Source organism: Streptomyces sp. NPDC006610 (assembly GCF_040611575.1).
Taxonomy (GTDB): Bacteria; Actinomycetota; Actinomycetes; order Streptomycetales; family Streptomycetaceae; genus Streptomyces.
In genome coordinates this window covers 110,694-164,963 of the sequence record NZ_JBEXOP010000016.1, presented here as the reverse complement: position 1 = coordinate 164,963, position 54,270 = coordinate 110,694, and the positions used below count along the sequence as shown (strand labels likewise).

The following is a 54,270-nucleotide window of genomic DNA, read 5'->3' as shown; positions in this document are numbered from 1 at the left end:
AAACGCCCGGTTACATTCCGAACCCGGAAGCTAAGCCTTACAGCGCCGATGGTACTGCAGGGGGGACCCTGTGGGAGAGTAGGACGCCGCCGAACTCCTTTTGGAGCTCCGGCTCTTGGGCAGACAGCCCAAGAGCCGGAGCTTTTTTGCGTTGAGGTAAGGTCAGGGGGCATCGTTGGCTCGTTTCCGACAGGAGGCCCCCGGTTGGAGGTCCAGGAGACCCGCGTCCAGACGGACCGGGTGCTCACCATCCCGAACATCCTCAGCATGGCTCGACTCGTCGGCGTGCCCCTCTTCCTGTGGCTGATCCTGCGGCCCGAGTTCGGAGGCCCGAAGAGCGACGGCTGGGCGCTGTTGGTGCTGGCCTTCAGCGGGATCAGCGACTACCTGGACGGAAAACTCGCGCGGCGCTGGAACCAGATCAGCAGCCTCGGCCGGCTGCTGGACCCGGCCGCGGACCGGCTCTACATTCTCTCGACGCTGGTCGGACTCACCTGGCGGGAGATTCTCCCGCTCTGGCTCACCGCCGTCCTGCTGGCGCGCGAGCTGGTCCTGCTGGTGATGGTGGGCATCCTCAGACGCCATGGCTATCCCCCGCCGCAGGTGAACTTCCTGGGGAAGGCGGCCACCTTCAACCTGATGTATGCCTTCCCGTTGCTCCTGCTCAGTGACGGAACAGGATGGATCGCGTCACTCGCTGCTATTTTCGGATGGGCGTTCGCCGGATGGGGTACAACCCTGTATTGGTGGGCAGGAGTCCTCTACGTGGTGCAGGTCCGCCGTATCGTTCGCGCGGGCGCCACGGCCGACTGAACTCGCCGCAGAGACGCAGCGCCTGAGCCTGCGATGGCCCGCCGGCGAAAAGTGCGGGACAATTCGGACGGGTGAAGTCGGCTAGACCGTCGTCTGTTAGAGGAGGACGCTTCCGACATGAAGGCCGTCGTGATGGCCGGCGGCGAAGGCACACGCCTTCGCCCCATGACCTCAAGCATGCCCAAGCCGCTCCTGCCGGTCGCCAACCGGCCGATCATGGAGCACGTTCTGCGGCTGCTCAAAAGGCATGGGCTCAACGAAACCGTCGTGACTGTGCAGTTCCTTGCCTCACTGGTCAAGAACTACTTCGGTGACGGGGAAGAGCTCGGAATGGAGCTCACCTATGCCAACGAGGAGAAGCCACTCGGTACCGCCGGAAGCGTCAAGAACGCCGAAGAGGCGTTGAAGGACGACACTTTCCTTGTCATCTCCGGCGATGCCCTGACCGACTTCGACCTCACCGAGCTGATCAACTTCCACAAGGAAAAGGGCGCGCTGGTCACCGTCTGCCTGACGCGCGTGCCCAACCCTCTGGAGTTCGGCATCACCATCGTCGACGAAGAGGGCAAGGTCGAGCGGTTCCTGGAGAAGCCCACCTGGGGGCAGGTGTTCTCGGACACCGTGAACACCGGCATCTACGTGATGGAGCCCGAGGTCTTCAACTACGTCGAGGCCGACGTGCCCGTCGACTGGTCCGGTGATGTCTTCCCCCAGCTCATGAAGGAGGGCAAGCCGGTCTACGGCTATGTCGCCGAGGGCTACTGGGAGGACGTCGGCACGCACGAGAGCTACGTCAAGGCGCAGGCCGACGTTCTCGAGGGCAAGGTCGACGTGGAGATCGACGGATTCGAGATCTCCCCGGGAGTCTGGGTGGCCGAGGGGGCCGAGGTGCACCCCGATGCCGTACTGCGCGGGCCGCTGTACATCGGCGACTACGCCAAGGTCGAGGCCGGCGCGGAGATCCGCGAGCACACCGTCGTAGGCTCCAACGTCGTCGTCAAGACCGGCGCCTTCCTGCACAAGGCCGTGGTGCACGACAACGTCTACGTCGGGCAGCACAGCAACCTGCGAGGCTGCGTCGTCGGCAAGAACACCGACATCATGCGCGCGGCCCGCATCGAGGACGGCGCGGTCATCGGCGACGAGTGCCTGATCGGTGAAGAATCGATCGTGCAGGGCAATGTGCGCGTCTACCCGTTCAAGACCATCGAGGCCGGCGCGTTCGTCAACACCTCGGTGATCTGGGAGTCGCGCGGCCAGGCGCATCTGTTCGGAGCCCGTGGCGTCTCCGGCATCCTGAACGTCGAGATCACGCCCGAGCTCGCGGTGCGGCTCGCCGGCGCCTACGCGACGACCCTGAAGAAGGGGTCCACCGTCACCACAGCCCGCGACCACTCCCGTGGTGCGCGTGCGCTCAAGCGGGCCGTGATCTCCGCCCTTCAGGCCAGCGCCATCGAAGTGCGGGACCTGGAGAACGTACCGCTGCCGGTGGCGCGGCAGCAGACGGCTCGGGGCAGCGCCGGCGGCATCATGATCCGCACCTCGCCCGGAGTGCCGGACTCCGTGGACATCATGTTCTTCGACTCCCAGGGCGCCGATCTGTCGCAGGCCAGCCAGCGGAAGCTGGACCGGGTCTTCGCGCGGCAGGAGTACCGGCGTGCCTTCCCGGGCGAGATCGGGGACCTGCACTTCCCGGCGAGCGTCTTCGACTCCTACACCGGGTCGTTGCTGCGCAACGTCGACACGACCGGGATCGCCGAGTCCGGGCTGAAGGTCGTCGTGGACGCGTCCAACGGCAGCGCGGGTCTGGTGCTGCCCAGCCTGCTCGGGAAGCTGGGCGTCGACTCGCTGACGATCAACCCCGGGCTGGACGAGTCGAGACCGACGGAGACGGCGGACGCCCGGCGGTCGGGGTTGGTGCGGCTGGGAGAGATCGTGGCGTCCGCGCGGGCGGCGTTCGGGGTGCGGTTCGACCCCGTCGGCGAGCGGCTGTCGCTGGTGGACGAGAAGGGCCGGATCGTCGAGGACGACCGGGCACTGCTCGTCATGCTCGACCTGGTCGCCGCCGAGCGGCGCAGCGGACGGGTGGCGCTGCCGGTGACGACGACCCGCATCGCCGAGCAGGTCGCCGCGTACCACGGAACGCAGGTCGAGTGGACCACCACCTCGCCGGACGACCTGACCAGGGTCGGCCGGGACGAGACGACCATCTTCGGCGGCGACGGCAAGGGCGGATTCATCGTCCCCGAGTTCAGCAGCGTCTTCGACGGCACGGCGGCCTTCGTACGGCTGATCGGGCTGGTGGCGCGGACGCAGCTCACCCTCAGCCAGATCGACGCGCGGATCCCGCGGGCGCACGTGCTCAAGCGGGATCTGGCGACCCCCTGGGCCGTCAAGGGACTCGTCATGCGCCGGGTGGTCGAGGCGGCCGGAGACCGACAGGTGGACACCACGGACGGGGTGCGCGTGGTGGAGGCCGACGGGCGCTGGGTGATGGTGCTGCCCGACCCTGCCGAAGCCGTCACCCATCTGTGGGCCGAGGGCCCGGACGACGCCTCCGCACAGGCGCTGCTCGACGAGTGGGCGGCGGTCGTGGACAGCGCGGGGCGGTAGGCCCCGGTAGGAGACAAGGCGCCCCACGCGCGCGTGCCGGACAAGTGTCCCCAAGGGGGGCCTGTCCGGCACGCCGGTGGGGCCATTCGGAGGTAGCGGTCACCTCGTGCGACGATGTGCGGCATGCCGCAGCAGCCCCCCGTTCGGAGCACTCCCAGGTCTGCCGCGCGTCCGGACGCGTCCATGTCACTGCTCACCAACGTCATGGACCACAGCCTCGACGACGGGTACGCGCAGGCCGCGGCCCGGAAGCAGGCCGCCGGCGTCGGCGGCGTGCCGAAGACGCTGAGGGCCCGGCTCGGGCTGGCCGCCGGCCTGGTCCTCGCGGCTCTCGTGGTGACCCTGGGCGCGGCGCAGGCCCGCGTGGACGCGCCGGTCGTGGCCAAGGAGCGGGAGGAGCTCATCGACCGCATCGGACGGGAGACCGACGCCGCGGACGAGCTGGAGCAGGACGTCGACGCGCTGCGCGCCGATGTGAACGCCCGCCAGCGTGAGGCCCTGCGGGACAGCGGCGGCGGCGCCCAGGCGGACCTGGTCGGCCTGCTGGCCGGGGCGACCGAGGTGCACGGCCCCGGGGTGCGGCTGGTGGTGAACGACGCCAAGGAGGCCACCGGCGGCGGAGACGACGACCCGCGCGGGACCACCGGTTTCTCCGACACGGGGCGAGTGCGCGACCGGGATCTGCAGCGGGTGGTCAACGGGCTGTGGGAGTCCGGCGCCGAGGCCGTCGCGATCAACGGGCAGCGGCTTACGGCGCTGTCGGCGATCAGGGCCGCCGGCGACGCCATACTGGTCGACAACAGGCCGCTGGTGCCGCCGTACACGGTTCTCGCGGTGGGGGACGGCGAGCGGCTGAGCGCCGCGTTCCAGAACAGTGCGGACGGGCTGTACCTGCATGCGCTGCAGGAGAACTTCGGGATCAGGACCGGCATCTCCGCGGAGGACGACCTCCGGCTGCCCGCCGCGCCCAGGATGATCGTCCGCACAGCACAGCCGATATCGGAAACAGCACAGCAGAGAAGTGAGAAGGGCACATCGTGATCGCCGTACTGGGCCTCGTCGTGGGTGTCGTGGCCGGCCTGCTGGTCCGGCCCGAGGTGCCGGCGGCCGTAGAGCCTTATCTGCCGATCGCCGTCGTCGCGGCGCTGGACGCGGTCTTCGGCGGGCTGCGGGCGATGCTCGACGGGATCTTCGACGACAAGGTGTTCGTGGTGTCGTTCCTGTCGAACGTGGTCGTCGCCGCGCTGATCGTGTTCCTCGGCGACAAGCTGGGCGTCGGCGCGCAGCTGTCCACCGGCGTCGTGGTGGTCCTCGGCATCCGCATCTTCTCCAACGCCGCGGCCATCCGGCGCCACGTCTTCCGGGCGTGAGGCCGATGAGCAACCAGGAAGAGACCAACGGCAAGCGTCCGCCGCTGCGCGAGGAACTGCCTCCCGAGGTGCCCGCCGCGGCCCCGGCCGAGGACGGCACCGGGCCGACCCCCGGACCGGCGCCGACGGGACGGCAGCGGCTGATCGACGGGTTGTGGCCGCCGCGGGTGACACGCGCCCAGCTGATCGTCGCCCTGCTCCTGTTCGGCCTCGGCTTCGGCCTGGCCGTGCAGGTGGCCTCGAACAGCGAGGGCGACAGCGTCCTCAGCGGGGCGCGGCAGGAGGATCTCGTTCGCATCCTCGATGAACTCGACGACCGCACACAGCGTCTTGAGGACGAGAAGCAGGGTCTCGAACAGCAGCGGGAGGAGCTGGAGAACAGCTCCAACCAGGCGGAGGAGGCCCGGAGGCAGACGCAGGAGAAGGAACGGCAGCTGGGCATCCTCGCGGGCACGGTGGCGGCCCAGGGGCCGGGCATCACGATGACGATCACCGACACGAAGGGGACGGTCGAGGCGGACATGCTGCTCGACGCGATCCAGGAGCTGCGCGCCGCCGGCGCGGAGGCGATCCAGGTGAACGGCGTGCGCGTGGTCGCCGGCACCTACCTCGCGGACGCGCGCGGGAGCGTGACCGTCGACGGGAACAAGATCAACACCCCGTATCGTTTCAAGGTCATCGGCAAGCCGCAGGATCTGGAACCGGCGCTCAACATCCCGGGAGGCGTGGTGCAGACGCTCGAGAAGGAGCAGGCCACCGTTAGTGTGGAGCGGTCGGACAAGATCGTCGTGGACGCCTTGCGAGCGGTGAAGCGACCTGACTACGCTCGGTCGTCCTCCCAGTGAACCGGGGGTGCATGGCGGACGTCCGGCGAGGGCATGAGGTTGCGGGGGGTCGACGCACCGATCGGGTGGTGCGTGGTGGAAACTGTCTGGTGGATACGGACGTTGTGAGGATGTCCGGGTCGGCCAGTGTGTGCAATCAGGGTTCGTCCTGCCCCACGGGCGGGTCTGTTTCGGTCAAGGGGAATCGCCCGTGAAGTTGTTTGCGAAGTTGTTCGGCAAGAGCACGCGAGAGGGCAGCGGCAACGCCACCGCCCGTCATCGTGCGCAGCCCGACGCGGAAGGCCAGCGCCCGCTGTTCCGGGACCAGGTGGCCGGTCCGGGCGGTGACGGCCCCGGCGCGTCGTCCGTTGACCCTGCCCAGGCCGGCGGCATAGGTTTCGGCCAACCGTCGAGTACGGGTGGAGGGTTTTCCATGCCGGCGCTGGTGTGTACGAGGTGCGGTAACCGGAACCCGGAGACGAGCCGCTTCTGCTCCAACTGCGGTGCGCCGCTGCGTGCCGGAGCTGCCGCCGAGCGCCCCTCCGAGACGACTTCCACGATCTCCATCAGCGGTCTCGAGGCCTACGACGCCGAGGCCACCGGCCAGACGCCGATGCCGACGCTCTCCGCCGAGGCGCAGGCCGCGGTGGACGCGCTGCCGCTGGGCTCCGCGCTGCTGGTGGTGCGCCGCGGCCCGAACTCGGGCAGTCGTTTCCTGCTGGACAGCGACCTGACCACGGCGGGCCGTCACCCGCAGAGCGACATCTTCCTGGACGACGTCACGGTCTCGCGGCGGCACGTGGAGTTCCGGCGCGGTCCGGACGGTTCGTTCACGGTGGCCGACGTGGGCAGTCTGAACGGTACCTACGTCAACCGCGAGCGGATCGACCAGGTCGCCCTGTCGAACGGTGACGAGGTGCAGATCGGCAAGTACCGGCTGGTGTTCTACGCGAGCCGACAGGGCATCTGACCCTCCCCGGACGCTTGTCCGGGGGGAACAGGGAAGGTCCATGCGTCACTCACCGAGCGGCGGCGCCGGGCACGGCGCCGCCGCCGCGGACAGCGGGCTGATGAGTATCGGCACGGTGTTGAACGTGCTGCGCGAGGAGTTCCCGGAAGTCACCATCTCGAAGATCCGCTTCCTTGAATCGGAGGGGCTGATCGAGCCGCAGCGGACCCCGTCCGGGTATCGCAAGTTCAGCGCCGGCGACGTCGAGCGGCTCGGGCATGTGCTGAGGATGCAGCGGGACCACTATCTGCCGCTCAAGGTGATCCGCGAGCAGCTCGAGGCGCTGGAGCGCGGTGAGGACGTACGGCTGCCCGTGGTGGGGCGGCAGCGGGACGCCGACGGTGCGCCGGAGGCTTTCGACGGGCCGACGGCGGCGCGCATCGGGCGGGCCGAGCTGCTGGCCGCCGCCGGGATCGACGAGCGGGAACTGGCCGAGTGGGAGTCGTACGGGCTGATCGCCCCGCTGGCCGAGGGCGTGTACGACGCGGAGGCGGCGACCGTGGCGGCGCTCGTCGCCGAGCTGGGCCGGTTCGGGATCGAGCCGCGGCACCTGCGGGTGATGAAGGCCGCCGCCGACCGCGAGGCGGGGCTGGTGGACCAGGTCGTGGCCCCGCTCCGGCGGCACCGCAACCCGCAGACGAGGGCGCACGCGGAAGCGCGGGCCAAGGAGCTGGCGGGCCTGACGGTGAAGCTGCACGCGGCGCTGGTGCAGACGGCACTGGGCGTACGGCTGCCCTGACCGGAGCCGGATTCCGGGGGCGCCGGACGGGGCGCCACCGGTCGCGAGGGGCTCTTGACCCGGCCCGACTACCCAAACGTCCCGGGCACGGCCTAGGGTTGCTGTGTGAACGAGCTCGATGTCGTAGGTGTCCGGGTGGAAATGCCCTCCAACCAACCGATCGTGCTCCTGCGCGAAGTGGCAGGTGACCGTTACCTCCCCATCTGGATCGGTCCGGGGGAGGCGACGGCGATCGCCTTCGCCCAGCAGGGCATGGCCCCCGCGCGACCGCTGACCCACGACCTGTTCAAGGACGTGCTGGAGGCCGTCGGCCAGGAGCTCACCGAAGTGCGCATCACGGACCTGCGTGAAGGCGTCTTCTACGCGGAGCTGGTCTTCGCCAGCGGCGTGGAGGTGAGCGCCCGCCCCTCCGATGCCATAGCGCTCGCCCTGCGCACCGGCACGCCGATCTACGGCAGTGACGGGGTGCTGGACGACGCGGGGATCGCGATTCCGGACGAGCAGGAGGACGAGGTGGAGAAGTTCCGCGAGTTCCTCGACCAGATCTCGCCCGAGGACTTCGGCACCAGCAACCAGTGAGACGGTCCGCCGGGCGGCTTCCGCCCGGCAATTGCCGGGGGCGAGTGAGAGCGTCCTGCGGCCCCCCGTCTGCGCATTCGGCTAGCCTTTCCCCGCGGTGGGGTGCGGGAAACCACTCCTAGGGTGATTATCACTCGGCGTGCCGAGTGTGGCGATCGTTGACGCACCCTTGGTGACTGCCTACCGTCGAGAAGGCAGGTCAAGGACGGAGGTCGGCGTGAGAAGCAGCGGCGACGGTACGGCTGGGGGTGCCCCCGGACGCGGTCTGGGGGAGAGCGGACCGTACCCGCTTCACGGCAGGACGGCCGATCACGCTGTGCAGCGACCGACGGCCGTTCCCGGCGGCGGAGGGGCGGCGCCCATGGCGTCCGAACAGATCGGCTACCGCGGGCCCACGGCCTGCGCGGCCGCCGGCATCACCTATCGGCAGCTCGACTACTGGGCCCGCACCGGCCTGGTCGAGCCGAGTGTGCGGCCCGCCCACGGGTCCGGCACGCAGCGTCTGTACAGCTTCCGGGACGTTGTCGTCCTGAAGATCGTCAAGCGGTTCCTGGACACCGGGGTGTCGCTGCAGAACATCCGCACGGCCGTGCAGCACCTCAGAGAACGCGGTTTCCGCGACCTGGAGCGGATGACGCTGATGAGCGACGGCGCCACCGTCTACGAGTGCACCTCCCCGGACGAGGTCCACGCGCTGCTCCAGGGCGGTCAGGGCATCTTCGGGATCGCGGTCGGGGTCGTGTGGCGGGACGTGGAGAACGCGCTGTCCCAGCTGCACGGCGAGCGCGTCGACACCGGCGAGACCCTCGTCGGCGCCAACCCCGCCGACGAGCTGGCGCGGCGGCGGAGCAACCGCGCCGTCTGAGGGCCCCGATTGTCAGTGGCGTGGGGCAGCATCGAAGATGTGAGAGCCGCGCCGACGATCCTGCACCTCGACATGGACGCCTTCTTCGCCTCGGTGGAGCAGGCGTCCAAGCCGAGCCTGCGCGGGAAGGCCGTCATCGTGGGCGGACTCGGTCCCCGCGGTGTGGTGGCGACGGCGTCGTACGAGGCCCGGGTCTTCGGGGTGCACTCGGCGATGCCGATGGCACAGGCCCGCCGGCTGGCGCCCAACGCCGCCTATCTGGTGCCCCGCTTCGCGGTGTACCGGTCGATCAGCGATCAGGTGATGGCGCTGCTGCGGGAGCTGTCGCCGCTGGTGGAGCCGCTCAGCCTGGACGAGGCGTTCGTGGACCTGGAGGCCGGGGGAGCCGCCCGGGACGCGGGGTCGGCGTGGGTCGCGGGCGAGAAGCTGCGGGCGGACATCCGCGCCGTCACCGGACTGACCGGTTCGGTCGGGCTCGCCGCCTCCAAGATGCTCGCGAAGATCGCCTCGGAGCGCGCCAAACCCGACGGGCTGGAGCTGATCGAGCCGGGCACCGAGCGGGCGCTGCTCGGACCGATGCCGGTGCGGACGCTCCCCGGAGTGGGCCCCGCGACGGGGGACCATCTGCGGAGGGCCGGGATCACCACGGTCGGGGAACTGGCCGAGGCCGGCGAGGACGAACTCGTCCGGCTGGTCGGCAAGGCACACGGGCACGCGCTGTACGCCATGGCGCTGGCGCGCGACGAGCGGCCCGTGGTGGCCGAGCGGGAGACGAAGTCGGTGTCCGTGGAGGACACCTACGACGTGGACATCCACGACCGGCTCCGGGTGGGGCTGGAGGTGCAGCGGCTGGCGGACCGGTGCGTGCGGCGGCTGCGGGGCGCGGGGCTGTCGGGGCGGACGATCGTGCTCAAGGTGCGCCGGTACGACTTCTCCACGCTGACCCGGTCCGAGACGCTGCGTGGCCCCACGGACGATCCGGCGGTGGTGCGGGAGGCTGCGGCGCGGCTGCTGGACTCGGTGGACACGACGGGCGGCGTGCGGCTGCTGGGCGTGGGGGTCAGCGGCCTCGCCGACTACACGCAGGAGGACCTGTTCGCGCAGGCCGCGGGGCCCCTGGCGGACGTGCCGGACGAGGACGCGGTGCCGGAACCGGAACAGGGCGTCGCCGAGCCGGCCGAGCGGCGCTGGCCCGCCGGGCACGACGTGCGGCACGCCGAGCACGGGCACGGCTGGGTGCAGGGCAGTGGACTGGGCCGGGTGACCGTGCGGTTCGAGACGCCCGGCTCGGAGCCGGGGCGGGTGCGGACCTTCCGTACTGACGACCCCGCGCTGGAGCCGGCGGATCCGCTGCCGCTCGTGCCGCGAAGACCCGAGGCAGGTCAGGAGTCGTCGGAGCCGGCGAGTCTGCCGAAGTCGTGGTCCGGGAGCGGGGGAGGGGCGGCCACGTCGAGTCCGTAGTGGTGGTAGAGCCGCAGCTCCTGTTCCGGGGACAGGTGCCGGCCGACGCCGAGGTCGGGAGCCCTCCTGATCAGGGCGCGGTCGTAGGGGACGTGCAGGCTGCCGTCGATCAGTTCGCTGGGCTCCAGCGGGACGAACGCGTCGCGGCTGAACAGGCCGGTGCGTATGGCCGCCCACTCCGGTTCGCCGGTGGCGTCGTCGAGGTACACCTCGTCGATCGTGCCGATCCTGGCGCCGGTGCGGTCGAACGCCTTGCGGCCGATCAGGTTGCGCGGATCGATGTCGGTCTGCACGGTCCCTCCTCATGGTCGCAACTCGTTCGTCAGCACTACGAAAGAGCACATTGGGGAAGGCGGCCACTCGAGGGACCCCGCGCCGGGCTCGCTGGTAGTCTGGCAAGTGGCTGGCGACCCCGTGCGGGAGAGTCCTCCGACCACCGTCGGAGGCGCCGAAGGAGCAAATCCTCCCCGGAATCTCTCAGGCCCCCGTACCGCACGGACGAGGTCACTCTGGAAAGCAGGACAGGCGCCGCCGGCGTCCGTCCTCACCGACGGTGAAAGCCGGACGTCCTCGGGCGGCCCGGTGAAGCTCTCAGGTCGAGATGACAGAGGGGGAGGCCGTCGGGGTACCCGTGCCGGGGTGCCCCCCGAAGGTCGCGTCAGACCAGGAGGCCTCCGCAGATGACCGCCCACCGCACCCCGCTCGCCGAGCTCGAACAGGGCATCCCCTTCGAACAGCGCCACATCGGGCCCGACCAGGAGGCCAGGGCGAAGATGCTCGCCCAGGTCGGCTACGGCTCCCTGGACGAACTGACCGCCGCCGCCGTCCCGGACGTGATCAAGAACGCCGACCGGCTGGAACTGCCGGACGCCCGCACCGAGGCCGAGGTGCTCGCCGAGCTGCGTGCGCTCGCCGACCGCAACCAGGTCCTGGGCTCCATGATCGGCCTCGGCTACTACGGCACCTTCACCCCGCCGGTGATCCTGCGCAACGTCATGGAGAACCCCGCCTGGTACACGGCGTACACGCCCTACCAGCCCGAGATCTCCCAGGGGCGGCTCGAGGCGCTGCTGAACTTCCAGACGATGGTCGCCGACCTCACCGGTCTGCCCACCTCCGGCGCCTCGCTGCTCGACGAGGGCACGGCCGCTGCCGAGGCCGTCGCGCTGTCCCGGCGCATGGGGCGGAACAAGAAGGGCCTCTACCTCGTCGACGCGGACGTGCTGCCGCAGACCGTCGCGGTGATCCGGACCCGCTGCGAGCCGGTCGGCGTCGAAGTCGTCGTCGCCGACCTGAGCCAGGGCATCCCCGCCGAGATCGCCGAGCGGGAGATCAACGGCGTCCTCCTCCAGTACCCGGGCGCCTCCGGGGCCGTACGCGACCTCAAGCCCGTCATCGACCAGGCGCACGACCTGGGCGCGCTGGTCACCGTCGCCGCCGACCTGCTGGCGCTGACGCTGCTGAAGTCGCCGGGCGAACTGGGCGCGGACATCGCGGTCGGCACCACGCAGCGCTTCGGCGTGCCCATGGGCTTCGGCGGGCCGCACGCCGGCTACATGGCGGTGCGCGAGCAGTTCGCCCGCAGCCTGCCCGGCCGTCTGGTCGGCGTGTCCGTCGACGCCGACGGCAACCGCGCCTACCGCCTCGCGCTGCAGACGCGTGAGCAGCACATCCGCCGCGAGAAGGCCACCAGCAACATCTGCACCGCCCAGGTGCTGCTCGCCGTGATGGCGGGCATGTACGCCGTCTACCACGGCCCCGAGGGTCTGAAGGGCATCGCCCGGCGCACCCACCGGTACGCCGCCGTCCTGGCGGCCGGGCTCAACGGCGGCGGCGTCGAGGTCGTGCACGGCGCCTACTTCGACACCCTGACCGCCCGAGTCCCCGGCCGTGCCGCCGAGGTCGTAGCCGCCGCGCGCGAGCAGGGCGTCAACCTTCACCTCGCCGACGCCGACCACGTCTCCGTCTCCTGCGACGAGACCACCACCCGGGCCCACCTGAGCGCCGTGTGGAACGCCTTCGGCGTCGAGGGCGACGTCGAGGCGCTGGACGCGGCCACCGAGGACGCGCTGCCGCAGGCGCTGCTGCGCACCGACGCCTACCTGACCCACCCGGTGTTCCAGCAGCACCGCTCCGAGACCGCCATGCTGCGCTACCTGCGCAGGCTCGCCGACCGCGACTACGCGCTCGACCGGGGCATGATCCCGCTGGGCTCCTGCACCATGAAGCTCAACGCCACCACCGAGATGGAGCCGGTCACCTGGCCCGAGTTCGGTCAGTTGCACCCGTTCGCGCCGGCCGAGCAGGCGCAGGGCTACCTCACGCTCATCCGCGAGCTGGAGGAACGTCTCGCCGAGGTCACCGGCTACGACAAGGTGTCGCTGCAGCCCAACGCCGGGTCGCAGGGCGAGCTGGCCGGGCTGCTGGCCGTGCGCGGCTACCACCGCGCCAACGGCGACGAGCAGCGCACCGTCTGCCTGATCCCGTCCTCCGCGCACGGCACCAACGCCGCCAGCGCCGTCATGGCCGGGATGAAGGTCGTCGTCGTCAAGACCGCCGACGACGGCGAGATCGACGTCGAGGACCTGCGGGCCAAGATCGAGCAGCATCGCGACCAGCTGGCGGTGCTCATGATCACCTACCCCTCCACGCACGGCGTGTTCGAGGAGCACGTCGCCGACATCTGCGCCCGGGTGCACGAAGCCGGCGGCCAGGTCTACGTCGACGGCGCCAACCTCAACGCCCTGGTCGGCCTGGCCAAGCCCGGCCACTTCGGCGGCGACGTCTCGCACCTGAACCTGCACAAGACGTTCTGCATCCCGCACGGCGGCGGCGGTCCGGGCGTCGGCCCGGTAGCGGTGCGCGAGCACCTGGCGCCGTACCTGCCGAACCACCCGCTGCAGCCCGAGGCCGGCCCCGCGACCGGCGTCGGCCCGATCTCCGCCGCTCCGTGGGGTTCCGCGGGCATCCTGCCCATCTCCTGGGCGTACGTCCGCCTGATGGGCGGCGAGGGCCTGAAGCGGGCCACGCAGGTGGCCGTCCTCAGCGCCAACTACATCGCCAAGCGTCTTGAGCCGCACTACCCCGTGCTCTACACCGGCCCCGGCGGGCTGGTCGCGCACGAGTGCATCATCGACCTGCGCCCGCTGACGAAGGCGACCGGCGTGAGCGTCGACGACGTCGCCAAGCGGCTGATCGACTACGGCTTCCACGCGCCGACGATGTCGTTCCCGGTGGCCGGCACGCTCATGATCGAGCCCACCGAGTCCGAGGACCTCACCGAGCTGGACCGGTTCTGCGACGCGATGATCGCCATTCGCGCGGAGATCGAGAAGGTCGGCTCGGGCGCGTGGCCGGCCGACGACAACCCGCTGCGCAACGCCCCGCACACCGCGGCGGCGCTGGGCGGGGCGTGGGAGCACGCCTACAGCCGCGAGGAGGCGGTCTTCCCCGGCGGCGTCGTCGCCGCCGACAAGTACTGGCCGCCGGTGCGCCGGATCGACCAGGCCTTCGGCGACCGGAACCTCGTCTGCTCCTGCCCGCCGCTGGACGCCTACGAGGACTGAGAAGGCTGTCGACCGCGGCCGTGGTTCAGGCCGGGTAGGCGTGGGTCTGGGTGGCCTTGACGGCCGCCCAGACCATGGCGCCGGGATGCAGGTCCAGCTCGGCCGCGGCGACCGCGGTGAGGTCGGCGGTGAGCGTGAGCTCGCCGGTCAGGGCCGCGCGGATCTGGTCGCCGTGGGTTTCCAGGCCGCTGACCTCGCAGCGCCACAGGTTGCGGGCGCTGGAGCCGGCGGGCCGGTCGCGGTGGAGGGTGACGGCGGCCGGCGGGAAGGCCACGAAGGCGGGGCCGCGCAGGTCCTCGGTGGTGGTGACGGCGGGGCCGTCCGGGTCGAGGCGGACGGTGTGGCCGTCGGCGGTGCCCCGGTAGAGGTTCAGGCCGACGAGCTGGGCCACGTAGTCGGTGCGCGGCCTGCGGGCGATCGCGGCGGGCGTGCCCTCCTGGACAACGCGGCCGTGCTCGACCACGACCAGCCGGTCGGCCAGCACCATGGCGTCCAGCGGATCATGGGTGACCAGCACGGCGACCGCCTCGAAGCCGACCAGGTGACGGCGGAGCTGGGCGCGCACCTCCAGGCGGGTGCGGGCGTCGAGGGCGGCCAGGGGTTCGTCCAGCAGCAGCAGCCGTGGGCCGGTGGCGAGGGCGCGGGCGAGGGCGACGCGCTGCGCCTGGCCCCCGGACAGCCGGCGGGGCTTGGAGGCGGCGTGCTCGGCGATGCCCATCCGCTCCAGCCAGGCGGCGGCCTGGGCGCGGGCCTCGGCCTTGCCCGCGCCGTGGCAGCGCGGCCCGAAGGCCACGTTGTCGAGGGCGCTCAGATGCGGGAACAGCAGGTAGTCCTGGAAGACGACGCCCACCGGCCGCGACTCGGGCGGTACGCGGTCCAGGTCGGCGCCGTCGAGCCGCAGGTGACCGCCGGTGAGCGGGGTGAGACCGGCCAGCGCCCGCAGCGCGGTGGTCTTGCCGGCGCCGTTGGGGCCGAGGAGGGCGACGACGTCGCCGGGCGCCGCGGTCAGGGCCACGTCCAGGCGGAAGGAGCCGCGGTCGACGACCAGGCGGGCGTCCAGGCCCCGGGTGTGCCGCGGTGTCGTACCTGCGTCGGTCATGGCGTCGTCATCCAGCGGTCGCGCAGGCCAGCCAGGACCGCGATCGAGACGGCCAGCAGGACCAGGCTGAGGGCGATCGCTGCGGCGGGGTCGCTCTGCAGCGCCAGATAGACGGCGAGCGGCATGGTCTGGGTGCGCCCCGGGAAGTTGCCGGCGAAGGTGATCGTCGCCCCGAACTCGCCCAGCGCACGCGCCCACGCCAGCACGGCGCCCGCGGCGACGCCCGGCGCGATCAGCGGCAGGGTGACCCGGCGGAACGCGGTGAAGCGGGAGGCGCCCAGAGTCATGGCCGCCTCCTCGAAGCGCGGGTCGGCGGCCCGCAGGGTGCCCTCGACGCTGATGACGAGGAACGGCATCGCCACGAACGTCTCCGCCAGCACCACGCCCGCCGTGGTGAACGGCAGGGTGATCCCGAACCAGGAGTCCAGCCACTGCCCGACGACGCCGTTGCGGCCGAGGGCGAGCAGCAGGGCCACACCGCCCACCACCGGCGGCAGCACCAGCGGCAGCGTCACCAGGGCCCGCACGAAGCCGCGGCCGGGAAACTCCGTGCGGGCCAGCAGCCACGCCAGCGGAACCCCGACGACCAGGCTCAGGGCGGTCGCCGCGGTCGCGCACAGCAGGGACAGCCGCAGCGCCTCCCACACCCCGGGGCTGGTGAGCTGCTGCGGCAGACCGGACCAGGGCGTCCGCACGAGCAGCGCGATCAGCGGCAGGACCAGGAAGGCCAGGCCGAGCAGGGCCGGCAGGAGCAGGGCGAGCGGCACTCGGCGCGTCATGGGGCGAGGAATCCGGCCCGCGTCAGCACCTGACGCCCTTCCTCGGACCTGACCAGGTCGATGAACGCCTCGGCGGCCCGGGCGTTGGGGGCGTCCTTGAGGAGGGCGATCGGATAGTCGTTGACCGCCTTCGACGACTCGGGGAACTCCACGCCCTCCACCTTGTCACCGGCGGCCCGCACGTCCGTCCGGTACACGAGCGCGGCGTCGGCCTCCTTCAGTTCGACCTTGGTCAGCGCGCTCTTGACGTCCTGCTCGTAGGACACCGGCGTCAGCCGCACACCGCCGGCGTCCAGCGCGGTCCGCGCGGCGGCGCCGCAGGGGACGCTGCGATCGCACAGGACGACCTTGAGGCCCGGTTCGGCGAGGTCGTCGAGGGAGGCGATGCCGTCCGGATTGCCCGGCAGGGTGGCGATCTCCAGCCGGTTGCGGACGAAGGTGACCGGTTCGCCCGATGCGCCGCCGGAGTCCGTGACGATCTTCATGGTCTTGGGGCTGGCGGAGGCGAAGACGTCGGCCGGGGCGCCGCCGGTGATGCTCGCGGCGAGGCTGTCGCTGCCGCCGAAGCTGAAGCCGACCTCCGTGCCGGGGTACCGCTTCTCGAAGCGCTCGCCGAGGGCCTCGAAGCTCTCCTCCAGGGAGGCGGCCGCGAAGACGGTGACCCTGCCGGAGACCTTCCCGGAGGCGCCGTCGGAGCCGGTGCCGGACGTGCTGTCGGAGGAGTCGGAGCAGGCGGTGACGGCGGAGAGCGCGGTGACGGCCACCAGCACGGCGGCTGCGGTGCGGATCATCACGGGTGACTCCCTCGGTCTCCGGGCGGGAAGAGGGCACGCGCTCTCTTCATACGGGGATCATACAGACGCAGATGCCAGGCTGAAGCGCATATTGGTTGGCACGCGCTGGGGGAGACGGTGTGGTCGCAGCGCATGTGCGATCGCAAGGCCGGGTGACCGCCGGTGCAGGGGCCCGGAGCGGTGCCGGTGCGGGTGTCGATCTCAGGCGTCAGGCACGGTCGATATGAACGTTTGTCGACTTCACCCGGGCCGTCGCCTCCATCCCCACCTCCAGGCCCAGCTCCTCGACGGCCTCGCGCGTCAGCAGGGACACCAGACGGTGCGGGCCGGCCTGGATCTCCACCTGGGCGGCGACGTCGCCGAGCTTGATGGCGGTGACGATGCCGGGGAAGGCGTTGCGGGCGGAGGTGTACGACGTCTCCTCGTCGCCACCGCCGGCCTTGGCGAGTTCGACGGAGAACGCGGCGAGGTCCCGTCCGTCGATGAGGCGGCGTCCGGTGTCGTCGCGGTGGGTCGCCATCCTGCCCGCGTCCGCCCAGCGGCGCGCGGTGTCGGGGCTCACGCCGAGCAGCCGTGCGGCCCGGCCGATCGTGTAGGAGTGCATGGGGGTCACGATAAAGGCGGCGCGGACATGCGAAGGGGCCGGTGCGCGGATGCTGCTCCGCGGTCCGGCCCCGGTGCGTCGTTCGTGAGCTCCTCAGGCGGCGGTCACGATGTGGCGGCCGTCCAGTGTGCGGTGCGGGGCGATGACCCGGCCGTCCGGCAGGAGCTCACCGGTGTCCTCGAAGAGGAGGACGCCGTTGCACAGCAGGCTCCAGCCCTGCTCCGGGTGGTGCGCCACGAGGCGGGCGGATTCCCGGTCGGCGGAGTCTGCGGTCGGGCACGGCGGCTGGTGCTGGCACATGGAAGGGATCTTTCGCTCTGTCGTGCTGTCGTGTGGGATCGTCGGCGTGTCCGACGAGTCGGACCTGTCTGTCTCGCGGCGTGAAGCGTCGTTCATGGCCGCCCCCCGTTGTGATAAGTCGGTCGGTCCCAGTGTTGCCCCACGGGCGTCGTTCCGCAGGCATTTGGCTGCACCGCTCTTCACTGGTTCAGGACGCGTCACCCGCGCGGGCGGTTCATCTCAACGGCACCGTCACTTCGGGTGGTTCCGGATGGCCCGTGCGGACCAGGTTCTGGTCCGCACGGGCCGTACCCCGCCTCAGGACGGCTCCGGTGACGGGGTACGGGCGGGCGCGGTGCCGGTGACCGGCGCGGGGTGCGGGAGGGCTCAGGCCGGGGCCGGGGAGCCGAGCAGGGGCGGTGCCGGGGCCACGCGATGGGTGAGCACCGGCAGCAGATCGGCGACCCGGTGCGGCCGGTGGGCCGCGATGCCGGGCGGCGCGGGCGCCAGCGGCACCAGCAGGTCGGTCGCCGCGGGGTCGCCGTCGGCTCCGTCCGAGTCGGTGTCGCCGTGCAGCCAGAGGGTGAGCATGTAAAGGCCCGGCACGGACAGCAGTCGCGGCTGGTACGGCTGCGTGAGCGTCTCCGCCTGGCGCAGGGCGCGTTCGGTGGAGGTGACGTAGGGGCCCTCGAAGAAGTGCGAGAACGCCCACCCGTCCGGGGTCAGCATGGTCTCCGCGGCGGCGATCGCGTGGCCGTCGCAGTGGACGAGGAAGCGCCAGCCGGCGAGCCGGGTGACGGGGGCGCCTTGGGGGGTGATCCGCTCGAGTACGTGGACCGGGAGCGGGAGTTCGGGCGTGGTGGGCCCCTGGGCGCTGCGCAGGGCGGGCGTTCGGGCCTCGTGGACCGCGGTGGGGGAACCGAGGGCCGTGAGGACGGAACGGACTGCGGGCGCGGGGGCCGGGGGAACGTGCAGCGGCATGGTGGGTCGCCTCTCATTCGACAGGCAAGGCGGCGCGAGGGGGGGGCGGGGCGGACAGCACTGTCAGCACACGGGGGCAGTGAGGCGGGGGCCGGGGCCTGTGGAACGAGAGGTATGGGGTGCCGGCTGCCGTACGCCATCTCGACGGCAGGTTTCCCCCGACGGCGGGCGCCAACCTTCTGCCTTGAGCGGAGTTTATACGGCAAATGTTCAGACGGTGTTTCGGCTAGTCGATTCGGGGCACTCGCGCAAGGGTTCATTCGGCCTGCCGGAAGCAGGCGATACGCGGGAAATCCTCCCGATTCCGGGAGGCTCGGCCCGGCGCTGACCTCGGGCATCGCTCCGGCCGCGGTCGGCCAATTCTCGTCGGCGTTTTTCACGAGGTCGCCGGTACCGGAACCGCATACTGCGCCTTGCCAGGGGAATGTGCCTCCGGTCACGGTCGTTCCGAGTGACCACACTAGCGGTTGCGGGCCTTCGCCGGGGACGTTATGGATCGCTTGGCCTGGGCATCATCCATCCTGACCCGGACACCGGCGGCCGATCTTCGGCCCGCCCACCGAGGAGGGAACTTCGATGGGGGAGAAGGTCGTGGCAGGCGCGTTCGACCTGTCCGATCGCCAGCGCTACCGCGCCAAGCTCCAGCAGTGCCTGGAGGGGCTGCGGCGCTTGCTGGACGAGGAGCGGTTCGAGCGCCCCAGGAACCTCATGGGACTGGAGATCGAACTGAATCTCGCCGGTCGGGACGGCTCGCCGCGAATGCTCAATGCGCAGGTGCTGGAAAAGATCGCAAGCCGCGATTTCCAAACAGAACTCGCCATGTTCAACCTGGAAGTCAACATCGCTCCGCACCGGCTCGGCGGGCGGGTATTCGACCGGCTCGCCGAGGAACTCCGTACGTCACTGGCATATGCCCACCGGAAAGCGGGCGAGGTCGACGCGGGAATCGTGATGATCGGCATTCTGCCGACCCTCGACCGCGACGACCTGGTCTCCTCCAACCTTTCCGACGTCGACCGTTACACGCTTCTCAACGACCAGATCGTGGCCGCTCGCGGCGAGGACTTCACGCTCGACATCGACGGTGTCGAGCATCTCAGGTGCACGTCGCGGTCGATAGCGCCGGAAGCCGCCTGTACGTCCGTGCAATTGCACCTGCAAGTGACACCGGGGCGCTTCGCGGACGTGTGGAACGCGGCCGAGGCGGCCAGCGCCGCGCAAATAGCCGTGGGCGCCAACTCACCCTTCCTCTTCGGCCGCGAGCTGTGGCGCGAGTCCCGGCCGCCGCTGTTCCAGCAGTCCACGGACACCCGCCCGCCGGAGCTTCAGGCGCAGGGCGTGCGCCCGCGCACCTGGTTCGGGGAGCGCTGGATCTCGTCGGCGTACGACCTCTTCGAGGAGAACCTGCGCTACTTCCCCGCCCTGCTGCCCATCTGCGACGACGAGGACCCGCTGGCGGTCCTCGACGCCGGCGACGTGCCCAAACTCGCCGAGCTGGTCCTGCACAACGGCACCGTCTACCGCTGGAACCGGCCGGTCTACGGGCTGGTGGACGGGGTTCCGCACCTGCGCGTGGAGAACCGCGTCCTGCCCGCCGGCCCCACGGTCGTGGACGTGCTCGCCAACGCGGCCTTCTACTACGGCCTCGTCCGCGCGCTCGCCGAGGAATCGCGGCCGGTGTGGACCAAGCTGCCGTTCGAGGCGGCCGCCGCCAACTTCGACGCCGCGTGCCGGCACGGCATCGACGCCCGCTTCACCTGGCCCCGGCGCGGACGGTACGGGGGCACGGGCGAGGTGGACGCGGTGACCCTCGTGCGCGACGAACTGCTGCCGCTCGCCGAGGCCGGGCTGGACGCGTGGGGAGTCGAGCGGGCCGACCGGGATCTGTATCTGGGGATCATCGAGGAGCGCTGCCGGCGACGGGTGAACGGGGCGTCGTGGCAGACGGCGACGTTCCACAAGGCGTTGGAGGGCGGTCTGTCGCGGGACGCCGCGCTGGCCGCGACGACCCGGCGCTATGCCGAGCTGATGCATCTCGGGGACCCGGTGCACACCTGGCCGGTGGGCATGCCGGAGGCCGCGCGGGCGGCGTGAGGCGGATCGGCCGCGCGGAGGGCGGGTCTCCGCGCGGTCGGCGGTGCGGGCGGGCCGGGGGCGGCCCAGGGGATCGGCGGTCGTCTGCGAGGCTGTCGTGTGCGATCTTCGTACTCTCTTCGGTACGGGGCCACACGACGGGAGGCAGGGGTGCGGGCAGAGGCGGGCGCGGAGGGCGGGACCGGGACGACGCCGGAGCGGCCGTCGCGGCGGATGCTGCGGGACGAGACGCTGGTCGTACTCGCGCTGTCACTCGGCGCCAGCGGCGTCTCGGCGCTGATCAGCTTCGTCGGGTCGGTCACCAGGCCCGGTGGCCTCAAGGACCAGGCCGCCACCCTCAACTCCTCGGCCGCGCCCGGCAGACCCTGGCTCGACCTCGCCTGGCAGCTCTTCGGCATCGCCAGTTCGCTGGTGCCCGTCGTCCTCGTCGCCCACCTGCTGCTGCGCGAGGGGCGCAGCCTGCGCACGCTCGGCTTCGACCGCACGCGCCCCTGGCCCGACCTCGGCCGCGGAGCCGTGATCGCCGCGGTGATCGGCAGCACCGGCATCGCCTTCTACCTGGCCGCCCGCGGCCTCGGTTTCAACCTCACCGTCGTCCCCGAAGACCTGCCCGACGTGTGGTGGAAGTACCCGGTGCTGATCCTGTCGGCCCTGCAGAACTCGGTCGTCGAAGAGGTCGTCGTCGTCGGCTATCTGCTGCGCCGCCTCGACCAGCTGGGCTGGAGCCCCCTCCGGTCGATGGCCGCCAGTTCGGTGCTGCGCGGCTCGTACCACCTGTACCAGGGCATCGGCGGCTTCATCGGCAACATGGTCATGGGGGTGGTCTTCGTCCACCTCTACCGGCGCTGGGGGCGCGTCGGGCCGCTGGTGGTCGCCCACTCGCTGCTCGACATCGGCGCGTTCGTCGGGTACGCGCTGCTGGCCGGGAAGGTGTCCTGGCTGCCCACGGCGTGACGCGGGTCCGCGGACACCGCGTCAGGGCCGCGCGAGCAGTTCGCCCTCGATGACGGTGACCGCGCGGCCGCTCAGCAGGGTGCGGGCGCCGCGCAGTCGCGTGCGGACCAGGCCGGAGCGCGGGGACGCCTGCAGACCGGTCAGCTCGGGTGTGCCGATGCGCTCGGACCAGTACGGGGCCAGGGCGGTGTGGGCGCTGCCGGTGACGGGGTCCTCGTCGATGCCGACGTTCGGGAAGAAGCAGCGGGAGACGTAGTCGTACCCCCGGGCCCGGTCCTCGGCACGGGCGGTGGCGATGACGCCGCGCGCCGAGTGGGCGCCGAGGGCACGGTGGTCGGGGCGCAGCGCGTGGACCGTCTTCTCGTCGGCCAGCTCGATCAGCAGGTCGCCCACGTTCGGGCCGGTGTCGAGGGCGGCGAGCGGCTGTGCGCCGAGGGCCTCGGCGACGCCGTCGGGGATGTCGACCGCAGTGAGCGGGGCGGTCGGGAAGTCCAGGGTGATCATGCCGTCGGCGTCGGGCGTGGCGGTCAGGACGCCGCTGCGCGTGGCGAAGCGGACGGGACCGGTGTGGGCGCCGGTGGTGTGCAGGACGTGGGCCGTGGCGAGCGTGGCGTGCCCGCACAGCGCGACCTCGGTGGCGGGCGTGAACCAGCGCAGCGCCCAGTCCGCCTCGTCGCCCTCGGGGAGCGGGTGGGCGAAGGCCGTCTCGGCGTGGTTGACCTCCATGGCCACGCGCTGGAGCCAGCCGTCGTCCGGGAAGGCGTCGAGGAGCAGGACCCCGGCCGGGTTGCCGGCGAAGGGGCGGTCGGTGAAGGCGTCGACGATTCGAATCCGCATGGCCAGGACGCTAGAGGGTGCGCGAAGGGGCGGGCCAAGGCCAATCGGGGAGTGGTGGACCGGTTTTCCGGCGCGTCGGAGGCGTACGCCCGGCGGGGCCGACCCGGCGGGCTCGCCCGGCTTTGCCCTCGTTCTTCCCGTCCGGCCCTTTCCCGGCCGTGGCCCGGGTCGTGGATCCGGAGGGGCGGCGACGTTCGGGCACTCTTGCCGGACGACAGGTTCCGATATATCGTTGAGGCATCGCGTTAGATCAGTGAATGAATGGAGTGATGGCGATGCGCACCCACGGATACGAGCGCGGCCATGGACACGGTGGCGCCGGTCGGACGGGGCGGGGCGGCTTCGACGGGCGGCGGGCCGCCTTCGGGCCCTTCGGGCCGGGCGAGCGCGGGTTCGGGCCCGGTTTCGGTCCGGGTTTCGGGCCCGGACCCTGGGGCGGGCGAGGGCGCGGCGGGCCACGGGGGCGGGCGCGGCGCGGTGACGTGCGGGCGTCGATCCTCGCCCTGCTGACGGACCGGCCGATGCACGGCTACGAGATGATCCAGGAGATCGCCGAGCGCAGCGGCGGCGCATGGAAGCCCAGCCCCGGCTCGGTCTACCCCACCCTCCAGTTGCTGGAGGACGAGGGCCTGATCGTCAGTGAGAGCGAAGGCGGCAAGAAGCTCTTCTCCCTCACCGAGGCGGGCCGCGCGGCGGCCGAGGAAGGCCCCGACGCGCCCTGGGAGGAGGCGTCCCGCGGCGTCGACTGGGAGGCGCTCGGCGAGATCCGGCAGGCCGGCTTCGGGCTGATGGAGGCCTTCGGGCAGGTCTGGAAGACCGGCAGCAAGGAACAGCGCGAGAAGGCGCTCGGCGTCATCAACGACGCCCGCAAGAAGCTGTACCTCATCCTCGCCGACGAGGACTGACGGGCATCGGCCCCACGCGCGTCGGGGTGGTCCGCGGCCAGGCGTCGGGGGGTCCGGGGTCGGGTGACGGTGTGATCCGCCGGGCGGTTCAGCCCACCCGGCGGATCACCGCCGCGTCGAACACGTCCCACGCGCGCGGGAACGGACCCTCGTCGTGGCAGTGCCATGCGTCCCAGAACAGGTCGGCGGGCAGGGCGTCCTCCGGGGCGTGGACGCGGTAGACGTACTGCATGCCGTCCACGGCCGGCAGCGCCACCAGCCAGCACTTGCACTCCATGTCGGTGTGGGACGACTGGACGCGCGCGAAGGTTGCGCTTCGGGGGGCGCATGGCAAGGCGGCGCGCGCTGTGCGCGCCACTGTGGCCTGATCTCATCCCCAAGGAGGAGATGCGGGCGGGGATGTCCGCTTTCTGCGGGACCCGAAGATGCTTCTGGCCGGGGATGACCGGCGCCGAAGAGACTGATGGGGTGAAGGTGTGCAATCCCGAATTCCCCGGCAGTCGCCCCGTGACCCGGGGCTCCCCGGACCGGTCACGGACGCCTGGCTCAGCGCCGAGCTGGCGGCGGTGGTCGCCGGTGCCCGCAGACGGGCCCTGCGCGACGGGGACCGGCAGATCGACACCGCGCATCTGCTGCACTCCCTCCTCGAGTACGACGCCGATGTGCGCGCCCTCTTCGACGCCGGGCCCCGGCTCGCCCGGCTCCTCGGCTATCTCGTGCAGCGCAGCATCGGCTACGGACTGCGCTGGCAGAGCAGCGTCGAGGACTCCGGCGCGGCACCGGCCCTGGGCGGCGGGCAGGAGGGCGAGGGGTACTCGCCGCTGGCCGCCGCGGCGCTCGGCCGCGCCTGGGAGCGGGCGGCGCGACGTGGGGAGGAGCGGGCCGGCGGGGTGGACCTGCTCGCCGTGATCGTCGCCGAGCCGCGGGCGCGGGCCGTCGAGGTGCTCGCCCGGGCCGGATGGGACGCGGCCGAGCTGCTGACGCTGATCGAGAGCCTGCCGGCCGCGGGAGAGGGCCGGTCCGGGCGGCTCGACGACCTGCCGGAGTACTGAGCGCGTCCGCCGGAGTGCTGAGCGTGCACGGCGGTCCGGCGCGTGAGACAGGTGCCATATGGGGTGACGGTCATGTCGTCGCCTGTCATCATGTGCCGGTGCATACGTCAGTCAGCAGCCGGGGCAGCCGCGGCAGGGGCGTCGGGCTCGGGCTCGCCGTCGGGTCGGCGGTCGCCTTCGGCGGATCCGGAGTCGCGGCCAAGCCGCTGATCGAAGCGGGCCTCGACCCGCTGCACGTCGTGTGGCTGAGGGTGGCCGGGGCGGCCCTGGTGATGCTGCCGCTCGCCGTGCGCCACCGCGCCCTGGTGCGCAGCCGCCCCGCGCTGCTCGCCGGTTTCGGCCTGCTCGCCGTCGCCGGCGTGCAGGCCTGCTACTTCGCCGCGATCTCCCGCATCCCGGTCGGCGTCGCGCTGCTCGTCGAGTACCTCGCGCCCGCCCTGGTGCTGGGCTGGGTGCGGTTCGTGCAGCGGCGGCCCGTCACCCGTGCCGCCGCGCTCGGCGTCGTCCTCGCGGTCGGGGGACTCGCCTGCGTCGTCGAGGTGTGGGCCGGACTCGGCTTCGACGCCCTCGGGCTGCTGCTGGCGCTCGGGGCCGCCTGCTGCCAGGTCGGCTACTTCGTCCTGGCCGACCAGGGCGGCGACTCGGGCGACGACGCCCCCGACCCGCTCGGCGTCATCGCCTACGGACTCCTCGTCGGCGCGGCCGTGCTCACCCTGGTCGCCCGTCCCTGGGGCATGGACTGGTCGGTGCTCGCGGGCGGAGCGGACATGGACGGGGCCACGGTCCCGGCCGCTGTGCTGCTGGGCTGGATCGTGCTGGTGGCGACCGTCGTCGCCTACATCACCGGCGTGCTGGCCGTACGCCGGCTCTCCCCGCAGGTCGCGGGCGTGGTGGCGTGCCTGGAGGCGGTCGTGGCGACCGTGCTGGCGTGGGTGCTGCTCGGCGAGCGCCTGTCCGCGCCGCAGCTCGTCGGAGGCGCGGTGGTGCTGGCGGGCGCCTTCATCGCCCAGTCGTCCACGCCGGCCAAGCCCGCAGCGGACCCGGTCGCCGGAGGCGGGGCCGAAACGGAGTTGTCCGCGCGGGGAACCTCGGCCTAGGGTGACGATCATGCATTCGGACGCACGCGTTCTCCCGCCCCCGGCCGCCTGAAGGCGGGCCCCGGGAAATCAGCGCCCCGCGCACCGCGCCGGGGCGTGACCGTGCTGCCCGCGGACGAAGTCCGAGGACCCCGCGCCGACGGCGGTCCACCACCGAACTTCCGCGCACCCCGTTGCGCGTCTGCGGAGAGAACACCGTGTCCACACCGTCCCACGCTGTCTCCGGCCTGCCCGTCGGGCGAGGCCTGCTGTATCTGATCGTCGCCGGCGCCGCCTGGGGCACCGCGGGCGCCGCCGCCTCCCTGGTCTACCGGACCAGCGACATGGGCGCCGTCGCCCTGTCCTTCTGGCGCTGTGCCGCGGGCCTCGCGCTGCTGGCCGCCGCACGCCTGCTGCGACCGCGCTCCCGCCCCCGGGCCGTCGCCCGCCCCGAGCCGTTCGCCCGCAGGGCGCTGCGCGTCGGCGCCACCGGGCTCGGGCTCGCCGTGTTCCAGACGGCCTACTTCGCCGCGGTCTCGGCCACCGGCCTGGCCGTCGCGACCGTCGTCACCCTCGGCGCCGGTCCGGTGCTCATCGCGCTCGGCGCCCGGCTCACCATGGGCGAGCGGCTCGGCCGCGCCGGGCTCACGGCCGTCGCCGGGGCGCTCGCCGGGCTCGCGCTGCTCGTCCTCGGCGGCGGAGAGACGGCCGTACGGCCCTCGGGCGTGGTGCTCGCGCTGCTGTCGGCGGGCGGATACTCGGCGATGACCCTGCTGACCCGCTACTGGGGCCGCGACGGCGGTGCGGACGCCTCCGCGACGACCGTGTGGGCGTTCGCGGTGACGAGCCTGTGCCTGCTGCCGTTCGCGCTGGCCGAGGGCCTGGTCCCGCACACCGCCGAGCCGCTGCGGCTGCTGTGGCTCCTGGCGTACATCGCGGCCGTGCCGACGGCGCTCGCGTACGCCCTCTACTTCGCGGGCGCGGCCGTCGTACGGTCCGCCACCGTGTCGCTGATCATGCTGTTGGAACCGGTCAGCGCGGCCGTCCTCGCCGTCGCCCTGCTCGGTGAACGGCTCGACGCGGCCACGCTGGCCGGCACGCTGCTCCTGCTCGCCTCGGTCACCGGGCCGGCGACGGCCGAGGCGAGGGGATCGTCCTCCGGGCGGAGGGGACGCACGCGGGCCGTGAGCCGGCTGCGTGAGCGGGTCGCACGGAGGTGAGGTCCGCGAGGTGACCGGGCCGGCGGGTCACGCCGAGGTGAGGTCCGCGAGGTAGCCGGGGAGCCCGGTCCCGGCGGCCAGCTCCGGGTCCGGGAGCGGGGTTCCGTAGCCCTTGCGGAGGGGGACCACGCCGGCCCAGTGGGGCAGGGCCAGGTCCTCGGGCTCGTCGTTGACGCCGCCGGTGCGGAGCTTCGCGGAGACCTGGTCGAGGTCCAGCCGGATCACCGCCGTGGCGGCCAGTTCCTTCCTGTTCCCGGGCCGGGAGTCCTTCGACCGGCCCGGGACCACCTGCTCGACCAGCGCGTCCAGGGCCTCGCGCTTCTCCTCGGGGTCCGTGACGTCGTGGGCGACGCCGTGCACCACCACCGAGCGGTAGTTCATGGAGTGGTGGAACGCCGAGCGGGCCAGGATCAGCGCGTCGACATGGGTGACCGTCAGGCACACCGGCAGCCCCGGACCGGCGGCCTGCCCCGCCATGCGCAGCGGGCGCGAGCCCGTCGATCCGTGCACATAGAGCCGCTCGCCGATCCGGCCGTACAGCGTCGGCAGGACGACGGGGGCGCCGTCCCGGACGAAGCCGAGGTGGCAGACGCAGCCCTCGTCGAGTATCGCGTGCACCAGTTCCCTGTCGTACGCGGCTCGGCCGGGGGAGCGGGTGGGGACCGTGCGCTCGGTCGGCGTGTAGGCGGTGGACTGCGACGGCGTCTGCTCGGACCCCTGCATGGCACTCTCCATTGCACTAGTGCATACTTGTGTTTGTGCTAGGAGATTATCGGATCGAGGGCCGGGGCGCCGCGGAGATTTCCGCGAGCGTGGAGCGCGGGGTGGGGTCCGGGGCGCTGCGACCGGGCCAATTGCTGCCGCCCATGAGGGAGTTGGCGGCGCAGCTGGGCGTGAATCCCAACACCGTCGCCGCCGCCTATCGAGTCCTGCGCGAGCGCGGGGTCATCGAGACGGACGGCCGGCGGGGCAGCAGGGTGCGGCCCAAGCCGGCCACGACCGGGCGCGAGCAGATCCGGGTGGAGGTGCCGGAGGGCGTGCGCGACCTGGCCGCCGGCAACCCCGACCCGGTGCTGCTGCCGTCGCTGAGGGAGGCGTTCGCGGCGGCGGCCGAGCAGGGCGACCGGACGCCCGTGCTCTACGGCGACGATCCCCTCGAACCCGGCCTGGTCCGTGCCGCGCGGGACGACCTCGACGCCGGGGGAGTGCCGCCCGGGCCGGTCGCCGTCACCTCGGGCTCGCTGGACGCCGTCGAGCGCGTCCTCGCCGCGCACCTCAAGCCGGGGGACGCCGTCGCCGTCGAGGACCCGGGGTGGGGCAGCCTGCTCGACCTGGTGCCCGCGCTGGGGCTGCGGACCGTCCCGGTCGCCGTCGACGACGAGGGACCGCTCCCGGCCGACGTCGAGCGCGCCCTCACGGCGGGAGCGCGCGCCCTCATCGTCACCGACCGGGCCCAGAACCCCACCGGCGCCGCCGTCAGCGCCCCCCGCGCGCGTGCCCTGCGCTCCGTGCTGCGCCGGCATCCGGCGACCCTGGTGATCGAGGACGACCACGGGCACGGGATCGTCGACCTGCCCCTGCACCCGCTGGCCGGTGTCGCCCGCCACTGGGCCTTCGTCCGCTCGGTGGCCAAGGCATACGGCCCCGACCTGCGGCTCGCGGTGCTCACCGGGGACGACGTCACCCTGGACCGGGTCCGCGGACGTCAGCGGCTGGGCCCCGGCTGGGTCAGCCTCCTCACCCAGCGGGCCGTGCTGCGGCTGTGGACCGGCGGCGCGGTGGACCCCTCCGCGGTGGCGGCGGCGTACGGGCGGCGACGGGACGCGCTGATCGGCGCGCTCGCCCGGCACGGCATCGCCGCCCGCGGGCGCAGCGGCCTCAACGTCTGGATCCCGGTCCCGGACGAGACCGGGGCCGTCGCCCGCCTCCTGCACGCCGGCTGGGCGGTCGCCCCCGGCGCCCGCTTCCGGATGAGCGCCCCGCCGGGCATCCGGGTCACCGTCTCGACGCTGGCCGAGTCGGAGGCGGCGGCGCTGGCGGACGCGATCGCCGCGGCGGTGGGGCCGGCGCCGGGGCGGAGGTGGGTCTGACGGGAGGGGCCGATCCGACGCGGTGAGGGGGTCGCCGCACGCTGCCGGCCCGGCGCCCGGGCGGGACCGGGGCTGGCCGGGCGCCGCCGTCCGTGGACCGGGGGTTCGCTGCGGGCCGACCGCTCGCGCCCGGCCGACCGCAGGCGGCCCACGTCGGCGCGGTGGGGCGTTTCGACGCGGGGTCGGGCGAGGCGCCGCTCGGCGCTGCGGGCGGTGCCCGGGCCGGGGGCGGCGCCCCGCGCCGGCTCCCCGGCCGTCCGCGGACCCGGCGTCAGCTCACTCCGGCCGCCGGCGACCGCCCGCGCCGGCTCCCCGGCCGCCCGCAGCGCCCCGCCCAACCCTCCCGCCTGCTCCCCGGCCGCCCCCACCTCCCCGTCGGCTCACCCAGGCCGTCGACAGCCGTCGCGTCAGCTCGCCCCGGCCCTCCTCGGCCGCACCTGCGTCAGCGCCGCGCCCGCCAGGACGATCGCCGCGCCCACCGGCGTCGACCACGTCAGGGACTCCCCGAGGACCGCGACGCCCGCCGCGGTGGCGATCACGGGGATGAAGTAGGTGACCATCTGCGCCGTCGTCGGCCCGACCTCGGCCACCAGGCCGTACTGCAGCAGCACCGCCAGTCCCGTGCCCAGGGCTCCCAGAGCGGCGATCGCCAGCAGCGGAACGACCGCCGGACGGGCCGGCGCGCTGGTGAACAGCGGCGTGACGACCGCGAGCTGGACGGTGGCGAGCAGCAGCTGCGTCCCCGTCAGGGACAGGTTCGACGCGCCCGTGCCCGCCAGCGTGCGGCGGACGTAGATCCAGCCGACCGGGTAGCTCAGCGAGGCCAGCAGCGCGAGCCCGGTGCCCGTCGGGTCGACGCCGGTGAAGCCCTGCCAGGCTCCGAGCACCGTCAGCACCCCGAGGAAGCCCAGCCCCAGACCGGCCACCCGGACCCGGGTCGGACGGTCCTCGGAGAGGGCGACCAGCGACAGGGCCATGCCCCACAGCGGCGAGGTCGCGTTGCAGATGCCGGCCAGCGTCGACGGGATCGTCAGCTCGGCGTAGGCGAACAGCGAGAACGGCAGGGCGTTGAGGAGGAACGCCGCGACCGTCAGGTGCGCCCAGTTCCGCGCCCCGCGCGGGAGACGCTCGCGCTTGACCGCCATCGCCGCCGCGAGCACCGCCGTACCGAACACCAGCCGCCCGAGGGTCACCTGGAAGGGGGCGTACCCCTCCGTGCCGACCTTGATGAGCAGGAAGCTGAAGCCCCAGATCAACGACAGGGCGGCGAAGCGCAGACGCCAGTCGACGGTCCGGCGGGGCCGGGCGGCGGACCGGCGGAGGCGGCGTCCGGGACGCCGGACGGGGTGCCGGTCGGGGCGGGTTCCGGAGGCGGTGACGGTGGTCATGGGCACCACCATGCGACGCCCGCATCTCGTAGCACAATCGAGAATTCGCGCCGCATATCTCGTAGCATCACTTACATGTTGAACCTGGAGCGGCTGCGCACCCTGGACGCCCTCGCCCGGCACGGATCGGTGAGCGGCGCGGCCGAGGGACTGCACGTCACGACCTCGGCGGTCTCGCAGCAACTGGCCAAGCTGGAGCGGGAGGTCGGCCAGCAGCTGCTCGCCAAGCACGGGCGGGGCGTGCGGCTCACCGACGCGGGCCGGCTGCTCGCCGAGCACGCCGCGCGCATCCTGTCGCAGGTGGAGCTGGCCCAGGTCGACCTGGAGGCACAGCGCGGGCAGGTCGCCGGGGAGCTGCGCCTGTCGGCGTTCCCGACCGCCGCGCGCGGCCTGTTCCCGACGGCGCTGGCCGCACTGCGCGCCGAGCATCCCGCGCTGCGCCTGCGCTCCTGCGAACTGGAGCCGGAGAACGGCATCCGGGGCGTCGTGCGCGGCGACCTCGACCTCGCCGTCGTCCTCGACTGGTACAACAAGCCGATGCCGCTGCCCGACGGGCTGGTCAAGGCGCCGCTCCTGGACGACCCCGCCGACGTCGCCATGCCGGCCGGGCACCGGCTCGCCGGGCGCGAGGAGGTCGACCTCGGGGAGTTCACGCAGGACGAGTGGATCACTTGGGGCGAGGGCGAGTTCTGTCACGAGTGGCTGATGTTCACGCTGCGCTCGCGGGGCATCGAGCCGATCGTCGGCCACCGCGCCGCCGAGACCCACACCCAGCTCGGCCTGGTCGCCGCCGGACTCGGCGTGTGCATCGCCCCGCTGCTGGGCCGGCTGCCGGTGCCCGCCGGGGTCGTCACCGCGCCGCTCAGGCAGCGGGTGCGCCGCCACGTCTACGTCGTCTGGCGCGCCGACGCGGACCGACGTCCGTCGATCCGGGCCGCGGTGCGGGCCCTGCGGGCGGCGGGGGAGCGGGTCGCGGGCGAGCGGGCGGGGGCGGCTGCCGCGGCCTAGCCTAGGTCTGCTGTGGCGAGGGACCGGCGCTACAGGGACGCCAGCTTGCGGAAGTCCCAGGAGACCGTCTTCGTGGGCGTCAGCCGCAGCCAGGCGTGCCGCCCGTCGTGGGGCATCTCCTCCAGGCCGAAGTTCTTGCGGGCGAACAGCGTCTCCGGCGCGTCGAGTTCGGCGTACGGCTCCCCGGTGCGGGGAATCTCGCCCACGAACTCGACGGTCCCGGACAGCTCCGCGCCGCGCAGCTCGCCGTACTCCTCGCCCGTGTCCACCACGACGGCCACCCGCGGATCGCGGCGCAGATCGGCCCAGCGCCTGCTGCGCACGACCGAGTACAGCCACAGGGACGTGCCGTCCCAGGCGAACCAGAGCGTGCTGACGTGCGGGGAGCCGTCGGCCGACACCGTGGCGACCCGACAGGTGCGCTGGGTCGTGAGGAACTCGTCCAGCTCACCGGGCGTCATCATGATCTTGCGGCCCCGGCGCTGAGTGACGGTCATGCGATTCCTCTCGGGAGTGTCGGCAGTGGCAGGTCGCGGGCGTGCGCCCGGGCGCGCGACGGCGGTGTCGTCCCCCGGCGTCCGCACCTTGGAGGCGGTCGCCTCCCCGGGCGCGCGACGGTGGCCAATCTCGCCCGCCCGGGCCGCCACGGCAAGCCCTTCCCCCCGGAGCCGGTTCACGCCCGCTTGATCCGGTCCCCGTCCACGGTGATCCCGGCGGCGGCCAGCGGCTCGGTCGCCGGGCCCTTCTGGACGCTGCCGTCCGTCGCGGAGAACCGGCTGTCGTGGCACGGGCAGATGATCACCCCGTCCTTGACGTCCCGCACCGCGCAGCCCTGATGGGTGCACTTCGAGGAGAACGCCTTGAACTCCCCGGCCGTCGGCTGGGTGACCACCACGTCCCCGAACACCTTGCCGCCGCCCTCGGGCACCTCCGACGTCGAACCGAGCACGGCGCCGCCCGGGCCGGACGAGTCGCCGCCCGGGGCGGACGAGTCGCCGCCCGGGTCGGACGAGTCGTCGTCCGACCCGCAGGCGGTGAGCGCGGCGGCCAGCCCCGCGGCGCCGGCCGCCGCGAGGACGGTGCGGCGGGCCGGGCCCGAACCGGGGTGCGTGCCGGACGCACCGGACCGGCCACCGGACATCTCACCGGACTTCTCGGCGGACACGTCGCCGGACATTTCGCTGGACATGCGGGGTCCTACCCTTCGAGAGGCGGTCCTATCCGTTCAGCAGTACGTCCCGGACGCGGAACCGGTTCAGGGCCCGCGCGGAACTTCACCCGTTCGCGCCCCAGTAACCTGGGGCGATGCTCAAGGAAGTCATCGCGACCCGCTACATCACGCCCCTGCGTGAGGGAGGCTCGCTGCCGGGACTCGTCGAGGCCGACGACTTCGGGACGTACGTCACCAAGTTCACCGGAGCGGGCCAGGGCCGCAAGACCCTCGTCGCCGAAGTCGTCTGCGGCGAACTCGCCCGGAGGCTGGGTTTCAGGGCCCCCGGGCTCGCGGCCGTCCGGCTGGACCCCGTGCTGGGCCTCGGCGAACCCGACCCGGAGGTGCAGGAACTGCTGAAGTCCAGCGGCGGCGCCAACCTCGGCATGGACTTCCTGTCCGGCGCGCTCGGCTTCGACCCGCTCGCCTTCGAGGTGAGCCCCGAGGAGGCCGGGCGGATCGTCTGGTTCGACGCGCTGGTGAACAACGTCGACCGGTCCTGGCGCAACCCCAACCTGCTGATGTGGCAGGGCGAACTCTGGCTGATCGACCACGGCGCCACCATGATCTGGCACCACAACTGGCCCTCCGCCGAGACCTCGGCCGCCCGGCCCTACGACGCCTCCGACCACGCGCTGCGACCGTTCTCGCCGGACGTCGCCACGGCAGCCGCCGACCTCGCCCCGCTCGTCACCGAGGACCTGCTCGCCGAGGTCACCGCCGAGATCCCCGACGTCTGGCTCACCGACGAGCCGGGGTTCGGCACGCCCGACGAACTGCGGCGGGCCTACGCCCGGCCCCTGCTGGCCCGGGCGGCCGTCGTCCACGAGCGCATCCGGGGGGACAAGTGACCGACCGGCACGTCTTCGAGTACGCGCTGCTGCGGGTCGTGCCCCGCGTCGAGCGCGGCGAGTGCATCAACGCGGGGGTGCTCGTGTACTGCCGTGCCAAGGCGTACGTCGGCGCCCGCACGCACCTCGACGAGGCGCGGCTGCTCGCCCTCGACCCCGCCGCCGACGTGGCCGGCGTGCGCGCCGCGCTGCGCGCCGTCGAGGGCGTGTGCGGCGGGGGCGCCGGCGCGGGCCAGGCGGCGGGCGACGACGCGGGCCGCCGCTTCCGCTGGCTGATCGCGCCCCGCTCGACGGTGGTCCAGCCGGGGCCGGTGCACACGGGGCTCACCGCCGATCCGGAGGGTGAAGTGGAACGGCTGCTGGGGCTGCTGGTGCGGTGAGGCCGGGTGTCGGCAGAGGCTGATCGTCGTGCGGGTGCCGGGAGGCGGACCGGTGGCGCAGTTCCCCCGCGCCCGGGGCGGCCGGTCCGAGCCGCGTTCCTCCGGCGGGACACCGGGAGGCGCGGCGCGCCGCGTCAGGTGCGCCGTCGCCTGATGAGGTAGCCGGCCGTCAGCGCGGCGGTGGTGGCGAAGGTGACGCCCATCGCCGTTTCCCAGGCCGTCGGGCCGGAGGACGACGTCGTACCGAGGCCGCCTTCCACGCCGAGGCTCGGGGACACGGTGGCGGGTGGGCTGGGGACGGCCGGCGTCGGGGCCGCGGGAGCCGGGCGCATGGTCGACGAGGTGACCGGGCCGCCGCGGCGGGGCAGTCGTTCGCAGGCGACGCCGTCGTCCGGGCCGTCGTCCTCGTCCAGGCGGTTGGGATCGGACGGGTCGCTGTCGAGCACGGCCTGCGCCTCCTCCCGGTAGGTGAAGTCGGCGCAGTCCAGATCCTGGGCGTGAGCTGTGGCGGCCGACGGCAGCATCGCGGCGATCGCGATCAGCGTGCCGAGGGCACCGGTATGACGGCGCATGGGGCGCCTCCTTTCCGGCCACGGATGGCTCGCGCCTCGACGCTATGGGCCGACCGGCGTACGCCGCGCGCCGCCGTAGGCCGATCGGGTGCCCGGGACGGGTCCTCGCGCGATGCGCCGGACGGGTGATGGATCACACGCTCCGGGCGTGCCGTTGACACCGGGTGCCAGTGCTTCTAGCGTCACGTCTGCTGAAGGTACTAAGCGGTCGCTCACCGATGGGCGGCCGTTTTGAAGCCGCATCCCAAGGGCGAGGAGAAGCAGCAATGTCCACCACTGAGCAGCGGGTCGCAGTCGTGACGGGCGCCGCGCGGGGCATCGGCGCCGCCACGGCCGTACGCCTGGCGGCCGAGGGCCGCGCGGTCGCCGTGATCGACCTCGACGAGGCCGCCTGCAAGGACACCGTCGAGAAGATCACCGCGGCCGGCGGCAGGGCCGTCGCCGTCGGCTGCGACGTCTCCGACGAGGCGCAGGTCGAGGCGGCCGTCGCCCGTGTCGTGGAGGAACTCGGCGCGCCGACGATCCTCGTCAACAACGCGGGCGTCCTCCGCGACAACCTGCTGTTCAAGATGAGCGTCTCCGACTGGGACACCGTCATGAACGTGCACCTGCGCGGCAGCTTCCTGATGTCGAAGGCCTGTCAGAAGCACATGGTGGACGCCGGCTTCGGTCGCATCGTCAACCTCTCCTCGTCCTCCGCCCTCGGCAACCGCGGCCAGGCCAACTACTCCGCCGCCAAGGCCGGTCTGCAGGGCTTCACCAAGACCCTCGCCAAGGAGCTCGGCAAGTTCGGCATCACCGCCAACGCCGTCGCCCCGGGCTTCATCGCCACCGACATGACGGCGGCGACCGCCCAGCGGGTCGGCATGGGCTTCGAGGAGTTCAAGGCCGCCGCGGCCACCCAGATCCCGGTCCAGCGCGTCGGCGAGCCCGAGGACATCGCCAACGCCATCGCCTTCTTCACCGGCGAGGCGGCCGGCTTCGTCTCCGGCCAGGTGCTGTACGTGGCCGGCGGACCGCTCGACTAGTTCGAGCCAGGCAACCCCGAGGAACAGGGACATGACTGAACTTTCCGGCAAGGCCGCGCTCGTCACCGGCGGCAGCCGCGGCATCGGTTACGGCGTCGCCGAAGCGCTGATCGCGCGCGGTGACCGCGTCTGCATCACCGGCCGCAACGAGGACGCCCTCAAGGAGGCCGTCGAGCGGCTCGGCGCCGACCGGGCCATCGGCGTGGCCGGCAAGGCGCACGACCTGGACCACCAGGCCGTCGCCGTCGAGCGCACCATGGAGGCCTTCGGCCGGGTCGACTACCTGGTCAACAACGCCGGCACCAACCCGGTGTTCGGGCCCATCGCCGACCTCGACCTCGACGTCGCGCGCAAGGTGTTCGAGACCAACGTGATCTCGGCGCTGGGCTTCGCCCAGAAGACCTGGCACGCCTGGCAGAAGGACAACGGCGGCGCGATCGTCAACATCGCCTCCGTCGCGGGCCTCGCGCCCTCGCCCTTCATCGGCGCGTACGGCGTCAGCAAAGCCGCGATGATCAACCTGACCGTCCAGCTGGCGCACGAGTTCGCGCCGCGGGTGCGGGTCAACGCGATCGCACCGGCCGTGGTCAAGACCAGGTTCGCCGAGGCCCTGTACGAGGGCCGCGAGGCGGAGGCCGCCGCGGCCTACCCGCTGGCCCGGCTGGGAGTGCCCTCCGACATCGGCGGCGCCGCCGCGTTCCTCACCTCGGAGCAGGCCGACTGGATTACCGGCCAGACCCTCGTCGTGGACGGCGGCATCTTCCTGAACGCCGGCGTCGCCTGACGGACCACGGGTACGGCCGCACGCACGGGCGCATGCCCGGGCACGGACAAGAGGGGCGCCTGGCTCCATGTCGACAAGTCGTGACGCGATTTTGTTGACGGAACAGGCGCCCCTGTCCGGAAAAGTGCCGCTCAGTGGGGTCTGACAACGTAGTCATCGCCGAAGTGATCAAGAACGTCGTGCACGGACGGTCCACGCCGCCTGAGCGCTGCGATAGTGTCTGCCGACCCTTGGTATGGCAGATCGAGGAGCGTGCGCGTGTTCAACCGGAATCGAGGCCTGCGGCAAGTGGCCGCGATCGCTTCCATATCCTTGCTGGCCGGTTGCAGCCTGTTTTCGGACGGTGACTCGGCCGAGGGGGGCCCGATCGTCGTGGGGACGACGAGCGCCCCGAGCACGCTGGATCCGGCGGCTTCCTGGGACGGCTCCTGGGAGCTGTTCCGCAACATCTACCAGACGCTGCTGAGCTACCCGACGGGCTCGACGACGCCCCAGCCGGACGCCGCGGAGACCTGCGAGTTCACCAACAGCGCCAACACCGCGTACCGCTGCGAGCTGCGCGAGGGTCTGAAGTTCTCCGACGGCGGCACGCTCGACGCGAAGGCCGTCAAGCACTCGATCGACCGGATCCTCGCCATCAACGCCGACAGCGGCCCCGCGGCCCTGCTGGGCAGCCTGGACCGGGTGCAGGCGCTCGGCGACCGCGAGGTGGTCTTCCACCTCAAGAACCCCGACGCGACCTTCCCGCTCGTGCTCGCCACGCCGGCGATGTCCATCGTCGACCCGGACGACTACCCGGCCGACAAGCTGCGCGAGGACGGCGGGGTGACCGGCTCCGGCCCTTACTCGCTCGCCGGGTACGACGAGGGCAAGGAAGCCGAACTCACCCGCAACGACAACTACAAGGGCGCTGCCGAGCGCCAGAACGACGCGGTGACGATCCGCTACTTCCAGGACTCCGCCGCCATGGTCAAGGCGCTGCGGGCCAAGGAGATCGACGTCACCTACCGAGGCCTCGCGGCCGACGACATCGTCGCCCTGCAGCGCAAGGACGACGACACGCTGCAGCTGGTCGAGGGCTCCGGCGCCGACATCAGCTACCTGGTGTTCAACCCGAAGGACGAGTGGGCCGGCAAGGAGGCGGTGCGCAAGGCCGTCGCCCAGATCGTCGACCGCCCGACGATCGCCCACAACATCTACAAGAACACCGTCGACCCGCTGTACTCCATGGTCCCCAAGGGCCTCACCGGCCACACCACGGGCTTCTTCGACACCTACGGCGACCCGAACGCCGACAAGGCCCGCGAGATCCTCACCGACGCCGGCATCACCGAGCCCGTCCCGCTCACCCTCTGGTACACCACGGACCGCTACGGCTCCGAGACGGCCGTCCTGTTCAAGGAGCTCAAGCGCCAGCTCGAGGCCTCCGGCCTGTTCGAGATCACGCTCAAGAGCCGCCCCTGGAAGACGTACGTCGAGGGCTACCAGAAGGGCGAGTACCCGGTGTTCGGGCGCGGCTGGTTCCCCGACTTCCCGGACGCCGACAACTACATCGCGCCGTTCGTCGGCGAGAAGAACGCGCTCGGCACGCCGTACCCCGCCGAGCAGATCACCGACGTGCTGCTGCCCCGGTCCCGCCGGGAGAGCGACCGCGGCCAGGTGGAGGAGGACTTCGAGGAGGCCCAGCAGATCCTCGTCGACGACGCCCGGCTGCTGCCGCTGTGGCAGGGCAAGCAGTACATCGCCGCCAACGTGGACATCGCCGGCGGCGAACGCTCGCTCGACCCGTCGACGATCATGATGGTGTGGGAACTGTCCCGCAAGACCAGCTGGTAGGGGCGCGCGGCGGTGATTGTCAGTGGTCGCCGGTAGGTTCTGGGACTGGAAGCGACCGCACACCGTAAGGAAGTTGACGTGACCGACATCGCCGTGCTGCCCGAGTCCTGGCGCGGGGTCCTGGGCGACGAACTGCACAAGCCCTACTTCAAGGAGCTGATGGAGTTCGTCGAGGAGGAGCGGGCGCGAGGTCCCGTCTACCCGCCGCGCGAGGAGGTCTTCGCCGCGCTGGAGGCCACGCCGTACGACCGGGTGAAGGTGCTCGTCCTCGGCCAGGACCCGTACCACGGCGAGGGCCAGGGGCACGGGCTGTGCTTCTCGGTGCGGCCCGGCGTGAGGACGCCGCCCTCGCTGCGCAACATCTACAAGGAGATGCAGGAGGAGCTGGGGCTGCCGATCCCGGACAACGGCTATCTGATGCCGTGGGCCCGGCAGGGCGTGCTGCTGCTCAACGCGGTGCTGACGGTCCGGGCCGGCGAGGCCAACTCGCACAAGGGCAAGGGCTGGGAGAAGTTCACCGACGCGGTGATCCGCGCGGTCGCCGAGCGGCCCGACCCGGCGGTGTTCGTGCTGTGGGGCAACTACGCGCAGAAGAAGCTCCCGCTGATCGACGAGAGCCGGCACGCGGTGGTCAAGGGTGCGCACCCCTCGCCGCTGTCCGCGAAGAAGTTCTTCGGCTCCCGCCCGTTCACGCAGATGAACGAGGCCATCGCGCGGCAGGGCCACGAGCCGGTGGACTGGCGCATCCCCAACCTGGGCTGAGGCGCCCCCCGGGCCGGCTCAGGGGCGCTGCCGCGGCGGGCCCCAGGGGTCGGCCTCCCCCGGCTCCCCGTCCGCCAGCCGCAGCTCCAGCCGCCCGATGGCGGCCCGCACGCCGTTGCCGTAGCCGTCGTCGCCGAGCGCGTCGGCGGCGCCCCGGGCGCGGCGCAGATGGGCGCGGCCGGCCTCCCGGCGCCCCAGCTTGACGTAGTCGGCGGCGAGGTTGAGATGCAGGGAGGGGTACAGGGCGCGCACCGCGAGCGCGCCCTCGTGCTCGGCGAGGCGTTCGTCGGTGAGTTCCTCGGCCGCGGCCAGCGCCCGCAGGTCCCAGGCCAGTTCGTCGGCCGGGTCGTCCTGGGCGTCGGCCATGTAGTGCGCGAGGGTGCACCGGTGCAGCGGGTCGCCGTCCTCGCCGATCTCCGCCCACAGTCGCAGGTAGCGGTGCCGGGCCTCCTCGCGGTCGCCCGCGTGCTGCAACATGACGACCTGCCCGATCCGGCTCATCACGGCGTCCGCGGACGCCTGCTCCTGTTGCTCCGCCACCGCGTCCTCCGCCTCCGCCCGCTGCCGCACGTCCCGACGACGACGCTAACAGGCGGAGGCGGACGGGGCGCGGTCCGGCGTCCGGCTCAACGGCCGTAGGCGCCGTCGCAGATGGTCGACTGGGGGCTGTCCGGGTGCCAGCCGCCGTAGGTACGGCCGAGACCGCAGATGCCGGAGCCCTCGCGGGGCTGCTGGGAGGCGGCCGGGGCCCGGGTGCCGGACGGCCGCCGCGGGCGCTGCGGCTCCGGGTGGGCCGGCCGGTCGTCCGGGCGCGATTCGGTGCGCGGCGACCGGGCCGGAGACGGCTCCCCGTCGGCGGGCGGTTTTCCGTCCGCCGAGGGCCGCGCCGCCGGGGCCGGCCGGTCCGCCCCTGGCGCGGCCCGGCCGGGCGGCCCGGAGGGGCCGATCAGTTCCAGGGCCTCCCGGGCCGGGGCCTGCACGATCTGCGGCTTCACCCGCTCGTCCGGCCCCGGCGCCAGGGTGCGGGCGGGCGTGGGCGGGCGTTGGACCGTCACACAGCCGGAGAGGGCGGACGCGGCGACGGTGACCAGAAGCGCTGCGGTGGTCGTCGTACGGTGCACCCGCGTAACTCTGCTGCCTCGGCCCGCGCCGGGCACGGAGCACCGGCCCAGGTTGCCTCGTACGGGTGATCCGCGTGCCGGGGATGACGTCAGTCGCCGGTGACGCCGTCGAGGCGCTCGCGGATGAGGTCGGCGTGACCGTTGTGCCGCGCGTACTCCTCGATCATGTGGGTGTGGATCCAGCGCAAGCTGTACGGCTCCCCGGTGCGGCTGCGGCCCCGGGAGAGGTCGTCCAGGCCGAAGGCGGCGGCGTTCAGCCGGGCGGCCTCGATCTCGGCCTGCCAGGTGGCGTGTGCGTCCGCCCAGGTGTCCGCCTCCGTGAGGTGGAACTCGCCGTCGGGGTCCTGCTCGGAGAAGTGGATCGGCCCGGGATCGTCGCCCACCAGCACCTTGCGGTACCAGATCCGCTCCACCTCGGCCATGTGCCGTACCAGCCCCATCAGGGACAGTTCCGACGGCGGCACCGACGCGGTCCTGAGCTGAGCGTCCGTCAGTCCCTCGCACTTCCACGCCAGGGTCCGTCGGTGGTAGTCGAGCCAGCCCTCCAGCATCGTGCGCTCGTCGGCGTTGCGGGCGGGTTCACGGCGTTCGGTCGTCATGCGGCCATCCTTCCCGGACCGGGTCCGCGCGGCCAGGAGTTCACCGGGCGGGCGGCCGGAGATCAGTTGCCCAGCATGCCGTCCAGCAGTTCCCTCAGTCCCGCCCGCACTTCCTCCCGGCTCGGCACGTCGGCGCTGAAGGAGCCGGCCGCGCAGGAGAACATCAGCCCGTCCGCCCAGGCGACCAGCGAGAGGACGTGCCGGTCTGCAGCGGTCGAGCCGAGGGCGGTGACCAGGGCGTGCAGCCGGTCGCGGAAGCGGGCGCCCGCCGCGTCGTAGGCGGCGCGCAGCTCGGGGCGGCGGGTCGCCTCCAGGGCGAGCTCGTAGCGGGCGACCAGCAGGTCGCGGTGGTCGGTCAGGGTCCGGTGCAGCGCCAGTGCCACGGCGTCGAGCAGGGCGTCCAAGCCGTCTCCCGGGTCCGGCAGCTCGTCCATGCCGAGCACCCGCGCCTCCCGGTCGGCGTGCCGGCGCACCGCCAGTTCCAGCAGCGCCCGGCGGGTGCGGGCCACGTTCGAAGTGGACCCCTGGGGCAGCCCGGCCGCCTCGTCGACCGCCCGGTGGGTCAGCCCGCGCATCCCGCGCTCGGCGAGCAGGGCGAGGGCGGCGTCGGCGACCAGGTCGGCGCGGGAGGCGGCTGGGACGGCGGTGGTGCTCGGCGTGCCAAGGGGTCCCGCGGGGCGGGAGGCGTCGTGCGCGGGCTCGGGCATGGCGTCCAACCTACCCCGCCCGACTACGCCTGTAGTACAGTCGGCGGCGAGGGTCGCACTACATCTGTAGTGAGCGCCGATGGGGACACCCCGTGCACCCCGAGGAGGAGTCATGGCACACACGCCGAGAGCCGTAGTGATCGGCGCCGGAATCGGCGGCCTGACCGCGGCGGCGGCCCTGCACCGGCGCGGCTGGCGGGTCACCGTCCTCGAACGGGCCCCGTCCCTCGAACCCGTCGGCTCCGCCATCTCCCTCGCCCCGAACTCCCTTCGCGCCCTGGACGTCATCGGCGCCGGCGACGAGATCCGCGACCTCGCCGCGGCGCAGGGCGACGGCGGACTGCGCGCCCCCGACGGCCGCTGGCTCTCCCGCGCCGACACCCGGGCCGCCGCCGAGCGGTTCGGCGGCCCCCTGGTGCTGCTGCACCGCGCCACGCTCGTCGATCTGCTCGCCGCCCGCCTCCCCGCCGACGCCGTCCGCACGGCCGTCGAGGCCCGCCTCGCCGACCCCGGGGACGCGCGCCGGCCGGCGCGCGTGAGCACGCCCGACGGCGAACTGGAGGCCGACCTGGTGGTCGGCGCCGACGGCATCCGCTCCGCCGTGCGAGGACGCCTCTTCCCCGACCACCCCGGCCCCGTGTACGCCGGCTTCACCACCTGGCGTCTGCTGCTGCCGCTGCCCGGCCTGCGGTTCTCCTCGCACGAGACCTGGGGCAGGGGCCGCATGTGGGGCACCCACCCGCTCAAGGACGGCCGCGTCTACGCCTACGCCGCCGCCATGACCCCGGCCGGACATCGCGCCCCCGACGACGAGAGGGCCGAACTGCTGCGCCGTTTCGGCGACTGGCATGAGCCCGTCCCGGCCGTGCTCGCCGCCGCCCGGCCCGGGGACGTGCTCCGCCACGACGTGCATCACATCGCCACTCCGCTGCCCGCCTTCCACCGGGGCCGGGTCGCCCTGCTCGGCGACGCCGCGCACGCCATGCCGCCGACCCTCGGGCAGGGCGGCAACCAGGCCGTCGAGGACGCCGTCGTGCTGGCCCTGCGCACCGGCGGGGCGAGCGTGGCCGACGACCTCGCCGGCTACACCGCCGCTAGGCTGCCCCGCACGACGGGCATCGCCCGCAAGGCCGTGCGGATCGCCCGCGTGAACATGGCCGGCAGCCGCGCAGCCGTCGCCGCACGCGACACCCTGCTCACCGTGCTGTCCAAGGCCGGGCCCGCGCTGTTCCTGCGGGGCTTCGACGGGATCGCCGACTGGCGGCCTCCGCCGCCGCCGTATGCTTCGCTCCAGGCAGGCGTGGACCAGCGGTAGAGGAGCCCCCGTGAAGATCGGCTGCATCGGACTCGGCGACATCGCGCAGAAGGCCTATCTGCCGGTCCTCGGGACGCAGCCCGGCGTCGAGCTGCATCTGCAGACCCGCACGCCCGCCACGCTCGACCGCGTCGCCGACAGCCTCCACCTGCCGTCGGAGCGGCGCCACCGCACCCTGGACTCCCTGCTCGCCCAGGACCTCGACGCGGCCTTCGTGCACGCGCCGACCGAGGCGCACCCGGAGATCGTCGAGCGGCTGCTGCGGGCCGGTGTGCCCACGTACGTCGACAAGCCGCTCGCGTACGAACTCGCCGACTCCGAGCGGCTGGTGGAACTCGCCGAGCGCCAGGGCGTCGGCCTCGCCGTCGGCTTCAACCGGCGGCACGCGCCGGGCTACGCGCAGTGCGCGGAGCATCCGCGCGAGCTGATCGTCATGCAGAAGAACCGCGTCGGTCTGCCCGAAGAGCCGCGCACGATGATCCTCGACGACTTCATCCACGTCGTCGACACCCTGCGCTTCCTGGTGCCCGGCGAGATCGACGACGTGACCGTGCGGGCGCGGGCGGAGGCGGGGCTGCTGCACCATGTCGTGCTGCAGCTGTCCGGGGACGGGTTCACCGCGCTCGGCGTGATGAACCGGCTCAGCGGATCGGCCGAGGAGATCCTGGAGGTCTCCGGGCAGGACACCAAGCGGCAGGTGCTCAACCTCGCCGAGGTGATCGACCACAGGGGCCAGCCGACCGTGCGGCGGCGCGGCGACTGGGTGCCGGTGGCGCGGCAGCGCGGCATCGAGCAGGCGGTGCTGTCCTTCCTCGACGCCGTCCGCGCGGGCCGGGTGGTCAGCGCCCGGGACGCGCTGGCGACGCACGCCCTGTGCGAGCAGGTGGTACTCGCGGTCCAGGAGCGCTCCCGCGCGAGCGACTGACCGCCCGCGCGCCCTGCGCCGCGCCGAACGCCGCCAGCGTCAGCAGCGCCGCGTACACCGGCCAGTCGCCGTACCGCGCGTACGGGGTGGCGCCGCTTGCCACCGGGACCTCGTACACCTCGGCGGCGCTCGTGTCGGTGCCGAGCCACGCCCCGACGCGCCGGCCCTGCGGGTCGTGCACCGCGGAGACGCCGGTCAGGGTGGCGTGTACCATCGTGCGACCGGTCTCCGCGGCGCGCAGCGCGGCCAGCGAGGCGTGCTGCGCGGGCGCCCAGCTGCGCTGGAAGGTGGAGGTCGACGACTGGGCGACGAGCAGGTCGGCGCCCCGCCCGGCGAGATTGCGGCTCATGTCGGGAAACGCCGACTCGAAGCAGACCATCGGGCCGACGCGCAGTGTGCCGCCGGTGTCCATCACGACCTGGCCCGTGCCCTGCCGGCGGTCCTCGGCCGCCGCCTCGCCGACCGAGGTGGCCCAGCCGAGCAGGGAGCGGGCGGGGACGTACTCGCCGAAGGGCACCAGCCGCATCTTGTCGTACCGCGCGCCGGTCGGGCCGTCGGGGCCGACGAGGATCGAGCTCTTGTAGATGCCAGGCCGGTCCGAGCGGCGCGCGTCGACGTTGACCAGGACCGGGGCCTCCAGGGTGCGGGCCAGCGCGGCGATACGGCGGGCCAGATCGGGGCGGTCGGCGAGGTCGAAGCCGACGCTGCTCTCGCCCCAGACGACCAGGTCGACGTCCTGCCCGGCCAGCTCGTGGGTCAGCCGTTCCCCGACGGCGAAGCGGCGGTCGGGGCCGTCCACGACGCCGGGCTGCACGACGGCCACCCGGGCTTCGCCGTCGACCGCGGGTCGCGGCGCCCAGGCCCACGCCGCCGAACCCGCCGCCGCCGCGGCGAGCAGCCCGGCCAGCGCCGGAGTGCGCGAGGCCGGTACCGCGACCAGCACGGCGACGGCGACGTTGACGGCCACCAGCAGGAAGCCGATCAGCCAGACGCCGCCCAGCGACGCCAGCCGCAGCGCCGGCTCCACCTGCCACTGAGTGGCGCCCAGCATCCCCCAAGGGCCGCCCAGCCCCTGCCAGGAGCGGACCAGCTCCACCGCCAGCCAGCCCGACGGCAGCACCAGCAGGCCGGCCGCGATCCGGCGGACCGGGGGAGCACCGCCCAGGAAACGGCGCACCAGCCAGCCCCACGGCGCCCACAACGCGCCCAGCAGCGCGGCCAGCACGAACGTGAAGACGTGCAGGTTCGGCAGCAGCCAGTGGTGCACGGCGAGCATGAACCCGAGCCCTCCGCACCAGCCGTCGTAGGCCGCCCGCCGGCCCGTCGGCGCGGAGCGCGTCAGGAGGATCCACGGGACCAGCGCGACCCAGCCGAACCACCACAGGGCCGGCGCCGGGAAGGCGAGCATCGGCAGCGCGCCCGCCGTGACGGCCACCGCGGACCGCCGCCACGGGGAGACGAGCCACTCGCCCGACGTCTTCATACGGCGCCTCCGTACCGTTGCCCCCAGTGTGCGCGCCGCCGAGGTCCCGGTACAGAGGGCGTCGGCTCAGCCGTTCACAGGTACCCCGGGAGCCCCGCCCGCACGCCGCCACTTCTCCCGCACGCTCACCTCGCGCAGCCGCCAGCCGTCGTCCGTCCGCAGCAGCCCGAACGCGATCCGCCCGCCGCACACCAGATCGGGCGCCCCCGGCCCCTCCTCGCCGCCCGCAGCCCGCAGGACACTGACGTAGTCGGCCTGCGCCCGCGCGGTGTTCCCGGCGTCCCCGTCCAGGGTGTCGAACACCACCCGCCGGTTCACGACCAGATGCTGCCGCGCGCCGTACGGCCCCAGGGCCCCGGCCAGCCACTCGGCCACGTCCCCGGCGTCCCCCTCGATCCCCCCGGCAGAACGGTGGTCCGCCCGCCCCTCCGGCGTGAACAGCCGCCGGTACGCCGCCCAGTCGCCGTCATCGACCGTCACCGCGTACTCGGTGATCAGTGCGTCCACGGCCAGCCGGTCCATCACGGTCGCGAGCTCCACACGCTGCGTCATCGCCACAGTCTTGACCATGGAGAGGGCTGCGCCAAGGGGGCGTGCGGGCGGGGCGCACAGGCGTCGGAACGCCGTGGGGGTGAGTCCGGCGGGGGAGCGAACAGATGCTGCATTTTGTAGCCACTCGGTAGCGCAGTGTCAGTGCTTGCCCCTAGGCTTGCCCGCATGTTCCCTGATTCCTTGGTCCGTGGTTCCGTGCGGTCTGCTGCCGAGGTGAATGAACTGATCCGCGCGCTGTGGCTGCGTGCGGGCGGGTCGTTGTCGCCGCAGGAGCGGGCGGAGTACGAGCTGCTGGTCGTCGAGTGGGCCGCCGCCGTGCGCGGTGACGTCATCGAGGCGGCCTGACGGCGCCCGGCGAGGCTCGGCACGCCGGCTCGCCCCGCGTCCGGGCTCGGTGCGCCCGTCGTCGCGAGGGCGGTGATCCATGCCGGCCGGCCCGGTCCGGACGACCGGCCGGGGATGCCGTCCCTGCCCTCACTGGTGGGCGGACGCCTACAGGGGTCGTCGCCCCCGGCGGGAGTGGGAGACGAGTGGGAGACGGCCGGAAGTTCCGGGTCCGGAATGACTGCACCTTCCCGGAGCGGTCGCAGGGTCGCCGTTGGCGGGCAGCCTGCGACCGCCACCTCCGCTCAGTGCGCCGGCTCGCCCGCGTCCGGGCTCAGTGCACCCACGCTGACCAGGGCGATGATGACGATCCCCAGGGCGATGCGGTACCACACGAACGGCATGAAGCTCTTGGTCGAGATGAACTTCATGAACCAGGCGATCACCGCGTAGCCCGACACGAAGGCGATCACCGTCGCGAAGATCGTGGGACCCCACGTCACATGGTCGTTCTCCATCGCGTCCTTCAGCTCGAACAGGCCCGAGGCGAGCACCGCCGGGATCGCGAGCAGGAAGGAGTAGCGGGCCGCGGCCTCGCGGGTGTAGCCCATGAAGAGACCGCCGCTGATGGTCGCGCCGGAGCGGGACACGCCCGGGACCAGGGCCGCGGCCTGGCAGAGGCCGAAGATCAGGCCGTCCTTGACGCCCAGCTCCTGAAGCGTCTTGCGCTGCTTGGCCGCCCGGTGCCGGCCGCCCGACTCGTCGCGGGCCGCCAGCCGGTCGGCGACGCCGATGACGATGCCGATGACGATCAGCATGGTCGCGGTGATCCGCAGATCACGGAACGGGCCGACGATCTGGTCCTTGAACGTCACGCCCAGCACGCCGATCGGGATCGAGCCGACGATCACCAGCCAGCCCATCCGGGCGTCCTGGTCCTTGCGCCACTTCTTGTCGTGGAGCGAGCGGAACCAGGCCGCGAGGATCCGCCCGATGTCCTCGCGGAAGTAGATCAGCACGGCGGCCTCCGTGCCGATCTGGGTGATCGCCGTGAACGCGGCGCCCGGGTCCTCCCAGCCGGAGAACGCGGCGGTCAGACGCAGGTGCGCACTGGAGGACACGGGGAGGAACTCGGTCAGCCCCTGGACGAGTCCGAGGATGAGTGATTCGAACCAAGACATGAAGTTACGGAGTCCAAGTGCCGATCGAGGAACGGACGACGGACACACCGAGCCCCCGCGCGCGGTGATCTGGTGTGTTGTGGGGCAGCGTAGCGCCCCCTGACAGGGCGCCCGACCCCGGGGCTCGCTCGGTCGTGCGAAGTGATCGGTCGCCCGGAGGGCCGCCGGTGATCGGTGCGAGGTGTTGACCCCGTCGGCGGGCCGGGCCTACGTTGCCTGGAGGGAAAGCGCTTGCTGGCCCTCTGAGCTTTGTATCCGTCTTCGGAGGAGTGCTGATCAGGTCCATGCCGATCCCCCCGACCCCGCCTTCCGCGCCGTTCGCCGGCCGCCCGCTCCGCGCCGCCGTGATCGGTACGGGGGCCATCGCCCGAGGCTGTCATCTGCCCGCCCTGCACCAGCTCGCCGAGGAGGGCGAGACGGAGGTCGTCGCGGCCGTCGACATCGACGCCGCCGCGGTCCGGGAGTTCTGCGCGACGGGCGGCGTCCCGCACGCCTACACCGATCTGGCGCGGATGCTGGAGGAGCAGCGCCCCGACCTGGTCACCATCTGCACCCCGCCCACGCTGCACCGGGAGCAGACCATCGCCGCGCTGAACGCCGGCGCATGGGTGTGGTGCGAGAAGCCGCCGGTGCCCTCGCTCGCCGACTTCGACGCCGTGGAGGCGGCGGAGGGCGCGGACGGCGGGCCGTACGCCGCGATCGTCTTCCAGCACCGCTTCGGCTCCGGCGCCGCCCATGTGCGCCGGCTGCTGGACGCGGGCGCCCTGGGGCGGCCCCTGGTCGCGCACTGCCAGACCACCTGGTACCGCGACGCCGCCTACTACGCCGTGCCGTGGCGTGGCCGCTGGCAGACGGAGGGCGGCGGCCCGGCGATGGGCCACGGCATCCACCAGATGGACCTGCTGCTCGATCTGCTCGGGCCGTGGAGCGAGGTCCGGGCGATGGCCGGCCGGCTGGTCCACGACGTGGAGACCGAGGACGTCTCCACGGCGCTGCTCCGCTTCGAGAGCGGCGCCATGGCGACCGTCGTGAACAGCGTGCTCAGCCCCGACGAGGCGAGCCGCATCCGGCTGGACTGCGAGCGCGCCACGATCGAGCTGAGCCACCTGTACGGTTACGCCAACACCGACTGGCGCATCACCCCCGCGCCGGACGTACCGGTGGAAGAGGCCGCCGCCTGGCGCGAGTTCGGGACGGACGTGCCCAGCTCCCACATCGCCCAGCTGCGCGAGCTGGTGGCGAGCATGCGCGCCGGCGAGCGGCCCCGCAGCAGCGGGGAGGACGGCCGCAAGAGCCTGGAGCTGGTCACCGCGCTCTACAAGTCGGCGTTCACGGACACCACGGTGCGGCGCGGTGACATCGGCCCCGGCGACCCGTACTACACGCACCTGCACGGCGGCGCCCCCGGCTGGGCCCCCGCCCCCTCCGCGGCGGGCGCGAGCGCGGAGGCGCCGGCGTGAGCGGCCCCGGCATCGTCCACGTCCACGGCGACCGCGTCACCGTCACCGCCCCGGACAGCGGCGTCGAACTGCTGACGTACGTCTACCGCCCGGAGGCTGCGTGGGAGGCGCCCAAGCCGTACGTGCACCCCCTGCGGACCCTCTCGGGCGCGGTCGTCACCGACTACCGCCCGAACGACCACCGCTGGCACAAGGGCCTCCAGCTGACCGCCTCGCACCTGTCCGGGCAGAACCTGTGGGGCGGCAACAGCTATGTGCACGGCGAGGGTTACCTTCCCCTGCCCGACCGGGTCGGCTCCATGGCGCACGCCGGCTTCGACGAGGTCACGGCGGACGGCGACCGTGCCGTCATCGCCGAGCGGCTGACCTGGCACCCGCACTCCGGCGAGCTGTGGGCCGAGGAGGAGCGCCGCATCGAGGTGCACGGCATCGACGCCGGCTCCGGTTCCTGGGCGCTGACGTGGACCACCGCCGTCACCAACCGCCGCGACGAGCCGCTGCTGTTCGGCAGCCCCACCACCGCGGGGCGCGCGATGGCGGGCTACACCGGCCTGTTCTGGCGCGGCCCGCGCGGCTGGCGGGAGGGACGGATCATCGGCCCGGACGGCGAGGGGCCGCACCTGATGGCGACGCAGTCGCCGTGGCTCGCGTACTGCGCCGAGCACGACGGCGTCGACGGGCACGCCACCCTCGTCTTCGCGCACGCCCCGGACAACGACCACCTCGGCGAGCGGGGCGAGCACCCGGCCCACTGGTTCGTGCGCAACGAGCCGTTCGCCGCCGTCGCCCCCTCCTGGGCGTTCTTCGACGAGCTGGAACTCGCTCCCGGCGACACCCTGCGCCGCCGCTACCGCATCGTGGTCGCCGACGGCGCCTGGGAGCGGGAGCGGATCACCGGCCGCCTGGAGGCGCTCCCGTGGTGACGGACGGGGCGCCGGCCGGCCGGTTCGACGGGCTGCCGGGCGGCGTCGCCGTCTCCCGGCTGTGCGTCTACGACTGGCCGGCCGCCGACGGCGTGCGCGGCGGCACTCCGCACCTGCACCTGACCTGTTCGGAGGCGTACGTCGTCACCGGCGGGCGGGGAGCGGTGCAGACGCTGACGGCCTCCGGGTTCCGCGTCACGCCGCTCACGCCCGGCACGGTCGCCTGGTTCACGCCGGGCACGATCCACCGGCTGGTGAACGAGGACGAGTTGCGGATCACCGTCCTGATGCAGAACAGCGGCCTGCCGGAGGCGGGGGACGCGGTGCTGACGCTGCCGCCGGAGTACCTCGCCGACCCGGAGACGTACGCCGCCGCGACCGGGATCCCGGCCGGGGCGCCGCAGGCGGAGCGCGAACGCGCCGCCCGGGCCCGGCGGGACCTGGCGATGGAGGGTTACCGCGCGCTGCGCGAGGGCGGTCCGCAGGCCCTGGCCGCCTTCCACCGGGCCGCGGGCGCCCTGGTGCGGCCCCGGCTCGCCGAGTGGCGGGAACGGCTGCGCAGGGGCGCGCAGGCCGCCGCCGAGGCCACCCGGGAGCAGCTCGACCGGCTGGAGCGCGGCGACGTGTCCCACCTCGCCGAGGCCGTCGTACGGGCCGAACAGCCGGTCGAAGAAGGCAGGTTCGGCATGTGCGGGCGGCTGGACGTGTACCGCGCGGACTTCTGACCCTCCGCAGCCGCGTGACCGCCCGTCAGTCCCCCGCAGGTGGTGGCGCTTGCGCCGGTGACGGCCCTCGGCGGCCCCGCAGGTGGTGGCGCTTGCGCCAGGCCACCACCGCGGCTGCCGCGCCCGGTACGGCGATGCACGCCATCGCGATCAGGAAGGCCGGGGACGTCGGCGTCGAGGCGCGTGCCCCGGCCACCACATACGCCGCCGTGTTCGGGACCGCCCCGAGCGCGGTCGCGAGCAGGAACGGCAGCCAACCCATCCGGGAGACGGCGGCGCAGTAGTTCGCCGCGGAGAACGGCACCCCCGGGAACAGCCGCACCGCCAGCATCGAGCGGAAGCCGTGCCGGCTGAGCTGCCCGTCGACGGCCGTCAGTACCCGCCCCCGCAGCAGCGGGCGCAGCGCGTCCTGCCCCAGCACCCGGCCCAGACCGAAGGCGAGCGCCGCGCCCAGCACCGTCCCGGCGACCGCGGCGCCGATGCCCAGCTGCGAGCCGAACAGCGCCCCCGCCCCGACGTTCAGCAGCGGTCTCGGCACGAACGCCACCGTGCACACGCCGTAGGCCACCGCGAAGACCAGCGCGGCGGCGGCCCCGCTCAGGTGCGGCGGCAGCCCTTCCGACAGCAGCCGCTGCGGCTCGACCAGCAGGACCGTCGTCGCGGCGCCGGCGAGCAGCGCGACGAGCAGGGAGAAACGGGACCAGGGCGACAGCAGCACGCCCACGCAGCGCGCGAGCCGGCCTGCGGTGACGGGCGGGTCCAGTGCGGCGGCGGTCCGGGGAGAGACCGCGGCGGTGCCCCCAGAGCGGGTGGTGGCATCGAGCATCCGGTGACACTAACCGACGAACATGTGTGATCGCCGTATGGTCCGTCTCACGACGGTCACGGGCGGGGAAACGAACGGCCTGTGGCGTCGCTGCGCCCGCGCGAAAACCATTCGACGCGCGACCGGCCCTCGGGAATGATCGGCGTCATGTTCCGGTACGCCTTCGTCCTCGCCGCATCCGCCGCAGCGGATGCCCCGAAGGCTGCCGTCCCGCTCCTCGTGGCCGCTGTCGACGGCGCCCGAAGCTGACCCTCCCCGGATCGACCGGCGGACCCCGCAGGGGGAGGGTCGGCCGGATCCACGGGGTCCCCGTCCCGGCCGAGCGCGCCGGGGCCATCACCCGGGCAGCACAACGGACTTCGAGGTACCGCCATGCCCAAGACAGCATACGTCCGCACGAAACCGCACCTCAACATCGGCACCATGGGCCACGTCGACCACGGCAAGACCACCCTGACCGCCGCCATCACCAAGGTCCTCGCCGACCGCGGCGCCGGCGCCTTCGTGCCGTTCGACCGCATCGACCGCGCCCCCGAGGAGGCCGCGCGCGGCATCACCATCAACATCGCGCACGTCGAGTACGAGACCGACACCCGGCACTACGCCCATGTCGACATGCCCGGCCATGCCGACTACGTCAAGAACATGGTCACCGGCGCCGCGCAGCTCGACGGGGCGATCCTCGTCGTCTCCGCGCTCGACGGGATCATGCCGCAGACCGCCGAGCACGTCCTGCTCGCCCGCCAGGTGGGCGTCGACCACATCGTCGTCGCCCTCAACAAGGCCGACGCCGTCGGTGACGGCGAGGACGCGATGCTGACCGACCTGGTCGAGCTGGAGGTGCGCGACCTGCTCACCCGGCACGGCTACGGCGGCGACGCGGCGCCCGTCGTACGGGTCTCCGGCCTGCGGGCGCTGGCGGGGGACCCGCGTTGGACGGCGTCCGTGGAGGCGTTGTTGGACGCGGTGGACACCTATGTGCCGGTTCCGGAGCGGTATCTGGACGCGCCGTTCCTGCTGCCGGTGGAGAACGTGCTGACCATCACCGGCCGGGGCACCGTCGTCACCGGCGCCGTCGAGCGGGGCGCCGTCCGGGTCGGCGACCGGGTCGAGGTGCCGGGCGCGGGCCTGGAGAGCGTCGTCACCGGGCTGGAGACCTTCGGCAAGCCGATGCAGGAGGCGCAGGCCGGGGACAGCGTGGCGCTGCTCCTGCGGGGCGTGTCCCGCGGCGCGGTGCGGCGCGGCCATGTCGTCGCGGCGCCGGGCAGCGTGACGCCCCGGCGGCGGTTCACGGCACGGGTGTACGTGCTGTCGGCGCGCGAGGGCGGCCGTACGACACCCGTGACGAGCGGGTACCGGCCGCAGTTCTACATCCGCACCGCGGACGTGGTCGGGGCCGTGGACCTCGGGGAGGCGGCGGTCGCGCGGCCCGGGCAGACGGTCGACATGACCGTGGAGCTGGGTCGCGAGGTGCCCCTGGAGCCGGGGCTCGGCTTCGCGATCCGCGAGGGCGGGCGGACCGTCGGCGCCGGGACGGTGACGGCCGTCGACGGGGCCCGAGCGCCGGGCACAATGGAGCGGTGACCGAATCCGTCCCCGTCAGCAGGCCCGTCGACCACGGGTTCGCCAAGCTCATGCCCGACGTCGACCGGGAGCGGGCCTGGCTGCTGACGGTGGACGGCGCTCCGCAGTCGTACGTCGACCTGGACGACCCCACGCACCTGGAGTTCGAGTACGCGCGGCGGCTGGGGCACGTCCTGGACTCCGTCGCCGAGGAGGGGCGTCCGCTGGACGTGCTCCACCTCGGCGGCGGGGCGCTCACCCTGCCCCGGTACGTGGCGGCGACCCGGCCCGGCTCCCGGCAGGACGTGGTCGACGCGGACCGGGCGCTGCTCGAACTGGTGGTGGAACAGCTGCCTTTGCCCGAGGACTCCGGCATCGTGCTGCACGCGGCGGACGCCCGCGACTGGCTGGCGAAGGCGCCGGACGGCTGCGCCGACGTGCTGGTCGCCGACGTGTTCGGCGGCTCCCGGGTGCCGGCCCATCTGACGTCCCTCGACTACGCCCGTGAGGCCGCGCGCGTGCTGCGGCCCGGCGGCGTCTATCTGGCCAACCTGGCCGACGCCGCGCCCTTCGGCTTCCTCCGCTCCCAACTGGCCACCCACGCAGAGGTGTTCCGCGAGCTGGTGCTGATCGCCGAGCCGGCCGTGCTGCGCGGGCGGCGGTTCGGCAACGCCGTGCTGGTCGCCGCCCAGCGGCCGGTCGACACGCCCGCCCTGGCCCGCCGCACCGCCGCCGACGCCTTCCCGGCACGGGTGGAGCACGGCGAGGGGCTGCGCCGGTTCATCGGCGACGCGCGTCCGGTGCGGGACGCGGACGCGGTGCCCTCACCCGAGCCCCCCGACGGGGCGTTCGGCATCGGGTGATCCGGCGTGCCGGTCCGGGCCCGCACCGCCCGTCACCTCCTTGGTGCGGCGGCGAAGGTTGCGCACGTCGGGGACGCACAGGACCGCCGCCGTCACCACGACGACCAGCGCCGCGCAGCCCCACAGCGCCGTCGAGCGGCCGACCGCCGTCTCCGCGGGGCCGGCCAGCGCCGTCGCCAGCGGGACGAGGGCGACCGAGCCGAACCAGTCGTAGGCCGAGACCCGGGAGAGCTTGTCCTCGGGTATCTCCTGGTGCAGGGCGGTCATCCAGGAGACGCCGAAGATCTCCAGCGTGACGCCGGTCAGGAACATCGCCGCGCACAGGACTCCGGCCGACGTCGGCACGGCGAGCGCGGCGGAGGGGAGGGCCAGGGGGAAGACGCACAGGGTGCCCGCCAGCAGCAGCCGGCGCGGCTTCCAGCGCGTCATCAGCAGCGCCCCCACGACGGTGCCCGCCCCGAAGAAGCCCAGCGCCAGCCCCCAGGGCGCCGCCCCGCCCAGATGGTCCCGGGCGACCAGGGGGCCGTAGACCGCGTCGGCCGCGGCGACGACCGCGTTGGCGAGGGAGAACTGCACGACGATGCCCCACAGCCAGGGCCGGCCCGCGAACTCCCGCCAGCCCTCCCGCAGATCCGCGAGCAGCCCTCCGCCCGGTTCGCGCGGCGGGATGTGGCTCACGTCGAGGAAGGCGCGCATCGCCCCGGCGACGGCGAAGGCGGCGGCGTCCGCGGCGAGCACCCAGCCCGGCCCGATCGCCGCGACCATGACGCCGCCGAGGGCCGCACCGCCCAGGCCCGCCCCCTGCATCGCCATCCGGAACACGGCGAACGCCCGGCTCGCCTGCTCGCCCTGCACGGAGGACATCAGCATGCCCTCGGCGGCCGGGCTGAAGAACGCCTGCCCGGTGCCGCCCAGCGCGGACAGCAGCATCATCTGCCACAGCAGGGGTTCGCCGGTCAGCACGAGCAGCGCGAACAGGCCCTGGGAGACGCAGTTGAGGGCGTTGGCCGCGACCATCACCCGGTGCCGCGGCAGCCGGTCCGCGACCGCCCCGCCGATCAGCAGGAACAGCACCAGCGGCACCGTCCGCGCGGCGGCCACCAGGCCCACGTCGCCGCCGTCGCCGCCGGCCTCCAGCACCGCGAACGCGGCGGCGATGAGCGCGCCGTGGCTCCCGAGGTGGGTGACCACGGCGGCGGCGGTCAGCAGGCTGTAGTTGCGGCCCGCCCAGCCGGGGCGGTGCGGAAGGCGTCGGGGGCGGTCGGCGGTGTTCACCGGCCG

General features: G+C 73.0%; 56 protein-coding genes, 1 rRNA gene and 1 riboswitch. Of the genes, 34 read left to right on the top strand and 23 right to left on the bottom strand.

Going from position 1 to position 54,270, the window contains the following annotated elements:
• The 11 genes from rrf to ABZY13_RS16075 all read left to right on the top strand — a co-directional run.
• Window positions 1-95, top strand: a 5S ribosomal RNA gene (gene rrf / locus ABZY13_RS16125); the annotation flags it as partial.
• A gap of 109 nt (window positions 96-204) precedes the next feature.
• Window positions 205-813: a CDP-alcohol phosphatidyltransferase family protein gene (locus tag ABZY13_RS16120; RefSeq protein ID WP_356631024.1), complete on the top strand. Its 609-nt coding sequence runs from the start codon at window positions 205-207 to the stop codon at window positions 811-813.
• Window positions 814-930: 117 nt separating this feature from the next.
• On the top strand, window positions 931-3,426 hold the full coding sequence (locus tag ABZY13_RS16115) for a mannose-1-phosphate guanyltransferase (protein WP_356631022.1): 2,496 nt from the start codon (window positions 931-933) through the stop codon (window positions 3,424-3,426).
• 114 nt (window positions 3,427-3,540) lie between these two features.
• Window positions 3,541-4,467 carry a DUF881 domain-containing protein gene (locus tag ABZY13_RS16110; RefSeq protein WP_356631020.1) on the top strand — a complete coding sequence of 309 codons (927 nt, stop codon included), beginning with the start codon at window positions 3,541-3,543 and terminating at the stop codon, window positions 4,465-4,467.
• On the top strand, window positions 4,464-4,796 hold the full coding sequence (locus ABZY13_RS16105; RefSeq protein ID WP_003977440.1) for a small basic family protein: 333 nt from the start codon (window positions 4,464-4,466) through the stop codon (window positions 4,794-4,796). Before ABZY13_RS16110 ends, ABZY13_RS16105 begins: the two co-directional genes overlap by 4 nt.
• A 5-nt stretch (window positions 4,797-4,801) precedes the next feature.
• Window positions 4,802-5,641, top strand: coding sequence for a DUF881 domain-containing protein (locus ABZY13_RS16100; RefSeq protein WP_356631018.1), 840 nt, complete (start codon window positions 4,802-4,804; stop codon window positions 5,639-5,641).
• A gap of 82 nt (window positions 5,642-5,723) precedes the next feature.
• Complete coding sequence (locus ABZY13_RS16095; RefSeq protein WP_356631042.1) at window positions 5,724-6,590, top strand: FHA domain-containing protein; 867 nt, start codon at window positions 5,724-5,726, stop codon at window positions 6,588-6,590.
• Window positions 6,591-6,630: 40 nt separating this feature from the next.
• Window positions 6,631-7,368: a MerR family transcriptional regulator gene (locus ABZY13_RS16090; protein ID WP_356631016.1), complete on the top strand. Its 738-nt coding sequence runs from the start codon at window positions 6,631-6,633 to the stop codon at window positions 7,366-7,368.
• A gap of 105 nt (window positions 7,369-7,473) precedes the next feature.
• On the top strand, window positions 7,474-7,947 hold the full coding sequence (locus ABZY13_RS16085) for a bifunctional nuclease family protein (protein ID WP_356631014.1): 474 nt from the start codon (window positions 7,474-7,476) through the stop codon (window positions 7,945-7,947).
• Window positions 7,948-8,164: 217 nt separating this feature from the next.
• Window positions 8,165-8,812, top strand: a complete 648-nt coding sequence (locus ABZY13_RS16080) for a MerR family transcriptional regulator (RefSeq protein ID WP_356631012.1) — start codon at window positions 8,165-8,167, stop codon at window positions 8,810-8,812.
• Between the two features lie 39 nt (window positions 8,813-8,851).
• A complete protein-coding gene (locus ABZY13_RS16075) occupies window positions 8,852-10,273 on the top strand; it encodes a DNA polymerase IV (RefSeq protein WP_356631010.1) in 1,422 nt (473 codons plus the stop codon).
• On the opposite strand, the gene ABZY13_RS16070 is transcribed toward ABZY13_RS16075, so the two are convergent.
• Entirely contained in the window at window positions 10,195-10,566 is a 372-nt protein-coding gene (locus tag ABZY13_RS16070) for a PRC-barrel domain-containing protein (RefSeq protein ID WP_356631008.1), read from the bottom strand. The two genes, ABZY13_RS16075 and ABZY13_RS16070, sit on opposite strands and share 79 nt — an antisense overlap.
• Before the next feature lie 114 nt (window positions 10,567-10,680).
• A riboswitch (glycine riboswitch) is annotated at window positions 10,681-10,776 on the top strand.
• Between the two features lie 177 nt (window positions 10,777-10,953).
• On the opposite strand from ABZY13_RS16070, the gene gcvP reads away from it, so the two are divergent.
• The gene (gene gcvP / locus ABZY13_RS16065; RefSeq protein ID WP_356631006.1) at window positions 10,954-13,839 is read left to right on the top strand and encodes an aminomethyl-transferring glycine dehydrogenase; all 2,886 of its coding nucleotides are present in this window, start codon (window positions 10,954-10,956) and stop codon (window positions 13,837-13,839) included.
• 25 nt (window positions 13,840-13,864) lie between these two features.
• On the opposite strand, the gene ABZY13_RS16060 is transcribed toward gcvP, so the two are convergent.
• The 6 genes from ABZY13_RS16060 to ABZY13_RS16035 form a co-directional block, all read right to left on the bottom strand.
• Window positions 13,865-14,938: an ABC transporter ATP-binding protein gene (locus ABZY13_RS16060; protein ID WP_356631004.1), complete on the bottom strand. Its 1,074-nt coding sequence runs from the start codon at window positions 14,936-14,938 to the stop codon at window positions 13,865-13,867.
• Window positions 14,935-15,717, bottom strand: coding sequence for a molybdate ABC transporter permease subunit (gene modB, locus ABZY13_RS16055; RefSeq protein ID WP_356631002.1), 783 nt, complete (start codon window positions 15,715-15,717; stop codon window positions 14,935-14,937). Before modB ends, ABZY13_RS16060 begins: the two co-directional genes overlap by 4 nt.
• Entirely contained in the window at window positions 15,714-16,508 is a 795-nt protein-coding gene (gene modA, locus ABZY13_RS16050; protein WP_356631000.1) for a molybdate ABC transporter substrate-binding protein, read from the bottom strand. Before modA ends, modB begins: the two co-directional genes overlap by 4 nt.
• Window positions 16,509-16,719: 211 nt before the next feature.
• On the bottom strand, window positions 16,720-17,115 hold the full coding sequence (locus ABZY13_RS16045; RefSeq protein WP_356630998.1) for a helix-turn-helix transcriptional regulator: 396 nt from the start codon (window positions 17,113-17,115) through the stop codon (window positions 16,720-16,722).
• Window positions 17,116-17,208: 93 nt separating this feature from the next.
• The gene (locus ABZY13_RS16040) at window positions 17,209-17,415 is read right to left on the bottom strand and encodes a DUF5999 family protein (RefSeq protein ID WP_356630996.1); all 207 of its coding nucleotides are present in this window, start codon (window positions 17,413-17,415) and stop codon (window positions 17,209-17,211) included.
• Between the two features lie 366 nt (window positions 17,416-17,781).
• On the bottom strand, window positions 17,782-18,375 hold the full coding sequence (locus ABZY13_RS16035) for a hypothetical protein (RefSeq protein ID WP_356630994.1): 594 nt from the start codon (window positions 18,373-18,375) through the stop codon (window positions 17,782-17,784).
• A 576-nt stretch (window positions 18,376-18,951) separates the two neighbouring features.
• Between ABZY13_RS16035 and ABZY13_RS16030 the strand changes: the two genes are divergently transcribed.
• Together ABZY13_RS16030 and ABZY13_RS16025 are read left to right on the top strand one after the other, a co-directional pair.
• Window positions 18,952-20,469, top strand: a complete 1,518-nt coding sequence (locus ABZY13_RS16030; protein ID WP_356630992.1) for a glutamate--cysteine ligase — start codon at window positions 18,952-18,954, stop codon at window positions 20,467-20,469.
• Between the two features lie 213 nt (window positions 20,470-20,682).
• Window positions 20,683-21,423, top strand: a complete 741-nt coding sequence (locus ABZY13_RS16025; RefSeq protein WP_356631040.1) for a CPBP family intramembrane glutamic endopeptidase — start codon at window positions 20,683-20,685, stop codon at window positions 21,421-21,423.
• Between the two features lie 21 nt (window positions 21,424-21,444).
• On the opposite strand, the gene ABZY13_RS16020 is transcribed toward ABZY13_RS16025, so the two are convergent.
• A complete protein-coding gene (locus tag ABZY13_RS16020; RefSeq protein ID WP_356630990.1) occupies window positions 21,445-22,260 on the bottom strand; it encodes a PhzF family phenazine biosynthesis protein in 816 nt (271 codons plus the stop codon).
• A 275-nt stretch (window positions 22,261-22,535) separates the two neighbouring features.
• Between ABZY13_RS16020 and ABZY13_RS16015 the strand changes: the two genes are divergently transcribed.
• Window positions 22,536-23,165, top strand: coding sequence for a PadR family transcriptional regulator (locus ABZY13_RS16015; protein WP_356630988.1), 630 nt, complete (start codon window positions 22,536-22,538; stop codon window positions 23,163-23,165).
• A gap of 88 nt (window positions 23,166-23,253) precedes the next feature.
• On the opposite strand, the gene ABZY13_RS16010 is transcribed toward ABZY13_RS16015, so the two are convergent.
• Complete coding sequence (locus ABZY13_RS16010) at window positions 23,254-23,442, bottom strand: hypothetical protein (RefSeq protein ID WP_356630986.1); 189 nt, start codon at window positions 23,440-23,442, stop codon at window positions 23,254-23,256.
• Window positions 23,443-23,641: 199 nt separating this feature from the next.
• On the opposite strand from ABZY13_RS16010, the gene ABZY13_RS16005 reads away from it, so the two are divergent.
• The 3 genes from ABZY13_RS16005 to ABZY13_RS15995 all read left to right on the top strand — a co-directional run bounded on the left by ABZY13_RS16005 (window position 23,642) and on the right by ABZY13_RS15995 (window position 26,513).
• The gene (locus ABZY13_RS16005) at window positions 23,642-24,217 is read left to right on the top strand and encodes a Clp protease N-terminal domain-containing protein (protein WP_356630984.1); all 576 of its coding nucleotides are present in this window, start codon (window positions 23,642-23,644) and stop codon (window positions 24,215-24,217) included.
• A gap of 92 nt (window positions 24,218-24,309) precedes the next feature.
• Entirely contained in the window at window positions 24,310-25,314 is a 1,005-nt protein-coding gene (locus ABZY13_RS16000) for an EamA family transporter (protein WP_356630982.1), read from the top strand.
• Between the two features lie 197 nt (window positions 25,315-25,511).
• Entirely contained in the window at window positions 25,512-26,513 is a 1,002-nt protein-coding gene (locus tag ABZY13_RS15995) for an EamA family transporter (protein ID WP_356630980.1), read from the top strand.
• A 27-nt stretch (window positions 26,514-26,540) separates the two neighbouring features.
• Here the strand turns inward: ABZY13_RS15995 and ABZY13_RS15990 are convergent, their stop codons facing one another.
• Window positions 26,541-27,236: a pyridoxamine 5'-phosphate oxidase family protein gene (locus ABZY13_RS15990; protein ID WP_356630978.1), complete on the bottom strand. Its 696-nt coding sequence runs from the start codon at window positions 27,234-27,236 to the stop codon at window positions 26,541-26,543.
• Between the two features lie 35 nt (window positions 27,237-27,271).
• Here ABZY13_RS15990 and ABZY13_RS15985 point away from each other — a divergent pair, with 35 nt between their 5' ends.
• Window positions 27,272-28,603 carry an aminotransferase class I/II-fold pyridoxal phosphate-dependent enzyme gene (locus tag ABZY13_RS15985; protein WP_356630976.1) on the top strand — a complete coding sequence of 444 codons (1,332 nt, stop codon included), beginning with the start codon at window positions 27,272-27,274 and terminating at the stop codon, window positions 28,601-28,603.
• Window positions 28,604-29,010: 407 nt separating this feature from the next.
• Here ABZY13_RS15985 and ABZY13_RS15980 read toward each other — a convergent pair whose 3' ends face one another.
• Window positions 29,011-29,991: a DMT family transporter gene (locus ABZY13_RS15980; protein ID WP_356630974.1), complete on the bottom strand. Its 981-nt coding sequence runs from the start codon at window positions 29,989-29,991 to the stop codon at window positions 29,011-29,013.
• A 75-nt stretch (window positions 29,992-30,066) separates the two neighbouring features.
• On the opposite strand from ABZY13_RS15980, the gene ABZY13_RS15975 reads away from it, so the two are divergent.
• The gene (locus tag ABZY13_RS15975; RefSeq protein WP_356630972.1) at window positions 30,067-30,999 is read left to right on the top strand and encodes a LysR family transcriptional regulator; all 933 of its coding nucleotides are present in this window, start codon (window positions 30,067-30,069) and stop codon (window positions 30,997-30,999) included.
• Between the two features lie 29 nt (window positions 31,000-31,028).
• Here the strand turns inward: ABZY13_RS15975 and ABZY13_RS15970 are convergent, their stop codons facing one another.
• Both ABZY13_RS15970 and ABZY13_RS15965 read right to left on the bottom strand, forming a co-directional pair.
• On the bottom strand, window positions 31,029-31,496 hold the full coding sequence (locus ABZY13_RS15970) for a pyridoxamine 5'-phosphate oxidase family protein (RefSeq protein ID WP_356630970.1): 468 nt from the start codon (window positions 31,494-31,496) through the stop codon (window positions 31,029-31,031).
• A 176-nt stretch (window positions 31,497-31,672) separates the two neighbouring features.
• Window positions 31,673-32,140 (bottom strand): Rieske (2Fe-2S) protein, encoded by a 468-nt coding sequence (locus ABZY13_RS15965; RefSeq protein ID WP_356631038.1) that lies wholly within the window; start codon window positions 32,138-32,140, stop codon window positions 31,673-31,675.
• 164 nt (window positions 32,141-32,304) lie between these two features.
• Here ABZY13_RS15965 and ABZY13_RS15960 point away from each other — a divergent pair, with 164 nt between their 5' ends.
• Together ABZY13_RS15960 and ABZY13_RS15955 are read left to right on the top strand one after the other, a co-directional pair.
• The gene (locus ABZY13_RS15960; protein WP_356630968.1) at window positions 32,305-33,060 is read left to right on the top strand and encodes a HipA family kinase; all 756 of its coding nucleotides are present in this window, start codon (window positions 32,305-32,307) and stop codon (window positions 33,058-33,060) included.
• Window positions 33,057-33,440 (top strand): DUF3037 domain-containing protein, encoded by a 384-nt coding sequence (locus ABZY13_RS15955; protein ID WP_356630966.1) that lies wholly within the window; start codon window positions 33,057-33,059, stop codon window positions 33,438-33,440. Before ABZY13_RS15960 ends, ABZY13_RS15955 begins: the two co-directional genes overlap by 4 nt.
• A 134-nt stretch (window positions 33,441-33,574) precedes the next feature.
• Here the strand turns inward: ABZY13_RS15955 and ABZY13_RS15950 are convergent, their stop codons facing one another.
• Window positions 33,575-34,012, bottom strand: a complete 438-nt coding sequence (locus tag ABZY13_RS15950) for an excalibur calcium-binding protein (RefSeq protein WP_356630964.1) — start codon at window positions 34,010-34,012, stop codon at window positions 33,575-33,577.
• A gap of 266 nt (window positions 34,013-34,278) precedes the next feature.
• On the opposite strand from ABZY13_RS15950, the gene fabG reads away from it, so the two are divergent.
• The 4 genes from fabG (at window position 34,279) to ABZY13_RS15930 (ending at window position 38,422) form a co-directional block, all read left to right on the top strand.
• Window positions 34,279-35,040 carry a 3-oxoacyl-ACP reductase FabG gene (gene fabG, locus ABZY13_RS15945; RefSeq protein ID WP_356630962.1) on the top strand — a complete coding sequence of 254 codons (762 nt, stop codon included), beginning with the start codon at window positions 34,279-34,281 and terminating at the stop codon, window positions 35,038-35,040.
• A gap of 31 nt (window positions 35,041-35,071) precedes the next feature.
• Window positions 35,072-35,824: an SDR family oxidoreductase gene (locus ABZY13_RS15940; protein ID WP_356630960.1), complete on the top strand. Its 753-nt coding sequence runs from the start codon at window positions 35,072-35,074 to the stop codon at window positions 35,822-35,824.
• A 258-nt stretch (window positions 35,825-36,082) separates the two neighbouring features.
• Entirely contained in the window at window positions 36,083-37,660 is a 1,578-nt protein-coding gene (locus tag ABZY13_RS15935; protein WP_356630958.1) for an ABC transporter substrate-binding protein, read from the top strand.
• A gap of 78 nt (window positions 37,661-37,738) precedes the next feature.
• Window positions 37,739-38,422 (top strand): uracil-DNA glycosylase, encoded by a 684-nt coding sequence (locus ABZY13_RS15930; RefSeq protein WP_356630956.1) that lies wholly within the window; start codon window positions 37,739-37,741, stop codon window positions 38,420-38,422.
• A gap of 18 nt (window positions 38,423-38,440) precedes the next feature.
• Here ABZY13_RS15930 and ABZY13_RS15925 read toward each other — a convergent pair whose 3' ends face one another.
• The 4 genes from ABZY13_RS15925 to ABZY13_RS15910 all read right to left on the bottom strand — a co-directional run bounded on the left by ABZY13_RS15925 (window position 38,441) and on the right by ABZY13_RS15910 (window position 40,849).
• Entirely contained in the window at window positions 38,441-38,962 is a 522-nt protein-coding gene (locus tag ABZY13_RS15925; protein WP_356630954.1) for a hypothetical protein, read from the bottom strand.
• Between the two features lie 86 nt (window positions 38,963-39,048).
• A complete protein-coding gene (locus ABZY13_RS15920) occupies window positions 39,049-39,543 on the bottom strand; it encodes a hypothetical protein (protein ID WP_356630952.1) in 495 nt (164 codons plus the stop codon).
• Window positions 39,544-39,632: 89 nt separating this feature from the next.
• Complete coding sequence (locus ABZY13_RS15915) at window positions 39,633-40,142, bottom strand: DinB family protein (RefSeq protein WP_356630950.1); 510 nt, start codon at window positions 40,140-40,142, stop codon at window positions 39,633-39,635.
• A 62-nt stretch (window positions 40,143-40,204) separates the two neighbouring features.
• The gene (locus ABZY13_RS15910) at window positions 40,205-40,849 is read right to left on the bottom strand and encodes a TetR/AcrR family transcriptional regulator (RefSeq protein ID WP_356630948.1); all 645 of its coding nucleotides are present in this window, start codon (window positions 40,847-40,849) and stop codon (window positions 40,205-40,207) included.
• A 112-nt stretch (window positions 40,850-40,961) separates the two neighbouring features.
• Here ABZY13_RS15910 and ABZY13_RS15905 point away from each other — a divergent pair, with 112 nt between their 5' ends.
• Together ABZY13_RS15905 and ABZY13_RS15900 are read left to right on the top strand one after the other, a co-directional pair.
• Window positions 40,962-42,164 (top strand): FAD-dependent oxidoreductase, encoded by a 1,203-nt coding sequence (locus ABZY13_RS15905; RefSeq protein ID WP_356630946.1) that lies wholly within the window; start codon window positions 40,962-40,964, stop codon window positions 42,162-42,164.
• Window positions 42,165-42,174: 10 nt separating this feature from the next.
• Complete coding sequence (locus tag ABZY13_RS15900; RefSeq protein WP_356630944.1) at window positions 42,175-43,089, top strand: Gfo/Idh/MocA family oxidoreductase; 915 nt, start codon at window positions 42,175-42,177, stop codon at window positions 43,087-43,089.
• Here ABZY13_RS15900 and lnt read toward each other — a convergent pair.
• Both lnt and ABZY13_RS15890 read right to left on the bottom strand, forming a co-directional pair.
• The gene (lnt, locus tag ABZY13_RS15895; protein WP_356630942.1) at window positions 43,004-44,572 is read right to left on the bottom strand and encodes an apolipoprotein N-acyltransferase; all 1,569 of its coding nucleotides are present in this window, start codon (window positions 44,570-44,572) and stop codon (window positions 43,004-43,006) included. The genes ABZY13_RS15900 and lnt overlap by 86 nt on opposite strands.
• A 66-nt stretch (window positions 44,573-44,638) precedes the next feature.
• Complete coding sequence (locus ABZY13_RS15890) at window positions 44,639-45,124, bottom strand: nuclear transport factor 2 family protein (RefSeq protein WP_356630940.1); 486 nt, start codon at window positions 45,122-45,124, stop codon at window positions 44,639-44,641.
• Between the two features lie 165 nt (window positions 45,125-45,289).
• Between ABZY13_RS15890 and ABZY13_RS15885 the strand changes: the two genes are divergently transcribed.
• Window positions 45,290-45,469 carry a hypothetical protein gene (locus tag ABZY13_RS15885; protein WP_356630938.1) on the top strand — a complete coding sequence of 60 codons (180 nt, stop codon included), beginning with the start codon at window positions 45,290-45,292 and terminating at the stop codon, window positions 45,467-45,469.
• A 284-nt stretch (window positions 45,470-45,753) separates the two neighbouring features.
• Here the strand turns inward: ABZY13_RS15885 and ABZY13_RS15880 are convergent, their stop codons facing one another.
• Complete coding sequence (locus ABZY13_RS15880) at window positions 45,754-46,629, bottom strand: undecaprenyl-diphosphate phosphatase (RefSeq protein WP_356630936.1); 876 nt, start codon at window positions 46,627-46,629, stop codon at window positions 45,754-45,756.
• Between the two features lie 284 nt (window positions 46,630-46,913).
• Here ABZY13_RS15880 and ABZY13_RS15875 point away from each other — a divergent pair, with 284 nt between their 5' ends.
• Genes ABZY13_RS15875 through ABZY13_RS15865 form a run of 3 tightly spaced genes read left to right on the top strand, consistent with a single transcriptional unit; the run spans window position 46,914 to window position 49,737 of the window.
• Window positions 46,914-48,089 (top strand): Gfo/Idh/MocA family oxidoreductase, encoded by a 1,176-nt coding sequence (locus tag ABZY13_RS15875; RefSeq protein ID WP_356630934.1) that lies wholly within the window; start codon window positions 46,914-46,916, stop codon window positions 48,087-48,089.
• Window positions 48,086-49,012 (top strand): PmoA family protein, encoded by a 927-nt coding sequence (locus ABZY13_RS15870; RefSeq protein WP_356630932.1) that lies wholly within the window; start codon window positions 48,086-48,088, stop codon window positions 49,010-49,012. The genes ABZY13_RS15875 and ABZY13_RS15870 overlap by 4 nt, the downstream gene beginning before the upstream one ends.
• Window positions 49,006-49,737 (top strand): cupin, encoded by a 732-nt coding sequence (locus ABZY13_RS15865; protein ID WP_356630930.1) that lies wholly within the window; start codon window positions 49,006-49,008, stop codon window positions 49,735-49,737. The genes ABZY13_RS15870 and ABZY13_RS15865 overlap by 7 nt, the downstream gene beginning before the upstream one ends.
• Before the next feature lie 25 nt (window positions 49,738-49,762).
• Here ABZY13_RS15865 and ABZY13_RS15860 read toward each other — a convergent pair whose 3' ends face one another.
• The gene (locus ABZY13_RS15860) at window positions 49,763-50,563 is read right to left on the bottom strand and encodes a TVP38/TMEM64 family protein (RefSeq protein WP_356630928.1); all 801 of its coding nucleotides are present in this window, start codon (window positions 50,561-50,563) and stop codon (window positions 49,763-49,765) included.
• A 372-nt stretch (window positions 50,564-50,935) separates the two neighbouring features.
• Here ABZY13_RS15860 and tuf point away from each other — a divergent pair, with 372 nt between their 5' ends.
• Both tuf and ABZY13_RS15850 read left to right on the top strand, forming a co-directional pair.
• Window positions 50,936-52,147 (top strand): elongation factor Tu, encoded by a 1,212-nt coding sequence (gene tuf, locus ABZY13_RS15855; RefSeq protein ID WP_356630926.1) that lies wholly within the window; start codon window positions 50,936-50,938, stop codon window positions 52,145-52,147.
• Window positions 52,144-52,989, top strand: coding sequence for a fused MFS/spermidine synthase (locus tag ABZY13_RS15850; RefSeq protein ID WP_356630924.1), 846 nt, complete (start codon window positions 52,144-52,146; stop codon window positions 52,987-52,989). The genes tuf and ABZY13_RS15850 overlap by 4 nt, the downstream gene beginning before the upstream one ends.
• On the opposite strand, the gene ABZY13_RS15845 is transcribed toward ABZY13_RS15850, so the two are convergent.
• Window positions 52,951-54,264 carry an MFS transporter gene (locus ABZY13_RS15845; RefSeq protein ID WP_356630922.1) on the bottom strand — a complete coding sequence of 438 codons (1,314 nt, stop codon included), beginning with the start codon at window positions 54,262-54,264 and terminating at the stop codon, window positions 52,951-52,953. The genes ABZY13_RS15850 and ABZY13_RS15845 overlap by 39 nt on opposite strands.
• Window positions 54,265-54,270: the final 6 nt, after the last annotated feature.

What these genes read in the sequence shown, in the direction of transcription:
- ABZY13_RS15950 (WP_356630964.1), bottom strand. Translation starts at nt 34,012, where the DNA reads ATGCGCCGTCATACCGGTGCCCTCGGCACGCTGATCGCGATCGCCGCG.
- ABZY13_RS15980 (WP_356630974.1), bottom strand. Translation starts at nt 29,991, where the DNA reads ATGACCACCGTCACCGCCTCCGGAACCCGCCCCGACCGGCACCCCGTC.
- ABZY13_RS15860 (WP_356630928.1), bottom strand. Translation starts at nt 50,563, where the DNA reads ATGCTCGATGCCACCACCCGCTCTGGGGGCACCGCCGCGGTCTCTCCC.
- fabG (WP_356630962.1), top strand. Translation starts at nt 34,279, where the DNA reads ATGTCCACCACTGAGCAGCGGGTCGCAGTCGTGACGGGCGCCGCGCGG.
- ABZY13_RS15890 (WP_356630940.1), bottom strand. Translation starts at nt 45,124, where the DNA reads ATGACGCAGCGTGTGGAGCTCGCGACCGTGATGGACCGGCTGGCCGTG.
- ABZY13_RS16040 (WP_356630996.1), bottom strand. Translation starts at nt 17,415, where the DNA reads ATGTGCCAGCACCAGCCGCCGTGCCCGACCGCAGACTCCGCCGACCGG.
- ABZY13_RS15940 (WP_356630960.1), top strand. Translation starts at nt 35,072, where the DNA reads ATGACTGAACTTTCCGGCAAGGCCGCGCTCGTCACCGGCGGCAGCCGC.
- ABZY13_RS15915 (WP_356630950.1), bottom strand. Translation starts at nt 40,142, where the DNA reads ATGACGACCGAACGCCGTGAACCCGCCCGCAACGCCGACGAGCGCACG.
- ABZY13_RS16015 (WP_356630988.1), top strand. Translation starts at nt 22,536, where the DNA reads ATGCGCACCCACGGATACGAGCGCGGCCATGGACACGGTGGCGCCGGT.
- ABZY13_RS15880 (WP_356630936.1), bottom strand. Translation starts at nt 46,629, where the DNA reads ATGTCTTGGTTCGAATCACTCATCCTCGGACTCGTCCAGGGGCTGACC.
- ABZY13_RS15970 (WP_356630970.1), bottom strand. Translation starts at nt 31,496, where the DNA reads ATGACCGTCACTCAGCGCCGGGGCCGCAAGATCATGATGACGCCCGGT.
- modB (WP_356631002.1), bottom strand. Translation starts at nt 15,717, where the DNA reads ATGACGCGCCGAGTGCCGCTCGCCCTGCTCCTGCCGGCCCTGCTCGGC.
- ABZY13_RS16060 (WP_356631004.1), bottom strand. Translation starts at nt 14,938, where the DNA reads ATGACCGACGCAGGTACGACACCGCGGCACACCCGGGGCCTGGACGCC.
- ABZY13_RS15885 (WP_356630938.1), top strand. Translation starts at nt 45,290, where the DNA reads ATGTTCCCTGATTCCTTGGTCCGTGGTTCCGTGCGGTCTGCTGCCGAG.
- ABZY13_RS16030 (WP_356630992.1), top strand. Translation starts at nt 18,952, where the DNA reads ATGGGGGAGAAGGTCGTGGCAGGCGCGTTCGACCTGTCCGATCGCCAG.
- lnt (WP_356630942.1), bottom strand. Translation starts at nt 44,572, where the DNA reads ATGAAGACGTCGGGCGAGTGGCTCGTCTCCCCGTGGCGGCGGTCCGCG.
- ABZY13_RS16025 (WP_356631040.1), top strand. Translation starts at nt 20,683, where the DNA reads ATGCTGCGGGACGAGACGCTGGTCGTACTCGCGCTGTCACTCGGCGCC.
- ABZY13_RS16100 (WP_356631018.1), top strand. Translation starts at nt 4,802, where the DNA reads ATGAGCAACCAGGAAGAGACCAACGGCAAGCGTCCGCCGCTGCGCGAG.
- ABZY13_RS16010 (WP_356630986.1), bottom strand. Translation starts at nt 23,442, where the DNA reads ATGGAGTGCAAGTGCTGGCTGGTGGCGCTGCCGGCCGTGGACGGCATG.
- ABZY13_RS16035 (WP_356630994.1), bottom strand. Translation starts at nt 18,375, where the DNA reads ATGCCGCTGCACGTTCCCCCGGCCCCCGCGCCCGCAGTCCGTTCCGTC.
- ABZY13_RS15905 (WP_356630946.1), top strand. Translation starts at nt 40,962, where the DNA reads ATGGCACACACGCCGAGAGCCGTAGTGATCGGCGCCGGAATCGGCGGC.
- ABZY13_RS16110 (WP_356631020.1), top strand. Translation starts at nt 3,541, where the DNA reads ATGTGCGGCATGCCGCAGCAGCCCCCCGTTCGGAGCACTCCCAGGTCT.
- ABZY13_RS15975 (WP_356630972.1), top strand. Translation starts at nt 30,067, where the DNA reads ATGTTGAACCTGGAGCGGCTGCGCACCCTGGACGCCCTCGCCCGGCAC.
- modA (WP_356631000.1), bottom strand. Translation starts at nt 16,508, where the DNA reads ATGATCCGCACCGCAGCCGCCGTGCTGGTGGCCGTCACCGCGCTCTCC.
- tuf (WP_356630926.1), top strand. Translation starts at nt 50,936, where the DNA reads ATGCCCAAGACAGCATACGTCCGCACGAAACCGCACCTCAACATCGGC.
- ABZY13_RS16090 (WP_356631016.1), top strand. Translation starts at nt 6,631, where the DNA reads ATGCGTCACTCACCGAGCGGCGGCGCCGGGCACGGCGCCGCCGCCGCG.
- ABZY13_RS15875 (WP_356630934.1), top strand. Translation starts at nt 46,914, where the DNA reads ATGCCGATCCCCCCGACCCCGCCTTCCGCGCCGTTCGCCGGCCGCCCG.
- ABZY13_RS15965 (WP_356631038.1), bottom strand. Translation starts at nt 32,140, where the DNA reads ATGTCCGGTGGCCGGTCCGGTGCGTCCGGCACGCACCCCGGTTCGGGC.
- ABZY13_RS16115 (WP_356631022.1), top strand. Translation starts at nt 931, where the DNA reads ATGAAGGCCGTCGTGATGGCCGGCGGCGAAGGCACACGCCTTCGCCCC.
- ABZY13_RS15960 (WP_356630968.1), top strand. Translation starts at nt 32,305, where the DNA reads ATGCTCAAGGAAGTCATCGCGACCCGCTACATCACGCCCCTGCGTGAG.
- ABZY13_RS16020 (WP_356630990.1), bottom strand. Translation starts at nt 22,260, where the DNA reads ATGCGGATTCGAATCGTCGACGCCTTCACCGACCGCCCCTTCGCCGGC.
- ABZY13_RS15910 (WP_356630948.1), bottom strand. Translation starts at nt 40,849, where the DNA reads ATGCCCGAGCCCGCGCACGACGCCTCCCGCCCCGCGGGACCCCTTGGC.
- ABZY13_RS15990 (WP_356630978.1), bottom strand. Translation starts at nt 27,236, where the DNA reads ATGCAGGGGTCCGAGCAGACGCCGTCGCAGTCCACCGCCTACACGCCG.
- gcvP (WP_356631006.1), top strand. Translation starts at nt 10,954, where the DNA reads ATGACCGCCCACCGCACCCCGCTCGCCGAGCTCGAACAGGGCATCCCC.
- ABZY13_RS16045 (WP_356630998.1), bottom strand. Translation starts at nt 17,115, where the DNA reads ATGCACTCCTACACGATCGGCCGGGCCGCACGGCTGCTCGGCGTGAGC.